Annotated in this window: 53 protein-coding genes (1 of these 53 running past the window's edge); 22 read left to right on the top strand and 31 right to left on the bottom strand. The window is 70.6% G+C overall.

Going from position 1 to position 55,621, the window contains the following annotated elements; all coding sequences use genetic code 11:
- The 3 genes from JOE55_RS07915 to JOE55_RS07905 form a co-directional block, all read left to right on the top strand.
- Positions 1-167, top strand: the 3' portion of a protein-coding gene (locus JOE55_RS07915; protein ID WP_024289393.1) for a DUF6953 family protein. Its footprint begins 70 nt before the window's first position; only the last 167 of its 237 coding nucleotides appear in the window; the start codon falls outside the window, past its left edge; the stop codon is at positions 165-167.
- A gap of 31 nt (positions 168-198) precedes the next feature.
- Entirely contained in the window at positions 199-1,380 is a 1,182-nt protein-coding gene (locus JOE55_RS07910; protein WP_204783244.1) for a benzoate/H(+) symporter BenE family transporter, read from the top strand.
- A gap of 119 nt (positions 1,381-1,499) precedes the next feature.
- The gene (locus JOE55_RS07905) at positions 1,500-2,339 is read left to right on the top strand and encodes a PhzF family phenazine biosynthesis protein (protein WP_204782561.1); all 840 of its coding nucleotides are present in this window, start codon (positions 1,500-1,502) and stop codon (positions 2,337-2,339) included.
- Between the two features lie 33 nt (positions 2,340-2,372).
- Here the strand turns inward: JOE55_RS07905 and JOE55_RS07900 are convergent, their stop codons facing one another.
- The 5 genes from JOE55_RS07900 to JOE55_RS07880 form a co-directional block, all read right to left on the bottom strand.
- Positions 2,373-3,830, bottom strand: a complete 1,458-nt coding sequence (locus JOE55_RS07900; protein WP_204782560.1) for an aldehyde dehydrogenase family protein — start codon at positions 3,828-3,830, stop codon at positions 2,373-2,375.
- A 155-nt stretch (positions 3,831-3,985) separates the two neighbouring features.
- On the bottom strand, positions 3,986-5,872 hold the full coding sequence (locus JOE55_RS07895) for an MDR family MFS transporter (protein WP_204782559.1): 1,887 nt from the start codon (positions 5,870-5,872) through the stop codon (positions 3,986-3,988).
- Positions 5,869-6,489, bottom strand: a complete 621-nt coding sequence (locus JOE55_RS07890) for a TetR/AcrR family transcriptional regulator (protein WP_081749183.1) — start codon at positions 6,487-6,489, stop codon at positions 5,869-5,871. Before JOE55_RS07890 ends, JOE55_RS07895 begins: the two co-directional genes overlap by 4 nt.
- Positions 6,490-6,615: 126 nt before the next feature.
- On the bottom strand, positions 6,616-7,065 hold the full coding sequence (locus JOE55_RS07885; RefSeq protein ID WP_204782558.1) for an ASCH domain-containing protein: 450 nt from the start codon (positions 7,063-7,065) through the stop codon (positions 6,616-6,618).
- A 165-nt stretch (positions 7,066-7,230) separates the two neighbouring features.
- Positions 7,231-8,232 carry a zinc-dependent alcohol dehydrogenase family protein gene (locus JOE55_RS07880; RefSeq protein WP_024289400.1) on the bottom strand — a complete coding sequence of 334 codons (1,002 nt, stop codon included), beginning with the start codon at positions 8,230-8,232 and terminating at the stop codon, positions 7,231-7,233.
- Between the two features lie 167 nt (positions 8,233-8,399).
- Here JOE55_RS07880 and JOE55_RS07875 point away from each other — a divergent pair, with 167 nt between their 5' ends.
- On the top strand, positions 8,400-9,245 hold the full coding sequence (locus JOE55_RS07875; RefSeq protein ID WP_204782557.1) for a PhzF family phenazine biosynthesis protein: 846 nt from the start codon (positions 8,400-8,402) through the stop codon (positions 9,243-9,245).
- Positions 9,246-9,249: 4 nt separating this feature from the next.
- Here JOE55_RS07875 and JOE55_RS07870 read toward each other — a convergent pair whose 3' ends face one another.
- Positions 9,250-9,528 carry a DUF2200 family protein gene (locus JOE55_RS07870; protein WP_204782556.1) on the bottom strand — a complete coding sequence of 93 codons (279 nt, stop codon included), beginning with the start codon at positions 9,526-9,528 and terminating at the stop codon, positions 9,250-9,252.
- Between the two features lie 142 nt (positions 9,529-9,670).
- Positions 9,671-10,222 (bottom strand): methylated-DNA--[protein]-cysteine S-methyltransferase, encoded by a 552-nt coding sequence (locus JOE55_RS07865; RefSeq protein ID WP_204782555.1) that lies wholly within the window; start codon positions 10,220-10,222, stop codon positions 9,671-9,673.
- Between the two features lie 154 nt (positions 10,223-10,376).
- Between JOE55_RS07865 and JOE55_RS07860 the strand changes: the two genes are divergently transcribed.
- A complete protein-coding gene (locus tag JOE55_RS07860) occupies positions 10,377-11,216 on the top strand; it encodes a hypothetical protein (RefSeq protein WP_024289403.1) in 840 nt (279 codons plus the stop codon).
- 6 nt (positions 11,217-11,222) lie between these two features.
- Here JOE55_RS07860 and JOE55_RS07855 read toward each other — a convergent pair whose 3' ends face one another.
- On the bottom strand, positions 11,223-12,245 hold the full coding sequence (locus JOE55_RS07855; RefSeq protein WP_204782554.1) for a pirin family protein: 1,023 nt from the start codon (positions 12,243-12,245) through the stop codon (positions 11,223-11,225).
- Between the two features lie 66 nt (positions 12,246-12,311).
- Complete coding sequence (locus JOE55_RS07850) at positions 12,312-12,626, bottom strand: GNAT family N-acetyltransferase (protein ID WP_204782553.1); 315 nt, start codon at positions 12,624-12,626, stop codon at positions 12,312-12,314.
- An 88-nt stretch (positions 12,627-12,714) separates the two neighbouring features.
- Here JOE55_RS07850 and JOE55_RS07845 point away from each other — a divergent pair, with 88 nt between their 5' ends.
- Entirely contained in the window at positions 12,715-13,746 is a 1,032-nt protein-coding gene (locus tag JOE55_RS07845; RefSeq protein WP_204782552.1) for an arsenic resistance protein, read from the top strand.
- A gap of 33 nt (positions 13,747-13,779) precedes the next feature.
- Here JOE55_RS07845 and JOE55_RS07840 read toward each other — a convergent pair whose 3' ends face one another.
- The 3 genes from JOE55_RS07840 to JOE55_RS07830 are packed head-to-tail and all read right to left on the bottom strand — an operon-like array spanning position 13,780 to position 16,660.
- Positions 13,780-14,853 carry a taurine ABC transporter substrate-binding protein gene (locus tag JOE55_RS07840; protein ID WP_204782551.1) on the bottom strand — a complete coding sequence of 358 codons (1,074 nt, stop codon included), beginning with the start codon at positions 14,851-14,853 and terminating at the stop codon, positions 13,780-13,782.
- Between the two features lie 23 nt (positions 14,854-14,876).
- Entirely contained in the window at positions 14,877-15,767 is an 891-nt protein-coding gene (locus tag JOE55_RS07835; protein WP_239546525.1) for an ABC transporter ATP-binding protein, read from the bottom strand.
- A complete protein-coding gene (locus JOE55_RS07830; RefSeq protein WP_204782550.1) occupies positions 15,764-16,660 on the bottom strand; it encodes an ABC transporter permease in 897 nt (298 codons plus the stop codon). The genes JOE55_RS07835 and JOE55_RS07830 overlap by 4 nt, the downstream gene beginning before the upstream one ends.
- Positions 16,661-16,892: 232 nt before the next feature.
- Here JOE55_RS07830 and JOE55_RS07825 point away from each other — a divergent pair, with 232 nt between their 5' ends.
- Positions 16,893-18,005: an LLM class flavin-dependent oxidoreductase gene (locus tag JOE55_RS07825; protein WP_204782549.1), complete on the top strand. Its 1,113-nt coding sequence runs from the start codon at positions 16,893-16,895 to the stop codon at positions 18,003-18,005.
- Positions 18,006-18,103: 98 nt separating this feature from the next.
- Here the strand turns inward: JOE55_RS07825 and JOE55_RS07820 are convergent, their stop codons facing one another.
- Together JOE55_RS07820 and JOE55_RS07815 are read right to left on the bottom strand one after the other, a co-directional pair.
- Entirely contained in the window at positions 18,104-19,144 is a 1,041-nt protein-coding gene (locus JOE55_RS07820) for a phosphatidate cytidylyltransferase (protein WP_204782548.1), read from the bottom strand.
- Between the two features lie 5 nt (positions 19,145-19,149).
- The gene (locus tag JOE55_RS07815; protein ID WP_239546519.1) at positions 19,150-19,944 is read right to left on the bottom strand and encodes a CDP-alcohol phosphatidyltransferase family protein; all 795 of its coding nucleotides are present in this window, start codon (positions 19,942-19,944) and stop codon (positions 19,150-19,152) included.
- A 152-nt stretch (positions 19,945-20,096) separates the two neighbouring features.
- On the opposite strand from JOE55_RS07815, the gene JOE55_RS07810 reads away from it, so the two are divergent.
- Positions 20,097-20,762 carry a nitrogenase component 1 family protein gene (locus tag JOE55_RS07810; protein WP_204782546.1) on the top strand — a complete coding sequence of 222 codons (666 nt, stop codon included), beginning with the start codon at positions 20,097-20,099 and terminating at the stop codon, positions 20,760-20,762.
- Positions 20,762-21,277, top strand: coding sequence for a GNAT family N-acetyltransferase (locus JOE55_RS07805; protein WP_204782545.1), 516 nt, complete (start codon positions 20,762-20,764; stop codon positions 21,275-21,277). The genes JOE55_RS07810 and JOE55_RS07805 overlap by 1 nt, the downstream gene beginning before the upstream one ends.
- A gap of 108 nt (positions 21,278-21,385) precedes the next feature.
- On the opposite strand, the gene JOE55_RS07800 is transcribed toward JOE55_RS07805, so the two are convergent.
- From JOE55_RS07800 to JOE55_RS07765, 8 genes are all read right to left on the bottom strand, one after another.
- Positions 21,386-21,841 carry a class F sortase gene (locus tag JOE55_RS07800; protein WP_239546517.1) on the bottom strand — a complete coding sequence of 152 codons (456 nt, stop codon included), beginning with the start codon at positions 21,839-21,841 and terminating at the stop codon, positions 21,386-21,388.
- 321 nt (positions 21,842-22,162) lie between these two features.
- A complete protein-coding gene (locus JOE55_RS07795; protein ID WP_204782543.1) occupies positions 22,163-22,831 on the bottom strand; it encodes an excalibur calcium-binding domain-containing protein in 669 nt (222 codons plus the stop codon).
- Between the two features lie 202 nt (positions 22,832-23,033).
- Entirely contained in the window at positions 23,034-23,672 is a 639-nt protein-coding gene (locus JOE55_RS07790; protein ID WP_204782542.1) for a hypothetical protein, read from the bottom strand.
- Positions 23,673-23,990: 318 nt separating this feature from the next.
- Complete coding sequence (locus JOE55_RS07785; RefSeq protein ID WP_231861284.1) at positions 23,991-24,341, bottom strand: PH domain-containing protein; 351 nt, start codon at positions 24,339-24,341, stop codon at positions 23,991-23,993.
- Positions 24,342-24,451: 110 nt separating this feature from the next.
- Positions 24,452-25,657: an aminotransferase-like domain-containing protein gene (locus JOE55_RS07780; RefSeq protein WP_204782541.1), complete on the bottom strand. Its 1,206-nt coding sequence runs from the start codon at positions 25,655-25,657 to the stop codon at positions 24,452-24,454.
- 46 nt (positions 25,658-25,703) lie between these two features.
- Complete coding sequence (gene nagA, locus JOE55_RS07775; RefSeq protein WP_204782540.1) at positions 25,704-26,840, bottom strand: N-acetylglucosamine-6-phosphate deacetylase; 1,137 nt, start codon at positions 26,838-26,840, stop codon at positions 25,704-25,706.
- Positions 26,837-27,586, bottom strand: a complete 750-nt coding sequence (locus JOE55_RS07770; protein ID WP_239547319.1) for a glucosamine-6-phosphate deaminase — start codon at positions 27,584-27,586, stop codon at positions 26,837-26,839. The genes nagA and JOE55_RS07770 overlap by 4 nt, the downstream gene beginning before the upstream one ends.
- A 3-nt stretch (positions 27,587-27,589) precedes the next feature.
- Positions 27,590-28,855, bottom strand: a complete 1,266-nt coding sequence (locus JOE55_RS07765; protein ID WP_204782538.1) for a PTS transporter subunit EIIC — start codon at positions 28,853-28,855, stop codon at positions 27,590-27,592.
- Positions 28,856-29,030: 175 nt separating this feature from the next.
- Between JOE55_RS07765 and JOE55_RS07760 the strand changes: the two genes are divergently transcribed.
- From JOE55_RS07760 to JOE55_RS07750, 3 genes are read left to right on the top strand one after another with little or no spacing between them, the layout of a single operon-like run.
- The gene (locus JOE55_RS07760) at positions 29,031-29,261 is read left to right on the top strand and encodes a PTS sugar transporter subunit IIB (RefSeq protein WP_006215397.1); all 231 of its coding nucleotides are present in this window, start codon (positions 29,031-29,033) and stop codon (positions 29,259-29,261) included.
- Positions 29,258-29,728 carry a glucose PTS transporter subunit IIA gene (locus JOE55_RS07755; RefSeq protein ID WP_204782537.1) on the top strand — a complete coding sequence of 157 codons (471 nt, stop codon included), beginning with the start codon at positions 29,258-29,260 and terminating at the stop codon, positions 29,726-29,728. The genes JOE55_RS07760 and JOE55_RS07755 overlap by 4 nt, the downstream gene beginning before the upstream one ends.
- A 4-nt stretch (positions 29,729-29,732) precedes the next feature.
- Positions 29,733-30,491: a GntR family transcriptional regulator gene (locus JOE55_RS07750; protein ID WP_268144974.1), complete on the top strand. Its 759-nt coding sequence runs from the start codon at positions 29,733-29,735 to the stop codon at positions 30,489-30,491.
- A gap of 22 nt (positions 30,492-30,513) precedes the next feature.
- Here the strand turns inward: JOE55_RS07750 and JOE55_RS07745 are convergent, their stop codons facing one another.
- Positions 30,514-31,401: a LysR family transcriptional regulator gene (locus tag JOE55_RS07745; protein WP_239546515.1), complete on the bottom strand. Its 888-nt coding sequence runs from the start codon at positions 31,399-31,401 to the stop codon at positions 30,514-30,516.
- 121 nt (positions 31,402-31,522) lie between these two features.
- On the opposite strand from JOE55_RS07745, the gene mmsB reads away from it, so the two are divergent.
- The 4 genes from mmsB to JOE55_RS07725 are packed head-to-tail and all read left to right on the top strand — an operon-like array spanning position 31,523 to position 36,512.
- The gene (mmsB, locus tag JOE55_RS07740; protein ID WP_204782536.1) at positions 31,523-32,434 is read left to right on the top strand and encodes a 3-hydroxyisobutyrate dehydrogenase; all 912 of its coding nucleotides are present in this window, start codon (positions 31,523-31,525) and stop codon (positions 32,432-32,434) included.
- A 45-nt stretch (positions 32,435-32,479) separates the two neighbouring features.
- A complete protein-coding gene (locus JOE55_RS07735) occupies positions 32,480-33,979 on the top strand; it encodes a CoA-acylating methylmalonate-semialdehyde dehydrogenase (protein ID WP_204782535.1) in 1,500 nt (499 codons plus the stop codon).
- Between the two features lie 48 nt (positions 33,980-34,027).
- Entirely contained in the window at positions 34,028-35,542 is a 1,515-nt protein-coding gene (locus JOE55_RS07730; protein WP_239546513.1) for a GntP family permease, read from the top strand.
- Between the two features lie 37 nt (positions 35,543-35,579).
- A complete protein-coding gene (locus tag JOE55_RS07725; protein WP_204782534.1) occupies positions 35,580-36,512 on the top strand; it encodes a patatin-like phospholipase family protein in 933 nt (310 codons plus the stop codon).
- A 19-nt stretch (positions 36,513-36,531) separates the two neighbouring features.
- Here JOE55_RS07725 and JOE55_RS07720 read toward each other — a convergent pair whose 3' ends face one another.
- On the bottom strand, positions 36,532-37,266 hold the full coding sequence (locus tag JOE55_RS07720) for a Crp/Fnr family transcriptional regulator (RefSeq protein ID WP_024289424.1): 735 nt from the start codon (positions 37,264-37,266) through the stop codon (positions 36,532-36,534).
- A gap of 56 nt (positions 37,267-37,322) precedes the next feature.
- Here JOE55_RS07720 and JOE55_RS07715 point away from each other — a divergent pair, with 56 nt between their 5' ends.
- From JOE55_RS07715 to JOE55_RS07705, 3 genes are all read left to right on the top strand, one after another.
- Positions 37,323-37,991: a DUF1801 domain-containing protein gene (locus JOE55_RS07715; RefSeq protein ID WP_204782533.1), complete on the top strand. Its 669-nt coding sequence runs from the start codon at positions 37,323-37,325 to the stop codon at positions 37,989-37,991.
- Positions 37,992-39,281, top strand: a complete 1,290-nt coding sequence (locus JOE55_RS07710; RefSeq protein ID WP_204782532.1) for an MFS transporter — start codon at positions 37,992-37,994, stop codon at positions 39,279-39,281.
- Between the two features lie 262 nt (positions 39,282-39,543).
- A complete protein-coding gene (locus JOE55_RS07705) occupies positions 39,544-40,767 on the top strand; it encodes an IS110 family RNA-guided transposase (protein WP_193215170.1) in 1,224 nt (407 codons plus the stop codon).
- 109 nt (positions 40,768-40,876) lie between these two features.
- Here JOE55_RS07705 and JOE55_RS07700 read toward each other — a convergent pair whose 3' ends face one another.
- Together JOE55_RS07700 and JOE55_RS07695 are read right to left on the bottom strand one after the other, a co-directional pair.
- On the bottom strand, positions 40,877-42,871 hold the full coding sequence (locus JOE55_RS07700; RefSeq protein ID WP_204782531.1) for an alpha-amylase family protein: 1,995 nt from the start codon (positions 42,869-42,871) through the stop codon (positions 40,877-40,879).
- Between the two features lie 48 nt (positions 42,872-42,919).
- Complete coding sequence (locus JOE55_RS07695; protein WP_204782530.1) at positions 42,920-43,243, bottom strand: hypothetical protein; 324 nt, start codon at positions 43,241-43,243, stop codon at positions 42,920-42,922.
- Between the two features lie 152 nt (positions 43,244-43,395).
- On the opposite strand from JOE55_RS07695, the gene JOE55_RS07690 reads away from it, so the two are divergent.
- Positions 43,396-46,254 (top strand): FAD-binding and (Fe-S)-binding domain-containing protein, encoded by a 2,859-nt coding sequence (locus tag JOE55_RS07690; protein ID WP_204782529.1) that lies wholly within the window; start codon positions 43,396-43,398, stop codon positions 46,252-46,254.
- A gap of 63 nt (positions 46,255-46,317) precedes the next feature.
- Here the strand turns inward: JOE55_RS07690 and JOE55_RS07685 are convergent, their stop codons facing one another.
- From JOE55_RS07685 to JOE55_RS07670, 4 genes are all read right to left on the bottom strand, one after another.
- Positions 46,318-47,775, bottom strand: a complete 1,458-nt coding sequence (locus JOE55_RS07685) for a DHA2 family efflux MFS transporter permease subunit (protein WP_204782528.1) — start codon at positions 47,773-47,775, stop codon at positions 46,318-46,320.
- A 234-nt stretch (positions 47,776-48,009) separates the two neighbouring features.
- Positions 48,010-48,579 carry a Dps family protein gene (locus JOE55_RS07680; protein ID WP_204782527.1) on the bottom strand — a complete coding sequence of 190 codons (570 nt, stop codon included), beginning with the start codon at positions 48,577-48,579 and terminating at the stop codon, positions 48,010-48,012.
- Between the two features lie 208 nt (positions 48,580-48,787).
- A complete protein-coding gene (locus JOE55_RS07675; RefSeq protein ID WP_204782526.1) occupies positions 48,788-51,250 on the bottom strand; it encodes an MMPL family transporter in 2,463 nt (820 codons plus the stop codon).
- 83 nt (positions 51,251-51,333) lie between these two features.
- Entirely contained in the window at positions 51,334-52,008 is a 675-nt protein-coding gene (locus JOE55_RS07670) for a TetR/AcrR family transcriptional regulator (protein WP_338125461.1), read from the bottom strand.
- 96 nt (positions 52,009-52,104) lie between these two features.
- Here JOE55_RS07670 and JOE55_RS07665 point away from each other — a divergent pair, with 96 nt between their 5' ends.
- Entirely contained in the window at positions 52,105-53,523 is a 1,419-nt protein-coding gene (locus JOE55_RS07665) for an amino acid permease (protein WP_338125460.1), read from the top strand.
- Positions 53,524-53,736: 213 nt separating this feature from the next.
- Here the strand turns inward: JOE55_RS07665 and JOE55_RS07660 are convergent, their stop codons facing one another.
- Complete coding sequence (locus JOE55_RS07660; protein ID WP_204782524.1) at positions 53,737-54,762, bottom strand: DUF2382 domain-containing protein; 1,026 nt, start codon at positions 54,760-54,762, stop codon at positions 53,737-53,739.
- Between the two features lie 282 nt (positions 54,763-55,044).
- Between JOE55_RS07660 and JOE55_RS07655 the strand changes: the two genes are divergently transcribed.
- Positions 55,045-55,614 (top strand): hypothetical protein, encoded by a 570-nt coding sequence (locus JOE55_RS07655; protein ID WP_204782523.1) that lies wholly within the window; start codon positions 55,045-55,047, stop codon positions 55,612-55,614.
- Positions 55,615-55,621: the final 7 nt, after the last annotated feature.

Below are 55,621 nucleotides of genomic sequence, written 5' to 3'. Positions count from 1 at the left end.
ACGATGCCGTCCGCCTGGTGCCGGAGAAGTTCGGGCAGGAGTGGGTGCGCACCAGCCCCCACGGACACCCCGCCCTGGATCAGTCGGTCGTGAAGGCCTTCCGCAAGGCCCACGACGGCACCGTGCAGTGGGATCGCGACCGCCGCTTCTGGTCGCCCAAGAAGTGAGCGCGCGCTGAGCGCGACCCGCGCCGAGGTGATGCAGCCGACCTCGGCGGGAGTCGCCTCGGCTCTGGTGGCCTTCACCTCCACGTTCGCGGTGGTCCTGGCCGGGCTGTCCGCGGTGGGGGCCGATCCCGCGCAGGCGGCCGGCGGCCTCATGGTCGTGACCGTGCTGATGGGCCTGGGCTCGATCCTGCTGGCCGTCTGGTCCCGGCAGCCGATCACGATCGCCTGGTCCACGCCCGGAGCCGCCCTGCTGGCCTCCACGGGGGCCGTCGAGGGCGGATGGCCGGCCGCTGTCGGAGCGTTCCTGGTGGTCGGCCTGCTCGTGGTCGCCACCGGCCTGATCCCGGCGCTCGGGGATCTCATCGCCCGCATCCCGCCGGCGGTGGCCCAGGCCATGCTCGCTGGCGTGCTGCTGCAGCTGTGCCTGGGCCCCATCGAGGCAGCGGTGGCCCAGCCCGCCGGCGTCCTGCCCGTGATCCTCGTGTGGCTCGTGGGCCTCCGACTGTTCCCGCGCTGGGCCGTGCCCTCGGCCTTCGCCGCGGCCGCGGTCGTGGTGGCCGTGCACGTGCTGCGCACCGGGCAGAGCATCGACCCGGCCGGGTTCGTGCCGCACCTTCACCTCACGGCCCCTCAGCTCAGCGCGCCTGCGGTGCTCGGGCTGGCCGTCCCGCTGTTCCTGGTCACGATGGCCTCGCAGAACGTGCCGGGTGCCGCGGTCATGCAGGGGCTCGGGTATCGCATCCCGTGGCGCCGCAGCATGACCGTGACCGGTCTCGGCTCGCTGCTGGGCGCCACCGGCGGGGCCCCGGGCGTGAACCTGGCCGCCATCAGCGCGGCCCTGGCCGCCGGGCCCGAGGCCGGAGAGGACCGCTCCCGGCGCTGGATCGCCAGCGTGGCCTCCGGCTGCCTGCTCGTGCTGATCGGATTGGGAGCAGGCGCCTTCGGGGCGCTGGTGAGCCTGGCTCCGGAGGGCGTCATCCCGGCGGTGGCCGGACTCGCCCTGCTCGGCACCTTCGCCTCCTCCCTGAGGGCCGCGCTCGAGCGCACCGAGGATCTCGTGCCCGCCGCGGTGACCTTCGCCGTCGTCGCCTCCGGGGTCAGCGTGGCCGGGATGTCCGCGGCCTTCTGGGCCCTGGTCGCCGGGCTGAGCGTGCGATGGGTGCTGCGGTGGGGTCGCACCGTGCCGACGCCCGACTCCGACCGAGCCGGCTGAACGGTCGTCGGGGTCCTGCGGACGAGTCCGCATCGACCCGTCCGCTCTTGATTCTGCAAGGGCTCCGAAAGCCTGTTCTGCGACCGATCCAGGGGCTTTCGCGCCCTACGCTCGTGGCCATGAGCGCCCTTCCCCACGCCGTCATCGACGTCTTCGCGACCGAGCCCTTCGAGGGCAGCGCAATCGCCGTCGTGCTCGAGGCCGACGGCCTCTCCGAGGAGCGGATCCACGGCCTGGCCGAGTGGCTGCCGCACGAGGAGACCGTCTTCGTGCTCTCCCCCACCGACAGCGGAGCAGACTTCCGCACACGAGCGTTCCGTTCCAAGACCGAGGTGCGCTTCGCGGGCATGTCCACCCTCGCGGCCGCCCGGGCCTGGCTCGACCGCGAAGGCTCCTCGGCGAGCGACGGCACCCTCGTCCAGCAGAGCGAGATCGGGCTGACCCCGGTCCAGGTGCAGGATGACCAGACCCTGAGCTTCACGGCCCCTCCGCTGTTCGACCGCGGAGAACCCGATGAGCTCACCGTCGAGATCATCTGCGAGGTCCTCGGCCTGGAGCCCGATCAGGTGCAGGGGTCGGCCTGGCTGGACTCCGGGACCGGGTTCCTGGGGCTGCTCGCGGACAGCGCCGAGACCGTGCTGGCCATGGAGCCGGACATCGACCAGCTCGGCCAGCACATGGTCGGCGTCCTGGGCCCGCACGCCGATGGCAGCCCCGCCGACTTCGAGCTGCGCTCCTTCGCCCCGTCCCGCGGCATCGACGAGCAGCGCGCCACCGCGACTCTCGTGGCGGCCTTCGCCTCATGGCTCGTGCCGCGCGGACTCGCCCCGGCGTCGTTCACGGTGGCCCAGGGCCGCGCCGTCGGCCACAGCGCCCTGATGCGCGTGACCACCGGCGACGACGGCACCTGGGTCGGCGGGGCCGTCGTCGCCCGCAGCGGGGGGACCCTGCTGGCCTGAGCCCGCTGCCCGACAGCGCAGCGGGCACGTGGCTCAGAACGGGTGCTGGATCTCGTCCGGGGAGACCGTCACCCACTGGATCTCGGTGAAGGCCTCGAGATTGGCCTCAGCACCTCCGAAGCGGCTGCCGTTGCCCGAATCGCCCACACCGCCGAAGGGCGCATTGGCCTCATCGGCCACGGTCATCTCATTGATGTGCACCTTGCCAGAGCGAATGCGATCGGCGACCTTCATGGCCTCGCCCACGGGGCCCATGATCGAGACCGACAGTCCGTACTCGGAGGCATTGGCCAGCTCGACGGCCTCGTCCACGGAGGCCACCCGGTGCACCGGGGCGACCGGGCCGAAGATCTCCTGCGACCAGGCCGGCATGTCCGGCGTGACGTCGGTGAGGACGGTCGGGCGGTAGAACAGGCCGTCGTGATCCGCGCCGGTGCGCGCCACGGCGCCGGCCGTCAGGGAGTCCTGGACGACCGAGTCGACGTTCTTGAGCTGCTTCTCGTCGATGATCGGGCCCAGGTGGACCTGCTCGGTCGAGGGATCGCCAACCGCCAGGGCCTCGGCCCGGGCGACCAGCCGGTCGACGTACTCATCGTGGACGTCCTGATGGACGATGTGCCGGCCGGTGCTCATGCAGATCTGGCCCTGGTGGAAGAACGAGCCGGTGGCCCCGGCAGAGGCGGCCAGGTCCACATCAGCCCCCGGCAGCACGATCGCCACGTTGTTGCCGCCGAGCTCCAGGTGCACGCGCTTGAGCTTCTCCGAGGCGACGGCGCCGATCTTCCGGCCCGCGGCGGTGGAGCCCGTGAACGAGATGACGCGGACCTCCTCGGCCTCCACGCATGCGGCGCCGATGTCTCCGCCGCCGGGCAGCACCTGCAGGACGCCCTCGGGCAGCCCGGCCTCCTCGAAGATCCGGGCCAGGGCGAAGCCGCCGATGACCGAGGTGCGAGGATCCGGCTTGAGCAGCACGGCATTGCCCGCGGCCAGGGCCGGGGCGACGGAGCGCATGGCCAGCAGCAGCGGGAAGTTGAACGGCGCGATGACCGTGACCACACCGCAGGGGCGGCGGCGAGAGAAGGACCAGTGGGCGCCGTCGGAGGGCAGCCACTGGCCGTGCGGGTGGCTCGGCAGGGCGGCGGCCTCGAAGCACTCGGCGGCCGTGTTGCCGACCTCCAGCCCGGTCTTGGCGGGGATGCCGCCGGTCTCGCGGATGACCCAGCCGGAGAGCTCGTCGTGGTTCTCCTGGATGACTTGGCCGGCGCGGCGCAGCACCGAGGCGCGCTCGGAGGGCTTCAACGCGATCCACTTCTCCTGCGCCGAGACTGCGCGTGCGGCGGCCTGATGGACCTGCTCCGCCGAGGCCGAGCCGATCGTGGCCAGCTCGGCGTTGTCGGCCGGGTTGCGCACGACGATCGGCTCGCCTTCGCCCTGCTCCCACGTGCCGGTGAAGATGCGGCCGTCGAAGGCCGAGGTGTCCAGAAGAGTCACAGGGCTGTCCTCCTTCTGCGCGCCCGCAGCGGGCGTCGCGGGGATGCGCGCGGAACAGGTGTGATCCGCGTCGCTCGATGCCCTCGAGCCTAACGAGACAGCGCCCCGCCGACCATGGTCGGCGGGGCGCTGTGGGAGCGGCTGAGCTGCGCAGGTCAGCGGCGGGGCTGCTCCTGGGGGTCGAGCACCGGCAGGGGCTCGGGCGCCGGGTCGCGGCGCTCGTCGTCGGCGGTGCGATCGGCAGCGGACCGGTCGACGTCGGACCCCTCAGCGGCGGGGCGCGCAGCGGAGCCGGAGACCTCGCCACGGGCGTCGTCGGCGCGGCCGCCCTCGGACCGGACGTCGCGCTTCATGGAGGTGGCCAGCGGCGTCTCCGGGATGAAGGCCATCAGGATCAGCGCGAGCACCACGAGCGGGATCATCACCATGAAGATCGGCGTGAGGGCGTCGTTGTAGGACGAGGTGATCACGTCCTGGATCGGCGCCGGCAGCGAGTCCACCAGCTCGGGCGTCAGCCCGGAGGAGGCGTCCGAGCCGCTTCCCTGCATGGCCGCCTGGGCCTGGGCGGGCATCCGCTCGGCGATCAGGTCGGTCAGGCGACCGGCGAAGATCACGCCGACCACTCCCGAGCCGATCGTGGCCCCGACCTGGCGGAAGAAGTTGTTGCCCGACGTGGCCGTGCCGACCATCGAGCCGGGGAACACGTTCTGCACCGCGAGCACCAGGATCTGGATGATCAGGCCCAGGCCCACGCCCATGACGCCCAGCGCCAGGCACACGTGCCACACGGCGGCCTCAGCGGTGAGCTGGGAGAGCAGGTACAGGGCGATGACCACGAGCACCGCACCGACCAGCGGGTAGGCCTTGTAGCGGCCGTAGCGCGAGACCAGGGCTCCCGATCCGGTCGAGGCGATCAGCACGCCCGCCATCATGGGCGTCATCAGCAGGCCCGAGCTGGTCGCGCTGGCGCCGTGGACCATCTGCAGGTAGGTCGGCATGTAGCCGATCGCGCCGAACATGGCCACGGAGATCATCATTCCGGAGGCCGTGGCCAGCAGGAACGTGCGGCTGCGGAACATGGACAGCGGCATCACCGGCTCGGCCACGCGGGACTCGATGACGATGAAGACCCCGGTGAACACCACGGCGATCGCGATCAGCCCGAAGATCTGCGCCGAGGCCCAGTCGTAGGTGCTGCCGCCCCAGGTGATCGTCAGGATCACGGCCACGGTCGCCACGCCCAGGGTCAGCATGCCCCACACGTCCACGGAGACGCGGCCGTGGTGCTTGGGCAGCTTGAGGAAGAAGACGACGCCGGCCAGGGCGATCACGCCGAGCGCGACGCTCATCCAGAAGGCGTAGCGCCAGCCCGGACCCTCGGTGATCCAGCCGCCGATCAGCGGCCCCACCACCGACGACAGCGCGAAGACGCCGCCCATGACGCCCATGTACTTGCCGCGCTCGCGCACCGGGACGATGTCGGCGATCACGGTCTGGGAGAGGATGATCAGGCCGCCGCCGCCCAGGCCCTGGACCACGCGGGCGGCGATCAGCCACCAGATGGTGGGAGCCAGCCCGCCCACGACGGAGCCGGCCATGAACACCAGGATCGCGCCCACGAGCAGGGGCTTGCGCCCGATCTGGTCGCCCATCTTGCCGTAGAAGGGCATGGTCACGGTCGAGGCCAGGATGTAGCCGGTGATGACCCACTGCATCTGGTGCACGCCGTCGAGCTCGCCCACGATGGTGGGCAGCGCGGTGGAGAGCACCGTCTGGTTCAGCGAGGCCAGCAGCATCGCGAGCATCAGCGCGATGAAGATCGGGATCAGGCGGGGGCGCGGCTGGTCGGCCTCCTGCGCCCGGTCCGCGCTCTCTGCCTCATGCGCGGCGGAAGAGCCGCGGACGGCGGTGAGCTGGCCGGTCATCGGCGAGGAGCTGGGCAGGCCCAGGCTGGCCGAGTCGACGGCCGTGAGCGCGCCCGTGGGCTGGCGCTCGTCGGAGGGACGCTCCGTGGAGTCGCCCCAAGGGGGTGTCGTGGTCATGCGTGGTCCGTTCTGATGAGACTGACGAGGACGTCGACCGCGTGGTCGAGGTCCTCCGGGGAAGGATCTGAGCCCGGAACCCGGTCCGGGCGGGAGAACACGAAGCGCAGGGCGGCACCGGCCGTGAGCACGAGCATGCTGATGCGCTCGTCGAGGTCATGCCCGGGGCCCAGCAGCCGCGGCTCCAGACCCTGCTCGGCCCAGCCGTGCACGACGTCGCGCACCATGTGCTCGCAGCCGTGCATCGTGTCCTTGAGCAGCCGCCCGAGGTCCGGGTGGGTCTGCATGAGGCGGACTCGGAAGTCCGCGGACTTCGCGGGCATGGCGGAGGCCAGCAGCTGCATGTAGAGCTCGACGACGCTGCGCAGCGTGCTCGCGCCCTCAGGTGGCCGCTCGGCGGCGCCGTCCGGGATGGCGGGCTCGCGCACCCCCATGACCGCGTGGTCCTTGGTGGGGAAGTAGTTGAAGAACGTGCGCTGGGAGATCCCCACGGACGCGGCGATGTCCTCCACCGTCACGGCCTGGAGACCTCGCTCCAGAACGGCCTCGGCGGCGGCGACATGGATGTCATGCCACGTCCGGGCCTTCTTGCGCTCTCTCAGACTCTCTTCTTGCACTAGTGCATTTTTGCACTCGCGCTATTTCTGCACAACTGCACTTTGGGTGATGATGGACACGCGGCGGTCGTCGAATCGACGCATCCGCGCATCGCCCGTGCCGAGATCACGCTTCCATGCGCAGAATCAGCGATTCCGTGCATTCTGGCGTGATCTCGACGGACCGGGAGCGCGGAAGCGTGAGCTCGGCAGGCAGCCGCGCGCGAAAGCGTCAGCTGGACGGCACCGGGTGCGCCAGTGCGCCAGGGACCGGTCGCCCTCCCCTTCGGCGCGCGCATGCCCTGCGCCGACCTCGCAGAAGGGGGCCACGTGCACGCCAGTCGTGCGGATCACAGCGCGCGGCTCCCCGCGGCCGTCCTGGAGGATGCGCAGGTCCCCTGCTGTCGGCAACGGCTCGCCCTCGGCCTCGTAGTCCAACAGCGAGGATGCAGTCCCCGTCTTGGTCCCGGCGAGCACCAGGCCCAGCAGCTCGTCGGCCTGCTCGCTCGTGGCCCCGAAGGCCCATGCATCCGGCACCTGCTCAGGCAGACCAGCGACCTCAGCCCGGACGCCGGCCCAAGAGGACATCACGCCCATAGCGCCCTCTCTCCTCGCCGAGATCATGCTTCCGTGCGCCGCTGATGCCGAGATCCCGCTTCCGTGCGCGGATTCCGTGATTCCGCGCATTCTGGCGGGATCTCGGCGGAACGGGCGCAGGGAAACGGGATCTCGGCAGGCAGCCGCGTACTCAGGGACGCGGTCTCACCACTCCAGGGCGATCTTGCCCAGGTGGGACTGGCCCTGCATCAGTTCGCAGGCCTTCGCCAGATCGGTCATGGGCAGGGTCTGATCCAGCACCGGCCGGATGCCCAGGCCGTCCATGGCCGCCACGAACTCCTGCTGCATGGCCCGCGAGCCCACCAGCACGCCGTGCAGGCGCACCTGCTTGGTCATCAGCAGCGCAGTGGGGATCTCGCCCTTGTCGCCGGCGACCACGCCGATCAGCGAGATCACCCCGCCCGGCTTCACGGCCCGCAGCGACTGCGGCAGGGTCTGCGCGCCGGCGGACTCCAGGACGATGTCCGCCCCGCCGGTCTGCTTCTTGATCGTGCGGCCCCACTCGGGGTCGTCGTTGTAGTTCACCGTAATGTCGGCGCCGAGCTCGCGAGCGCGGGCGAGCTTCTCGTCCGACGACGACGTGATCGCCACGCGGGCACCCATGGCCTTGGCGATCTGCAGCGCCAGGATCGAGACGCCACCGGTGCCCAGCAGGACCACGGTCTGCCCGGGCTTCAGACCGCCCTCGGTCACCAGGCAGCGCCAGGCGGTGGCGCCGGCGGTGGTGATGGTCGCAGCCTCCGGGTGGGTCCACCCCTCGGGCGCTGCAGTGAACCAGCTCGCCGGACGCACCACGGACTCGCGGGCATAGCCGTCCACCCCGTCGCCCGGGGAGCCCGCGAAGGAGGACGGGACGTCGTCGCCGGACTGCCACAACGGGAAGAACAAGGAGACCACGTGGTCGCCGACCGCGAACTCGTCGACACCCTCGCCGACCTCCGCGACCACGCCGGAGGCATCCGCCAGGGGCACGCGATCCTCGTCCGGGGGCGTGCCGCCGGAGATCACCAGGTAGTCGTGGAAGTTCAGGCTCGAGGCCTTGACCTGCACACGGATCTCGCCGGGGCCGGGAGCGCCGGGCTCTGCGACGTCGTCGACCCGGAGATTCTCCAGGCCGCCGCCGGCGGGGACGATGAACTGCTTCATGGTCGGGCTCCTCTCGAACGGACCGCACGCGGGTCCGCGGTTGACTGTGCCTCCAGCTTGCCACCGACGGCCGACGTCGCAGAAGAGCCGATCCGCCCTCAGCACGACGATCACCATGACCGCGCGGAGCCATTGTGCCGTCCGAGCCCAGTGCCAGACTCACGACCATGGTCGATTTCCGCTTCTCCCAGGTCGATGTCTTCTCCGCGGTGCCGCACGGGGGCAATCCGCTGGCCGTCGTGCACGACGCCGCCGAGCTCACCGATGAGCAGATGGCCCAGTTCGCGAGCTGGACCAACCTCTCCGAGACTGCCTTCCTGCTGCCGCCGGAGGACGAGCGGGCCGATTACCGCGTGCGGATCTTCACCCCGCAGGAGGAGCTGCCGTTCGCCGGGCACCCCACCCTGGGCTCGGCACGCGCCTGGCTGGCGGCCGGCGGCGCACTGCGCCGGGACGGGACCGTGGTCCAGGAGTGCGGTGCGGGTCTGATCACCGTCCTGTCCGACGACGACGGCCTGTCCTTCTCAGCCCCTCCCCTGCGCCGTGGCGGAGAAGTCGAGTCGTCGGCCCTCGCGCTGGCCACCGAGGCGCTCGGCCTGAAGCCGGGCGAGATCCAAGACGCCAACTGGGTGGACAACGGGCCCGGGTGGCTGGGGATCGTGCTGGCGGATGCCAAGGCCGTCCTGGCCCTGGAGCCGGATGCCGCCCTGATCGCGGAGCACGATCTGCGCTTGGGCGTCTTCGGCCCGCATGAGCCGGCACGGGATGCCGACGTGGAGGTCCGCGCCTTCGTGCCCACGGAGCACGGCATGCGCGAGGACCCTGTGACGGGCAGCCTCCAGGCGGGCTTCGGGACGTGGCTGATCCGCGCCGGGGTGGCACCGGAGGAGTACACGGCGGCGCAGGGCACGGCGATCGGTCGCAGCGGACGGGTGCGCGTGCGCTCGGACGGTCAGGACGTGTGGGTCGGCGGGACCGCGGAGGTCACGATCACCGGCATCGTGAGCTTCTGAGACCTCAGCCGCGCAGGATCTTCTCGAGCGCCTTGCCCTTGGCGCGCTCGTCGACCAGCTTGTCCATCCAGCGGACCTGCTGCATGAGCGGCTCCTCGAACGGCGTCTCGGCGTCCAGGTGGTGCTGGATCTCGGCGTCGTCATAGCCGGTCAGCCAGGTGATGACCGCGTGCAGCTCCTCACGGGTGCGGCCCTTCTTCTCGACCTTGGTCACGTAGTGCGGATACACCGAGGCGAACGGCATGGCGGCAACCCGCTGGAGGGTCTTCCCATCGGTCGTCATGCGCAGAACCCTATCGACCTGCATCGCCTCGCCGCCGCACGCGTTGAGGCCGCAGAAGGGCCACCCATCAGCGCGGTTGGCATGCGACTGTGCGGCCTCAACGGTGGGGGCATGCGGTGCTGCGGCCTCGATGGGGCAGCGCTCACGCCCAGGGGGATGGGCCGCCGGTCAGGACCGCGCGCTCGTGGTCGATCAGCATGCGGCGCACGGCATGGCGGGGGTCGGGCTCGCCGGTGCTGCCGTCGGCGCGGGTCACGCGGTGCACCGGGAGGAACAGGGGCACCCGGACCTCCGAGCACAGCGTCCCCGCCGCACGTGCGGCTCGGGGACGGCCCGCCTCGGCGGCCAGCTGCCCGTAGGCCAGGGTCTGCCCGTACGGGATCTGCGCGATCCGCTCCCACGCCGCCCGTCTGAAGCCGTCAGCCGGAGCGAGGTCGACGGGCACGTCGAGGTCCTGCACGGAGCCGTCGAACCAGGCCTCGATCCGCTCCAGGATCTCGGCCAGCGCGGCAGGGTCGTGCGCAGGCGCAGCTCCGAGCTGAGCGCCCGCCTCGATCAGAACGGACTCCTCGCTGGGCATGCCCGTGCCGTCGGGGCGGGAGAACGCCGCCCGGATCGCACCCTGCGGCCCGATCACGATCAGGCCGTCGCCGATCGGCGTCTCGACCCAGCTCCAGACGGGCTCAGAGGGCATGTGCATGCCCCGATCCTGGCACGACGACGCTCAGCTCGACCCGCAACAGGGCATCCGCTCTTGACGGCGCACCTCAAGATCAGGTTAGGCTCACCTCATCGAGGGTGCGACAGACCCCGCCGCACCACCGCAGCCGACACCCTCTGGAGCGATCATGACCCCCAGCGAGAACGCCGAGACAGCCGCTCCGGCACAGGGCACCCCCTGCCACCTGGACGTCGCCGCCGCAGATGCCGCGGCACGCCTGCTCAACGGCGCCGGCCGGATGACGATCTCCTGCCATGACGGCGTCCGCGGGCACCTCCTGGACACGTCCTTCCACGGGGCCGCACAGGACGGCACCCGCTACATGGTGGTGTCCCCGCAGGAGGGGCAGTGGCCGCCCATGCCGATCGAGCGCCCGCAGCACGTCTCCATGACGATCGCAGCGGAGGCCCCCGTGGCCGAGATCCGCATGACGGTCGCCGAGCTCAGCGGCCATGCCGTGGTCACCCGCTGCACGGAGGACGAGGAGACCGCACTGCTCTCCGAGGGGCCCCTGCCCAGCGAGATCGCCCGGACCTTCACCTGCTGGCCGGGCTCGCAGCTGTGGCGCGTGGAGCCCCTGCGCATGACGATCCACCACATCCCCGGGTGCCACATGCTGGATCGCGAGGCCCTGGCCCCGCGGCCGTCGTGGCCCGGACCGGCGGAGGAGCTCGAGACCGTCGAGCTGCTGCGCTCCGAATGGGGCACGCACCTGACGGGCCTTCTCACCGAGCTTCGCCCGGCGTCGACGCCGACCGCCGAGCACCCACACGCGCCGGGTGGCGTGCGCTGCGCCACGGGGCGCGCCTACCCGGTGTCACTCTCCGACCGCGAGCTCATGCTCCTGCTGGTCGACGGACCCCACCGTGACACCGTCGCGGTGCCCCTGCCGCACCCGGTGAGCTCCCCTGAGGAGTTCATCGACGCGCTGCGAGAGGCGATCGGCGCTCCCGCCGAGAGCCGCTGAGGAGCTTCAGCCCCGCGAGCGCAGCCGGGTGTTCGGCAGCGGCGGGGCGGGCAGCGGATCGGGCTCGCCGTCGGAGTAGGGCCCGAAGCGCGGAGGGTCGTCCGGGCTCAGGCCCGCGGCGCTCAGGATCTCCTCCGACGGGGCGGCCTCGAAGCCGAGCTCATGCTGGTAGATCGCGCGATAGGCGGCGACCTCGTCGTGCGTGCGGCCGATGAAGTTCCACCACATGACGATCTCCTCGCCCAGCGGCTCCCCGCCCAGCAGGATCAGGCGCACGGGCTCGGCGTCGCCGCCGACCTCCAGCCGGAGGCTCTCGCGGCCCGGGCCGATGTACGCCAGGTGCTCGGTCTCCACGGCGACGCCGTCCACGCTCAGGGAGCCGGAGTCCAAGTAGACGCCGTGCTCGAAGCCGGCCTGGACGTCGAGCTCCAGCACGGCACCGGGCTCGAGCAGGATCTCCGCGCCCAGCAGCGGAGGCGTGGAGGTCTCCACCCGGGCGTCGTCGCCGGACAGCTCCCCGATGAAGACGCGGATCTGCGAACCCTCGCCGTGCACCGGCTGCGGGACGTGATGGATGAAGCGGTGATCCATGTGGCGCGTGGCCTCGGGCAGCGCGTACCAGAGCTGCACGCCGTGCAGGACGGTCGTGTCCGCAGTGGAGATCTCCTGGTGGGCGATGCCGCGCCCGGCCACCATGAGGTTCATCTCGCCGGGGCGCACGACGGCGCGGTTGCCGGCCGAGTCCAGGTGGTCGATCTGACCGGTGAACAGCCACGAGACCGTCGCCAGACCCGTGTGCGGGTGGCGTGGGACGTCCATGCCGCCGGTCTGCGCCACATCGTCCGGGCCGTAGCTGTCCAGGAAGCACCAGGCGCCGATCAGCGAGCGCTTGCGCTGCGGCAGCACCCGTCGAACGTCCATGGCGCGCGGCCCGCCCAACGGGACGATGCGCGGCGGCAGGATCTGGATCTCGTGCCCCGGCTCGGCGGTGCAGATGGTCTCCAGCGGGACGGGCTCCACGTTGCTCATGGGGTCATTCCAGCACAGGCCCCGTGACGTGTCACGAACTACCGGGTCGACGACGGCGGCGCCGACTCAGCCGGCCAGTGCCTCCGGGTGCTCGCGCAGCCAGCCCTGCACGTACCAGCAGGTGGCCTGCGGCTCGATGCCCTCGGCCACGGTCTCGGCGATCGCCCAGGAGACCAGCCGATCGGCCACGCCGCGGCCGCGATGGCTGGGCTGGGTGAGGGTGTGGTCGAAGATCCGCTGGGAGCGACCGTCGGTCTCGTACGGGGTGTAGTGGGCCTCGCCGACGACGCGACCGCCGTCGAGCGCCTGGAAGGCGTGCGCGGCGGTGTCGTGGCGCAGCTCGAGATCTGCGGTGGACGAGGTCTGCTGTGCGTCGGTCATGTCCGTGCAACTCGCGGCGACCCGGGTTTGTGCCGCCGAGGCGGCCACCGGAGACTGGAGGTTCGGAAAGCTCGGGAGCGGAGGGGTCATGGTCGCGTGGCTGGAGCGGCATCAGGTGCCTCTGTACCTGGCGACCATGGTCCTCGGCGCGGCGCTGGGTCTGGCGTTCCCCGCCGTGACGTCCACGTGGGAGCCGGCCGTGCCGCCGCTGATCGCGGTGCTGCTGTGGAGCACGTTCCTGGGGATCCCGCTGACGCAGCTGGGCGACGGACTGCGCGACCGCCGCTTCCTGCTGGTGCTGCTGGGTCTGAACTTCCTGGTGGTCCCGGTGGTCGCGTGGCTGCTGACCCGCCCGCTGACCGGTCATCCCGAGCTCGTGCTGGGGGTCCTGGTGGTGCTGCTGGTGCCGTGCATCGACTGGGTCATCGTGTTCGCCGGGCTGGCCGGAGGTGACCGCGCCCGCCTCACCGCCGCGGCCCCGCTGCTGATGCTGGCGCAGATGCTCCTGCTGGGCCCGCTGCTGTGGCTGCTGGCCGGGCCCGACGTCCCCCTGCGGATCGAGCCCGGGCCGTTCCTCAGCGCCCTGGTGTGGATGCTGCTGGTGCCGCTGGGCGCGGCCGTCGTCGTGCAGCTCGCGGTAGGCCGCGGCGGCGAACCGGACGACGCGGCGGCAGTCTCCGCAGAACCCCGAGGCTCACGGGTCTCCCTGACCGCCCGACGCATCGAGGCCCTCGGCCAGGCCCTCATGGTCCCCGCGCTGATGCTGGTGCTGCTCACCGTGATCGCCTCGCAGATCGCTGCGGTGCGCGGCCAGCTGGCCGAGATCGCGCTGTCCGTTCCGGTGTACGTGGCCTTCCTGGTGCTCATGACGGCCCTGACCGTGCTGGTCGTCCGCGCCGCTCGACTGCCGGTGGCCTCGGCGCGCGCCGCAGTCTTCAGCGCGACCGCGCGCAACTCCCTGGTGGTGCTGCCCCTGGCGGTGGCCGTCGCGGACCAGGCCCCGCTGATCCCGCTGGCCGTGGTCATGCAGACCATGGTCGAACTCGTGGGCATGGTGGTGCTCGTGCGGCTGGTTCCCCGCCTGCTGCCCCTGCCGAGAGCAGTCGAACTCGGCCGCTGAGCCAGGCTCCGCCGCCGGGAGCGCGGGACAGACTCAGCCCCCGGCGACCTCCTCGATCGCCGACGACGCCGCCGCGTCCCGGTAGTGCTGCGGATCGGCGGGGGCGTCGATCTCTCCCTGCTGGTCCAGGAAGTCCCCGGTGTCGATCAGGGCATCGGCCAGGGGCCCGGAGAAGAACTGCTCCTGCTGCTCGCCGGCGCGCAGGTAGCCGGTGCCGTCGATCTGGCGGCGGACAGTCTCGGTATCCGAGCCCATCTGCAGCGCCAGGATCTCGGCGGCGCGATCGGGATCGTCCTGCAGCATCTGCACCGCCCAGTCCTGAGCGCGGGTCCACTGCTCCATGGCCTCGGGATTCTCCTCGGCGAACCCGGAATCGGCTGCCGACAGGTCGAAGGTCGGCGCCCCGATCTCTGCGGCCTGGGTGCTGGAGACGAGCCGGGTGCCGCCGTCGGCCTCGAGCTCCCCGAGCGTGGGGTCCCAGATGTACGCGGCGTCGATCTCCCCCGACTGCCAGGCCCCGAGCAGGGCATCCGGGGACAGGTTGATCACGGTGACGTCGTCGGACAGGCCCTCCTGCTCCAGCAGCGCCAGGAGGCTGAAGTGCGCGGTGGAGCCGAAGGGCACGCCCACGCTGCCGCCGCGCAGATCCTCGAGGTCGGTGATGCCCTCCGCGCCGATCAGCGCCTCGGACTCGCCGATCACGTCCTGGATCCACACGACCTCCACGGGCAGATCCAGCGGCACGGACAGCGCCTTCACCGCCGGGGACGAGCCCACCGTCGCGATGTCCAGCGAGTCGCCGCCGAAGCCCTGCACGACTTCGGCACCCGAGGCGTACTGGGTCCAGCGGATGTCGGCGTTGGGCATGCAGGTCTCCAGCACCTGCTGATCGCGCACGATCAGGTCGCCGCTGGGCAGCAGCTGATAGCCCAGGTCGATCGTGCCGGTGACGGACTGATCGGCCTCCCAGGGGCACTCGGCGACCGCGCCGCCGTGCTCGGCATTGAGACGACGCTCGGTCTGGGCTGCGGTGCAGCCGCTGAGCAGCAGGGCCGCGACGGCGGCCAGGGACGCGACGACGGAGCCCCTGCGGATGCTGGTGGTCATGGGGCGCTCCTCGTGGCTGATCATCATTCGCCGACCGTCGTGCTGCGGGACGTGCCTGCGGCGTCCCCGTAGATCGCCCCGGCGATCCGCTCCCGCAGGGCGGTGAACTCGGGGCTGGTGCGCACGGAGACGTCGTCGTGGTCCCGGCCGATCTCGACCTGCAGGTCCAGGGCGATCCGACCCGGGCGCGGGCTCATCACGAGCACGCGGGTGCCGAGGTAGACGGCCTCGTCGATCGAGTGCGTGATGAACACGATCGTCTTGCGGTCCTGGCGCCAGATCCCGCGCAGCTCGACCTGCAGCCGCTCGCGGCTCAGGGCATCGAGTGCGCCGAACGGCTCGTCCATGAGGATGACGTCCGGGTCGTTGGCGAGCACACGGGCGATCTGGGCGCGCTGCTGCATGCCTCCCGAGAGCTCGTAGGGCTTGCGGTCCGCGAAGGACTCCAGGCCCACGAGCCGCAGCTGACGCTCGCCGATCTCCCGGCGCTCCTGGGCCGGCGCGCCGCGCAGCAGCGGGCCGAGCTCCACGTTGGCCCGCACCGATTTCCAGGGCAGGAGATTGGCCTGCTGGAAGACCACGCCGCGCGCCGCCGACGGGCCCGTGACCGGGTCGCCGTCGACCGCCACGACTCCGCTCGAGGGCGAGTGGAACCCGGCGATCATGTCCATCAGCGTGGACTTGCCGCAGCCGGAAGGGCCCACGATGCACACGAACTCGCCCTCCCCGATCTCCAGATCGGTGGGCGCCAGCGCGTGCACGATGTCGCCGGAGTCGGTCGTGTAGTCCTTGGCGGCGGCCGTCAGCCGGATCTTGGCGGCAGCGCTCCGGTCATCCATCGGCGAGTGCTCCTGATCGGCGCGGTGCTGGGGGTCGTCGTGCCCGTTGCGGCTGGGCTGTCCGGGGGCGCTCATGCTCGGCCCTGCCACGGCGTCGCCACGCGGCCCACGGCCGCGATCAGAGCATCCAGCCCCACCGCCGCCAGGCCGATCACGATGATGCAGGCGATGGTCAGCGGCGTCTGCAGCTGCGTTCCGGAGACATAGGCCAGGCCGCCGATGCCGGGGATGCCGTTGTTCAGCTCGGCGGCGACCACCGTGGTCCAGGTGAAGCCGGTGGCGATGCGGATGCCGCCGATGACCTCCGGCAGCGCCGACGGGATGGTCACATGGCGCATCACCTGCCAGCGGGTGGCCCCCAGCGAGCGCGCCGCGTTCACGCGGGAGACCTGCACGCCCTGGACCCCCTGCATGGTGGCCACGGCGATCGGCGGGAACGCGGCCAGGAACAGCAGCCAGATCTTGGAGGTGTCCCCGATGCCGAACCACACGATCAGCAGGCCGATGTAGCCCAGCGGCGGCAGGGCGCGCAGGAAGTGCAGGAACGGCTCCACGATCTCGCGCACCGGGCGGAACGCGCCGAGCAGCACACCCAGGGCCACGCCGACGACCGCACCGACGCCCACGCCGATCGCGATCCGGCGCAGGCTGTGCGCCAGGTGCTCCCAGAGGAAGTAGCCCTGCTCGCCGCAGGCCCATCGGGTGGCGTCGTCGTCGACCGGACGGCAGGAGCTGGCCTGCACGAACGCCGACCACACAGCCCCCGGCGAGGGCAGGAACAGGGGCTGGACCAGCCCGACGGCGGTGACGAGCCACCACAGCAGGACCAGCACGACCAGGCTCACCGCGGTGGTGCGAATGCGCTGGAGGCGCTCACGCCGTCGTCGTCGCTGCGGACGACGGGGACTGTCCGTCTCGTCGGGCGTCTCCGACGACGGCGGGGTCGTCTCGGTGGCCTGGAGGGACATGGGGCATCCGATCTGGGGAAGGCGGAGAAGCTCTCGGAGTCCGAAACCTACCGAATCTGTGGGGATTTCCCCCCGGTCGGGCGTCATGTCGTCACACAGAGCCGAGCCTGGGGATGAGCGCCTGTCAACTATTCCTACGGATCGAGTCGCATTTCCCGGACGCGCGCCTCAGGGGACGTAGATTCGAGCCGACGGCAAGCATCCCACGGCTCGAGAGAAGGCTTCCTGCGCGATGAGCGTGACTCTGAACTGGTTCCTGCCCACCAACGGCGACGGCCGCTCCGTGGTCGACCGACCGCACTCGAACGACCGCGCAGTGGCGACGCCTCGCGAGCCGAGCCTCGACTACCTGGCACAGGTGGCTCGCGCGGCGGAGGCCAACGGCTTCCACGCGGTGCTCACCCCCACCGGCTCGTGGTGCGAGGACGCCTGGATCGCCACGGCCGCGCTGATCGGAGCCACCTCCAAGCTGAAGTTCCTGGTGGCCTTCCGCCCCGGCACGATCACCCCCACCCTGGCCGCCCAGATGGCCGTGACCTACCAGAAGATCTCGGGTGGGCGGCTGATGTTCAACATCGTCACCGGCGGGGAGTCGGCCGAGCAGCAGCGCTTCGGCGACTGGCTCGATCACGATCAGCGCTACGAGCGCACCGATGAGTTCATGGAGATCGTCTCGTCGATCTGGGCCCAGGGCGGGGTCGACTTCGACGGCGCCCACTACAAAACGCGCGACGCCCGGGCCTTCGAGCAGCCTGCTGTTGTGCCGCCGCTGTACTTCGGCGGAAACTCGGAGGCCGCGCTGCCCGTGGCCGCGCGCCGGGCGGATGTGCATCTGACCTGGGGCGAGGTCCCGGAGAAGGTCGGTGCACGGATCGAGCGGCTGCGCGAGCTGGCGGCCGCAGAGGGCCGGACCCTGGAGTTCGGCGTGCGCGCCCACGTGATCACCCGGGACCGCTCCGAGGACGCATGGGCCGTGGCGCAGCGCTTCCTGGAGCAGATGGATCCGGAGGAGGTGAAGGCCTCGCAGAAGCATCTGGCCGCGTCCGAGTCCACGGCGCAGAAGGGGATGACCGAGCTGCACGGCGGCACCGTCCCGGACAGCGCCCGCGACTTGGAGGTCCACCCCGGGCTCTGGGCGGGCGTCGGCCTGCTGCGCGGCGGCGCCGGCACGGCTTTCGTGGGCAGCCACGAGGAGGTCGCCGATCTGATCGAGCAGTACCACGCGGTGGGCGTGGAGCACTTCATCCTCTCGGGCTACCCGCATCTGGAGGAGGCGTACTGGGTGGGCGAGGGCCTGCGCCCGGAGCTGGCCCGTCGGGGAGTCCTGGCCCCGGACCCCTCCTGACCCCTCCGCCCCTCCGCTTCCGCCCCCCTCCGCCGAGTGGATACCCAGTTGCGCTGTTCGCCCCAATAGCGCAACTGAGCATCCACTCGGCGGGGAGGTCAGGGGGAGAAGAAGAAGCGCACCAGGTGGAAGAAGACCGGGGCGGCGAAGACCAGCGAGTCGAAGCGATCCATGATCCCGCCATGGCCCGGGATCACCGCGCCGAAGTCCTTCACGCCGCGATCCCGCTTGATCGACGACATCACCAGACCTCCCGCGAAGCCCATCACGCAGCTGACCAGTGCCAGCAGCGCCGCCTGCCACGGCGCGAACGGGGTCGCCCACCACAGCGCAGCTCCCAGCGCCGTGGCCGAGAGGACTCCACCGATCAGCCCCTCCCACGTCTTGTTCGGGCTCACCGACGGCGCCACCGGGTGCTTGCCCAGCGTCTTGCCCCAGACGTACTGCAGGACGTCGGAGCCCTGGACCACGATCACCAGGAACAGCATCAGCGCCGCCCCCTGCCAGCCGCCCGAGCCCGGTACCGAGCCTTCGGCAACCGTCTTCCCCTCCGCGAGCGCCACCGGCAGCTGCAGCAGCGCCGGGACGTAGGAGACCGCGTACACGCAGACCATCAGGGCCCACTGCAGCGAGGCGGCGCGGGACAGGAAGTGCTCCGTGCGCCCCTGCAGCGCCGCGACCGCGGGCAGGAACAGGAACGCGTAGACCGGGATGAAGATCGCCGCCATCCCATACCAGTGCTCCCACAGGAACCAGTAGTGCAGCGGGGTGATGATGCCCAGCCAGATCAGCGCCGTGCGGTCATGGCGTCGATCCGGCAGCAGGGCGGCGAACTCGCGCAGCGCCAGCAGGGACAGCACCGCGAACAGCAGCAGCGTCACGGTCTCCCCGAGCAGCAGCGCAGCCCCCAGGACGCCGATCATGTACCACCAGGCCCAGGTCCGCTGCCGCAGCTCCGTGCTGAAGCCCTCCTTGGACGCCGGCAGCCGGGCGGAGATCGCCAGAACGGCGATCGAGGCCAGGACCAGGACGACGACGGCGCCCAGCAGCAGCCACGCAGCCGCCCCGCCGATCATGCCGACCCGCTCGGGCAGCCAGCCCGCACTGAGCATCCCCGCAGGCATCATGGCGATCCCCATGCCGCTCAGCACTCCTGTCCACCGGGCGCGGCGCCGGGCACGCCCTCGGCCCCGGCGGCCCTGGTCCGCAGATCACTGCCGATCAGCTGCAGCCGGATCACGACGGTGGCCAGCGAGCCGAGTGCGATCACACCCAGCACGACGCCCAGCACCGAGCCCCGCGGAAGGCCCATTGGGACGAGCAGCGCCGGCTCCAGCAGCGAGAGCAGGCAGCCGAGCATCAGCAGCCACATGCGCCGCGGCTTGGCCATGGGCCCGTCGAAGTGATTCGACAGCCCCTGCGCGGCTCCGAGCGAGCGGACGTAGGCGGTCAGCACCGCCAGCGAGGCGGCGACCCAGCCGATCGTGATCCCTCCGTGGATCGAAGCGGCCGCATAGCCGGCCCCCGCCAGGAAGAGCAGATCGGCGAGCCGATCAGGGACCTCGTTGTAGAGATCGCCGACCGGGGACTGCTTGCCGCCCTCGACGGCGACCATGCCGTCGAGCATGTTGAGCAGCAGACGCAGCGGGGCCATGAGCGCGGCGATGATCAGCAGCGCCGCCCGCACCCCGTCGTCGTGGAGGTACACCGCCCACCCCGAGCCCACGAGGGCCGCGCACCCGATCGCGGCCACGACGACGGAGGACGAGGAGATCATGTTCGGCGTGATCCCCGTGCGCCCGACGGCCGCTGCCGCCGCCCGCGCCCAGGACGTGCTGCGCTGCGGGATCTCGCGGCGCATGGTCCGCTCCCCGGTGGCGGCTGCCCCGTCGGACTCGGTATGGGCACTCGGGTCATCGCGCGGTTCCTGCGAGGACATGCTCACTGCGCCTCCTGGGCCAGGATTCCGCGGGCCCGCCGCGGAGTGTTTGCCATCATGAATATATGGCTGATCATGCAATCTGACCACCCATGACGCTGGAAGTCCAGCCTTTCCTCCCCGACGCGTGCTGCAGCTGGCAGGATGCGGACATGAGCGAGCAGCGTCGCGGGATCGGATGGGTCCTGTTCCAGCACGGGGTCGCGTTCACCTGGGGCTTCGCGGAGGCCACCGTGTTCTTCGTGGTCCCCGACGCCTGGACCTCCGCCGTGGGGCTGCGCCGCCCGGCACGAGCTCAGGCGCTGACCCTCACCGCAACGATGGGAGCCGCCCTCGGCGGGGCAGTGGTCCACCGCTGGGCCGCAGGAACCGACCCCGGGCGATCGGCCGCCCTGGCGGCACGTATCCCGGCGATCAGCCCCGCGATGGTCGCCAAGGTGGACTCGCAGATGCGCGATCGCGGATTCCGCGCCATGATGATCGGCCCGTTCACCGGCACCCCGTACAAGCTCTACGCCCGCTCAGCCGGGGCGCAGACGATGCCGCTGAGCGGCCTCGCGGCCTGGACCGCCCCCGCTCGGCTGGCTCGCTTCATGCCGGTCACCGGAGCGATCTCGGGCATCGCCGTACTCGCGCGGCGCAGCGGGCTCAGCGCTCCCGGTTGCGGTCTGCCGCGCCTGCTGGGCGTCTCCCCGCGCTCGGTCGAGCTGGCGATCTTCCTCCTGGGCTGGACCGCGTTCTACACGTGGTTCTTCCGCTCGGTGGGCCGCGAATCCTCTGCTTCCTCCCCCCAGCGGCTCGACGGCGGGGCCGCCTGATGCTGCCTCAGTCACGCCTCACCGGCCTGACGGTCCGCCCGCTCGAAGCCGACGAGGCCCCGGCCATCCTGCGGGAGGCCGCCCTGGGCAATTTCAACTGGCAGGGTCCGCGCTTCGAGCCCGCAGAGATCGATCGTCGCCCCGAGTTTGCGCACTACACGCGCCTGGTGCTCGAGCGCGGGGACTTCGGCGTGGTCGCCATGCCGATCGCGACCCTGCCGACCTACGAATGGGCAGGTGCCGCATGGGCGCTGCACCTGCCGGAACAGGACCCGGGGTACGGCTTCGTGGCGGAGGGCATCCCGGAGGTCTCGCTGCATGTGCTGCCGCAATGGCGCAACCGGCGCGTGGGCCGGATGCTGCTGCACGAGCTGCACGAGGAGGCCCGTCGACGCGGGCTGATCGCGCTGTCGCTGAGCGTGGAGTCGGGCAACCCCGCGCGTCAGCTCTACGAGTCCATGGGCTACCGCGAGGCCCCGACGGCCGCCGAGGGCACCATGCTGCTCGAGCTCTGAGCCCCGGGTGCGTGGTTAAGCCGGTCCGCCCCACCTCCCCCCGCCGAGTGGATACCCAGTTGCGCTATCGGGGCGAACAGCGCAATTGAGCATCCACTCGGCGCGAGGTCAGGGGGCCAGCGTGGCGTAGACGACATAGTTGTCGTCCCACAGCCCGGTCTCGGGGTCGTAGCCGTCGCAGGTGATCAGGCGCAGCTGGGAGTCGTCGGTGTTGCCGTAGACCTTGTCCGTGGCGAAGTCGTCCTTGGGGTAGGCCTCGCCGTAGTCGACCGCGAAGGTGGCCGTGGAGCCGTCCTCGCGCTCGATCTGGATCTCATCGCCGGGCTGCAGATCGCGCAGGCCCGCGAACACGCCGTCGCTGCCGTCTTCCTCGTTGACGTGGCCCAGCAGGATCGACGGCCCGAGCTCACCGGGAGTCGGCGACTTGTCGTACCAGGAGGCCGGGGAGTCAGGACCCGTGGGCGGGACCTCGAGCGAGCCGTTGTCCCGCAGCCCCAGGTGCAGCAGCTCGGAGTCGGTGCCGATCGCCGGGATCCGCACGGCCGTGGGGGAGGATTCGGGCATGACGGCGGGGTCCCGGCCCGACGACGACGCTGATGTTGCCGCGGAGGGCGTCCTCGAGGCGGCGGAGGCCGTCGAGGCAGAAGGCTCCGGAGACCGATCGTCCTGAACCTCGCCACCCGAACAGCCGCTCAGGACCACGACGAGACCGAGTGCCGCGGCCAGACAAGCGGACGGGGCGTTCCTCATGGTCGTGATCCTCTCTGCGATCAAGATCCCTGCCGACAGGCTCGGCGGGGGCGGCCCGGTGGCCGCGATGCCTCACGGCATCGCGGCCACCGGAAGCGGACCGAGGCGTTGAACCCGGTCCGAGATCAGCGCCAGTCAGGCCTTGACGGCGCGGCGGACCAGCAGACCGGAGCCTGCCACGGCGCCCAGCGCGAGCACTGAGAGTCCGACGATGCCAGCAGGGTTCGAGTCGGCCTTGACCGGCACACCGGTCTCGGCGGCGCCCGCCGGGATCTCGGTGACCTGGGAGGCCTCTGCGGTGGTGCTGGTGGACTGATCGGCTGCGGTGCTGCTATCGACCGGAGTGGGGAAGGCCGCGGCGTCGCCGCCGTCGAGCTCGCAGCCGATGCCATCCAGGTCACTGTCCAGGTGGGTCCCGTAGCCGGGGGTGCCCGCCGGGATGTTGGAGACGCCGTTGGCGAAGGCCTCCGAGCAGTTGTCCCAGGTCCACGGCTCCACCGCGGCCGGATCGGCTGCGGCGGGGGCCTGCGGGCTGGTCACGCTCGGGGTCTGGGGCGTGCTGGTCGCCGGAGTCTGCTGCGCAGGGCGGTATTCCGGGTTGTCACACCCGTAGCCATCACCGTCTCCGTCGAGGCCCGGGGTGAACCTGGGGTCCGCGCTGGAGATGCGCCACTCCCCGGCCGCGTAGACCTCAGCGCAGTTGTCGAAAGTGCCAGGGGCGGCGACGGCCGGGGCGATGCTCAGACCCGACAGGCCGGTGAGGGCGACGACGGTGGCGCCGGCGCCGGCTGCGAACTTCTTCATGGGGGGCTCCTCTGGAGTGAGATGAATGATCATGCCGTCGCGAACGCGAACAACATGCCGAGTCATCTGACCACTGACCAGCAGTGCATTTCCAATGCCCCGTCATGGTTTCGTTCTGTGACGCAGCCCACCCGCAGGAAGGAGGAGCTCGGTGCTGAGCGGCGATCCCCGGACACCGAGCCCCCCCCGACCTGCCAACGCGTCAGTGCTGGCGCGCGCGGCGCAGCAGGAGCCCGCCGCCGACCAGCGCGGCAATCGCCCCACCGGCCAGCAGACCGGTGCGGCTCGGCGACTCGGAGACGCCGGTGTCGGCACCGCCGACCGGGACCTCCTCGACCTGCGCGCCCGCGGCCGGAGCCTCGGCCGTGGGGGCCTCGGCAGCGGCAGGGGCGGCCTGCTCGGACGCCGCGACCTCGCCGGGCGCATAGACGTCGTCCGGCTCGCAGATGATGCCGTCGCCATCCGGATCCACCAGCGGGAGAAGGTCCGGAGAGAAGGTGGCCCGGTCGATGGTGATGGGCTCCGGCCCGCACACGAGTCCGACCGGGGGAAGCGCGGAGCTGTCGCCGGGCGCATAGACGTCGTCCGGCTCGCAGGTGATGCCGTCGCCATCCGGATCCACCAGCGGGAGAAGGTCCGGAGAGAAGGTGTCCCGGTCGACGGTGATGGGCTCCGGCCCGCACACGTATCCGTGCGGGGGGAGCGTGGCCTCGGCAGGCGCGGCCACAGGGGCCGGGTCAGACGGCGCAGGTGCGGGCGCGACGGCGAATGCAGCGGTCATGGTCCAAGCGGAGAGGCCGATGGTGGCGGCCAGAGCAGTGGTGGCGGTGGTCTTCTTCATGGCAGAGCTCCCGGTGTCTGGGTGGTGAACGGAAGTTCTGAGGCCCTGTCGCGGGTGCGGCGGCCCCAGTAGCTGAAGCAAACCACAGTGCGGCCGCACATTCGATCACGTTTGCAAAACGATCGCTGTGTGACGCTCACGATTCGATTACAGACGCAAACGCATGGAACCACCCCGCATCGCGGACGAAGAACGGGCGGCCCCGTGCGCTGCGCAGCGCACGGGACCGTCCGTCCTCACCCCTGTCGAGTGGTGAGTCAGTTGCGCTGTTCGCATGGTCAGCGCAACTGAGTATCCACTCGGCAATGGGGAAGAGGGTCAGACCAGCACGACCTGCGCGATCAGGTTGTCGAGCGCGCGGACGTCGATCCCGCCGCGCAGGTTGAGCTTGAAGATCCCGGCGCGGGTGTTCAGCGTCAGCTCCGAGTCCATGTCGAAGGAGCTGGCGTTCTCCGAGGCCCACGAGACGATCTGCGAGTACGGCAGCGACATGACTTGGACCTTGTTGCCCGTCATCCCCTGGACATCGCGCAGGATCAGCCGCTTGTTGGTGAACACGGAGCCGTCGCGGAACGTGGCGAAGGCGCAGACGGGCTGCTCTCCCTGGATCAGCAGCGGGAAGATGTCCTGGGGGATCTGGATCTCCCGCATGAACGTGAACTCGGGCACCGAACATCTCCTCGCGCATCTGGGCCGGCCCCGGCAGTGGGACTCTAGGCGCCGTCATCGTCTCATGCAGGGGTGCCCTGTGCTCCAGATGTTGCGGACCGATCCTCGCCTCAGCCGCGCCAGCGCCGCAGTGCCCGCCCGAGCCGCTCGACGCCCTCGTCGATGACCTCCGGCGGGTTGGTCACGTACGACAGGCGCATGGTCGTGCGGTCCGGGTCGTGGGCGAAGAACGACGCCCCGGGCACGAACGCGACGCCCTCCTGCACGGCCATGGGCAGCAGCGCGGTGGTGTCGATCCCGTTGCCGAGCGTGGCCCACAGGAACATCCCGCCCTCCGGCCGGGTGATCGTGGCGCCCTCCGGGAGGATCGACGGCAGCGCAGCGGCCATCGCATCGCGACGGCCCCGGTAGAGCGCGGCGACCTCGGCCACATGCGCGTCGACGTCGTAGTGCTCGAGGTAGCGGGCTACCGCCAGCTGGTCCACGACCGAGGAGTGCAGCCCCATGGCCTCCTTGGCGATCGACAGCGTGTTCATGATGGGGCCCTCGCCGCGGATCCAGCCCACGCGGATGCCCGGGGACATGATCTTGGACATCGAGTTCAGCAGCAGCGTCTGCCGCGCCATCCCGGGCAGCGCGGCGATCTGCGGGGCCGTCTCGCCCTCGAAGCGCAGCTCGCCGTACGGGTCGTCCTCGACCAGCGGGGCGCCGGTGCGCAGCAAGACCTCCGCGATCTCGCGGCGGCGCTGCGCGGGCATGGACACGCCCGACGGGTTCTGGAACGTGGGGATCAGGTAGACGAAGCGCGGGTCGTGCTCGCGGATCAGCTCCTCTAGCGCCTCCGGCTGGGCGCCGTCGTCGTCGGAGGGGATCCCGATCAGCCGCGCGCCGGAGGAGGCGAAGGCCTGGACCGCGGCCAGGTAGGTGGGCCGCTCGACGAGCACGACGTCCCCGGGGCGCAGCATCGCGTGGCCCACCAGGTAGATGGCCTCCTGCGAGCCCGTGGTGATCTGGATCTGATCGGCACTCGTGGGCAGCGTGCGCGAGACGCGGCGGGCCGCCTGCTCGCGCAGCTCCGGCTCCCCCGGGGTCGACGAGTACTGCAGGGCCTTGGCACCGCGATGCGCGAAGACCCAGTCGAAGCACTCCCGGACGTCGTCGATCTCGAAGGACTCGGCCGCCGGCGCGCCGCCGGCGAAGGAGATGACGCCGGGCACGGAGAGCACGTCGAGCAGATCGCGCACGGCGGTCGAGGTCATGCCGTCGTAGACGGGCGAGACGGGGAATCCGGCGAAGGGGGAGGACTGATCGGTCATGGCTCCGATCATCCCACTGCGCAGGCCGCCTCCGCGCCCGGACCCCTCACAGATCGACGCCGCGGCGGATCACCCGCTCGACGACGCCGTCCTGGTCCAGCACCACGAGATCGGCCCGGACCCCGGCCTGGATACGGCCCAGGTCGGGCCGTCCCAGCAGGTCCGCGGGCGTCTGAGAGGCCGCCCGGACGGCGTCGGCGACCTCGATCCCCACCTCCTGGATCGCGTAGCGCACAGCGCGGTCCAGGCTCAGCGTGGAGCCGGCGATCGCCCCGGTGGAGCGGATGCGGGCCACCGAGTCCACGACGTCGACTTCGAGCGGCCCCAGGCGGTAGGCACCGTCCGGAGCGGCGGCAGCGGCCATGGCATCGGTGATCAGCAGCCAGGGACCGGCACTGGCCTCGATCGCCATGCGCAGCACCGCGGGCTGGATGTGGACGCCGTCGGCGATCAGCTCGACGCTGACGCGGGGATCGGTGAGCAGGCGCGGGATGGGCCCTGGCGTGCGGTGATGGATCGAGGGCATGGCATTGAACAGGTGGGTCGCCACGCTCGCTCCGGCCTCGAGAGCCCGCCCGACGACCTCCTCATCGGCGTCGGTGTGCCCGATCGCGGCGATCACGCCCCGATCGGCGAGCAGCCGGACCGCGTCCAGGGCGCCCCTGCGCTCGGGGGCGAGGGTCACCATGCGGATCGTGCCCTCCCCCGCGGCCAGCAGGCGCTCGAGGTCCTCTCGGCGCGGGTCCCGCAGCAGCTCCGGGGTGTGGGCCCCGCAGCGGGACTCGGCCAGCCACGGCCCTTCCAGGTGGATCCCCGCGAGTTCCCCCGCCCGCGCCAACGGCACGAGCGCGCGGATCTGCTGCTCGAGACTGTCGATCGTGTCGGTGACCAGGGAGGCCATCGACGTCGTGGTGCCCGCCGCTCGATGCGCGGCAAGGGCGGCTGCCGCGCCGTCCGTCCCGTCGGCGAAGGCCCCGCCCCCGCCTCCGTGGACGTGCAGATCCACGAATCCGGGGGTCAGCAGGCGGTCGCCGAGCTCCTCGACGACCGCGCCGGAGTCGAGCCGGGGCGCGGCGTCCTCGGCGACGGAGGCGATCCGGTCCCCGCGCAGGACGATCCAGGCCTCGCGGGCGGGACCACTGGGCAGGACGACGGTCGTGGAGTGGAAGATGCGCTCGGTCATGCCGTTGAGTCTGACCTTTCCAGGAGGGAGACCGCGGCCCGATCCACGAGAACGGTCACGTGCGGATGACGCTGCAGCGCGGTGACCGGCCAGCGCTCGCAGACCGGGCCCTCGACCGCCTGGCGGATCGCCTCCGCCTTCGAGTCCCCGAAGGCCAGCAGGAGCAGCTCGCCCGCCTCCAGGATCGTGGCGATGCCCTGCGTCAGGCAGCGCGCGGGAACCTGCTCGACGTCGCCGCCGAAGAAGCGGGCGTTGTCCTGCCGCGTGCGCGGGGCCAGCTCCATGGGCCGGGTGCGCGAATCCAGCGGCGAACCCGGCTCGTTGAAGCCGATGTGCCCGTCCGAGCCCACGCCCAGCAGCTGCAGATCGATCCCGCCGGCGTCGCGGATGGACCGCTCATAGGCACAGCACTCGGCTTCGACGTCTGAGGCCGCGCCGTCCAGGCCGCGCACCGCGGCACTCGGCAGATCGGTGCACTCGACCACCTCCCGTTCGATCTCCGCCCGGTAGGACCGGGGGTCGTCGCTCAACAGACCGAGATACTCGTCGAGCAGGAAGGCCCGGGTGCGCGCCAGGCTGAGGCTGTCGTCGTCGACCCTGCGGGCCAGCTCGTCGTAGACCGGGCGCGGGCTGGAGCCCGTGGCCAGCCCCAGGACCGGACGCTGAGCCCCCGCCACGACGGCCGCCACAGCATCCCCCGCGAGCCGACCCGCGTGCTCGGGCGAATCGACGACGACGACCCGCAGCACTCAGACCTTCCCCTGCATCTCGGCGTCCACGGACTCGTCCTCGCGCCCCGGAGTGCGCAGGTTCCACCTGCGGATCACGAAGCGGAAGAGGAAGTAGTAGACCACCGCGTAGCCGATTCCGATCAGCGCCAGCAGCAGCGGCTTCTGCGCCAGGCCGAAGTTGAGCAGGTAGTCGATCGCCCCGGCGGAGAAGCTGAAGCCCATGTGGATGTCCAGGGCGTTGACCAGCGCCATCGACGTGCCCGTGAGCACCGCGTGGATCAGGTAGAGCGGCCAGGCCACGAACATGAAGGCGAACTCGAGCGGCTCGGTGATGCCGGTGACGAATGCCGTCAGCGCCATGGACAGCATGATGCCCCCGGTGGCCTTCTTCTTCTCCGGCTTGGCCTCGTGGTAGATCGCCAGCGCAGCAGCGGGCAGCGCGAACATCATGATCGGGAAGAAGCCGGTGGTGAAGATGCCTGCCGAGGGATCGCCGGCGAAGAAGCGGTAGATGTCTCCGTGAGCGCCGTCATAGTCGCCCAGCTGGAACCACAGCGGGGTGTTCAGCACATGGTGCAGGCCCATGGGGATCAGCAGCCGGTTGACGACGCCGTAGATGCCGCCGCCGGCGACGGCGTTCTGCGCCACAGCATCACTGAGCCACGTCAGTCCCGCAGCGAAGAACGGATAGACGAACGCCATGACCACACCCAGGACGACGCACACGGCGGCCACCGCGATCGGCACGAAGCGCCGCCCGCCGAAGAACCCGAGCCAGTCCGGCAGCTTGATGCGGTGGTAGCGCTCCCACAGCTTGGCCGCGATGACGCCCACCGCAATGCCCCCGAGCACGCCGTAATTGATCACCGGCGGCTCCGCACCCTCCTCCGGGGCGCCCAGCACGATCGGGGCCATGGCGTCGAACACGCCGAGCAGCACCAGGTAGCCGACCAGGCCTGCCATCGCGGCAGAGCCGTCGCCCTTCTTGGCGAAGCCGAAGGCCAGTCCGACCGCGAAGAGGTAGCCGAGGTTCTCGAACAGGGCATTGCCCGCCCCGCCCAGGACCGCGGCCACCGCGAGCAGCAGCTCGCTGTTCTCGAACCGGCCGATCATGTCGTCCTGGCCCAGGCGCAGCAGGATGCCCGCCGCCGGCAGCGCGGCAATAGGGAGCATGAGGCTGCGCCCGAAGCGCTGCAGCTGCTGCATGGCCCGCGAGGGCTTCTTCTCGGGCTGGCTCGCGCCTGCCCCGTCGCCGGCCGCGGCCGCCGGATTCGCCGTGGACATGGGGTTCCTCGCTCCGTATCGTTCTGCCCTACTGGTTATGACCAGTGATGGGTGACACTGTGCGCGACCTCATGCGAACCTGTCAATGACCTGGGAGCGTCCGCTCCCCCGCGATCCCGATGCCCGACAGCCGGGCCCCGACGCCCGCCGGACGGGCAGAGACCAGGAGGACACCATGTCGAAGGCCGAGGACATCCTGCGAGCGCTCGGCGGCGCCCAGAACGTCGAGGACATCGAGGGCTGCATCACGCGCCTGCGCACCGAGGTCGCGGACTCCTCCGTGATCGACGAGCCCGCGCTGAAGGCGGCCGGCGCCCACGGCGTCATGGTCTCCGGCGGCATCGTCCAGGTCGTGGTGGGCCCCGAGGCCGAGAACCTGGCCGAGGACATCCAGGACCTGCTGTGAGCCTCCAGATCCGCGTCCCGTTCACGGGGCGGATCATGAGGCTCGACGAAGTCCCGGATCCGGTCTTCGCCCAGGGCATGGTGGGCGCCGGCCTGGCGCTCATGCCCGCCGACGACGCCGCGACCGTCGAGGTGGTGGCCCCCGTGGCCGGCACGGTGCTCAAGGCCATGCCGCACGCGATCGCACTGATCGCCGAGGATGGCACCGGGATCCTGGTCCACGTCGGTCTGGACACCGTGGGCCTGAAGGGCCGGGGGTTCGAGGTGCTGGTCGAGAAGAAGCAGGCGGTCCAGCCCGGCGATCCGATGCTGCGCGTGGACGCCGCCGTGGTGCGCGAGGCCGGACTGAGCCTGTGCACTCCGGTCGTGGCCATGGACACTGCGCCCGAGCGCCTCGAGCTGGAAGCGGCTGCCGGCGCGCACGTCGAGGCTCTGGGTCCTCTGTTCGCACTGCAGCCCGCGCCGTGATGCCGTGACCGCTCCGGACACGCAGTCGCTGCCGCAACGGCAGGCATCGCCGCCTTCGTCGCAGGACCAGGCCCCGACGGCCAAGCACGAGCGCCTGCGTGCGGAGCTGGCGCGCCTGATCACACAGGAGCTCTCCCCCGGCGATCAGCTGCCCGGGGAGCGGCGACTCGAGCAGGAGCACGGAGTCTCGCGCATCACCGTGCGGCACGCGATCGCCGAGCTCGTGCGCGACGGGCTGCTGGTGCGCGAGCACGGACGCGGCACCTTCGTGGCCCCGTCCCCTGCCCGCTCTCGGCTGCATCTGGCCTCCTTCCACGAGGACATGCGCACCGCAGGGCTCGCGCCCTCGACCGTGCCGGTCCTGCTCAGCCAAGAGGACGCTCCGCCGACCGCCGCCGCGCACCTCGGTGCCGCGCGGGCCCTGAGGATCCGGCGTCTGCGCCTGGGCAACGGCACCCCCGTCAGCGTCGACGACTGCTGGGTGCCCGAGGGTGTGCTGCCGATGGAGACGGACTGGTCCGCCTCGCTCTACGGCATGCTCGCCGAGACCGGAGTCGGGATCACCCGTGCAGAGCAGACGGTGCAGGCCGCCGGCGCGTCCCCGGAGGACGCCCAGCTGCTGGACATCGCCCCCGGGGCGCCCGTTCTGGTGTTCCACCGCCGCTCCTTCAGCCTGGGCGCGGACGGCGAGATCCCCATCGAGTACTCGATCTCCGTCTACCGCGGCGACCGCTACCAGCTGTCCATGGAGGTCACGGGTTGAGCATGCGCGTGCGGCCCCGACCTCATCCCGTCGTCGGCCGGTCGCCGCGCAGCGCGACGTAGGCCTGTTGGACGAGCGGATTGCGCACCGCCTCCTGGCGGCCGACCGCCCAGTAGGAAAGCCGCCACGAGAACTCGTCAGGCAGCACCCGCATGAGCCGCGGCTCATCGGCCACGGCGAAGTCCGGCAGCAGGCCGATGCCGGAGCCTGTCAGCGTGGCCGCCAAGTGCGAGTGGACGCTCGTGGAGGCGATTCCGCGAGGCATGGGCGGCAACCGTTCCGTGGCCCTGTCCAGGTCGTCGATCGCGAGCATGGACTCGACGTAGTAGTTCAGACGGTGCTCACCCAGATCCACCAGTGACCGTGGGGTGCCCGAGCGCTGGAGGTAGGAGCGCGTGGCGTAGAGGTTCAGCGAGTAGTCCCGCAGCCACGAGGCTTCGGCGCGGTGCACGTGAGGCCGGCCCACCACCACTTCCAGGTCCAGGCCCGTGCGGTACTGCCGAGCCCGCTGCGTCGCGCTCACCAGCTCCACGCTGACGTCGGGATGGTCATTCTGCAGCTGCGCCAGTGCGGGGGTGGCCAGCCACGAGGCAAAGGCCTCCGGAGCACTCACGCGAACCATTCCTGTGAGGCGACCAGACGACGAATCCGCGGCCAGCTCCGCGAGCGCTTCCTCGATCCGCTCCGCGGCCCCCAGTGCCTGCCGCCCCTGCTCCGTGACTTCCCAGCCCCCTTGAGTGCGCACCAGCAAGCGCCCGCCCAGAGAGGTCTCAAGGGCCGCGATCCGACGGGAGATGGTCGAATGGTTCACCCCGATCGACTCGGCTGCGGCGGTCAACCGCCCCAGTCGCGCCACAGCCAGGAAGGCCACGATCCCGTCCAGATGCTGAGCCGCGCCATCCCACTTCATGACGACAGTGTGCATATACGCACACACCAAGTGCAATTCTGCCTGGCAGAACCTCATTGTCCGCACAGAAGTGGATCTTTAACGTGATCTGGGACACATCACGGCGAAGGAGTGGATCACGATGAGCATCTACGCATGGATCGGCCTCGGGAACATGGGCGGTCCCATGTCCAGCAATCTCGTCAAGGCAGGGCACACCGTGCGCGGCTTCGACCTGGACCAGAAGGTCCTGGCACGCGCCGAGGCCGAAGGGGTGCAGCCCGTCGGCAGCATCGCCGAGGCCGTCGATGGCGTCGACGCTGTCTTCACGATGCTCCCCAAAGGCGCGCACGTCCGCGAGGCCTATGACGGCGACGACGGAATCTGGGCTCACGCCAGCACCGACACCCTCCTGATCGACAGCTCGACCGTCGACATCGAGACCTCGCGCTTCACCCACGACGAGTCCGAGAAGCGCGGCTTCGCATTCGTGGACGCCCCGGTCTCAGGCGGCATCTCGGGCGCGGCCGCCGGCACCCTCGGCTTCATGCTCGGCGGCTCCCCCGAGAACGTCGAGCGGGCCACCGGGCACATCGAGCCCATGAGTGGCAAGACCATTGCCGCGGGTGGGCCCACCAATGGCACTGCGGCCAAGATCTGCAACAACATGATGCTGTTCATCAACGTCATCGCCGCAGCCGAGGGCTCCCAGTTGGCCGAACGCATGGGATTGGATCCGAAGGTCTTCTGGGACATCGTCTCGGCTTCCTCCGGATGCTCATGGGCACAGCAGACCTGGTATCCGGTGCCCGGTGTGGTGGACTCCGCAGCCGCGAACAACGACTACGCCGCGACCTTCCGCGCCGACCTGGCCCTGAAGGACATCACCCTGGCCCTGGACGCCGGCGAGCTCACGGAACTGAATCTGCCAGGCGCGAAGCTGGCCCAGAGCCAGTTCCAGCAGCTCATGGACGAGGGCCTGGGCGATATGGACTGCACCCTGATCACCAAGTTCGTCTCCCCAGACGGCTCTGCCCCGGGCTACTCCGGCTGACCCTGAACGACAACCACATCCGAGTCACCGCAGAGAGGCAGACACATGACTGAGACACAGACGCTCCCCGTGATCGGGCACTTCCTCGACGGCCGCGTGCTGGAGGACTCCGCTCGCCGCAGTCCCGTCTTCGATCCGGCCACAGGAGTGCATCAGAAGGACGTCGCGCTCGCCGATCCTGCCCTGGTGGATCAGGCCGTGCGCAGCGCAGCAGAAGCCCAGCGCGCATGGCGCCGGGTGGGCCTGGGCAAGCGCAGCCAGGTCATCTTCAAGGCCCGTCAGATCCTGCTGGCGCGCCAGGGGGAGTTGGCCGCAGCCATCACCTCCGAGCACGGCAAAGTGCTCTCGGACGCCGCCGGTGAGATCTCCCGCGGTCTCGAGAACGTCGACTTCTGCACCGGACTGATGCATCACCTGAAGGGCGAATACGCGGAGCAGGTGTCCACCGGGATCGATGTCCACCAGGTCCGCCAGCCTGTAGGGGTCGTCGCCTGCATCACCCCTTTCAACTTTCCCGCGATGATCCCGCTGTGGATGGCCACTACAGCCCTGGCCGCCGGCAACGCGGTGGTCCTCAAGCCCTCGGAGCGTGACCCCTCGGTCTCGCTGCTGATCGCCCAGGCCTTCAAGGACGCCGGTCTGCCCGACGGCCTGCTCAACGTCGTGCAGGGGGACCGCGTGGCCGTCGATGAGCTGATCACCCATCCGCAGATCGAAGCGATCTCATTCGTCGGCTCGACCCCGATCGCCCAGTCGATCTATGTGAAGGCCGCCGAGCAGGGCAAGCGCGTCCAGGCCCTGGGCGGGGCCAAGAACCACATGGTCGTCATGCCCGACGCCCACCTCGATTCCGCCGCTGATGCCGCGGTCTCGGCCGCCTACGGATCCGCTGGCGAGCGCTGCATGGCTGTGTCTGTGGTGGTCGCAGTCGGCAGCATCGCCGATGACCTGGTGCAGAAGATCCGCGAACGCGCCGAGAAGCTCACGATCGGCCCAGGCACAGACTCCTCTTCGGAGATGGGCCCGCTGGTCTCCGCCGAGGCCCTTGAGCGAGTGACGGGCTATGTGGCACGTGCCGCCGACGAGGGCGCGGAAGTCGTCCTCGACGGCCGCGACCAGCAGTTCGAAGGCGGCGGATACTTCACCGGCGTCTCGCTGCTGGACCACGTGCGCCCGGGCATGAAGGTCTATGACGACGAGATCTTCGGCCCGGTGCTGTGCGTCGTGCGGGTCGAGAACTACGACGAGGCCGTCGAATTGATCAATTCCAGCCGCTTCGCTAACGGCACTGCCTTGTTCACCCGCGACGGCAAGACCGCCCGCGAGTTCGAATTCGACATCGAGGTCGGAATGGTCGGGGTCAACGTCCCGATCCCGGTGCCGGTGGGCGCGTTCAGCTTCGGCGGGTGGAAGGGCTCGCTGTTCGGCGACACCCACATGTACGGCCCGGAGGGCTTCAACTTCTACACGCGACGCAAGGTCGTCTCGACCAGGTGGCCGGAGCCCAGCGAGTCGCAGATCGACCTGGGATTCCCCACGAACTGACCGCGCGCGTCGGCGCGAGCCGCCGCCAGCGCCCCGAGCATGCACCTCATGCCCGGGGGCCCGGCGGCGGCTCGTCGTCCCGCCGCCGTAGCGAGCCTGAAGAAGCAGGAGAACACCATGGTCCTCGGGATTATCGGGATCCTCGTATCCCTAGCGCTGCTCATCACGCTGGCCTACCGGGGCGTGACGGTCGTGATCGCCGCGCCCACCGCCGCGATCGTGGCCATGCTGTTCTCGCAGGCCCCGCTGCTGGCCTCATACACCGAGATCTTCATGCCAGCGCTCGGCGGCTTCATCACCAGCTACTTCCCCATGTTCCTCACGGGGGCCATCTTCGGCAAGCTGATGACGATGTCGGGCTACGCCACCGACATCGCGCAGACCATGACCCGCCGTCTGGGCTCACGTCAGGCCATGCTGACGACCGTGCTCACCACGGGTCTGCTGACCTACGGCGGCATCAGCGTGTTCGTCGTGGTGTTCGTGATGTTCCCACTGGCCCGCGAGCTGTTCCGCGAGGCCGACATCCCCCGACGACTGCTGCCCGCCACGATCGCCCACGGCATGCTCACCTTCACCATGACGGCGCTGCCCGGCTCGCCCCAGGTGCAGAACATCATCCCTGCGCAGGCTTTCCAGACCACGTCGTTCGCTGCACCACTGATCGGCGTCATCGGCGGTACCGCGATCTTCGCGCTCGGCATGGTCTGGCTCGAGTACCGCAAGCGCCGCCTCATGGGCGCAGGGGAGAGCTTCGCGGATCTCACCGCTCTGGAGCGGCGCAGCGGGGCCGACGCAGACGTCAGCACACAGGCCCAGTCGGTCGTGATGTCCGGCAGCCCGTCGCGCGGCTCAGAGTCCCTGACGCCGCCGAACCACGTCGTCCCCTTCATCCCCGTGCTGCTGGTCTTCGCCGTGAACTTCGGCTGCACGATCCTGCTGTTCCCCGCCCTGGACTGGGGCTACCTGCAGGAGGAGCGCTTCGGCGGCGTCACCGTCGACGAGCGCGCCGGGGTCTGGGCCGTGCTCATCGCTCTGTTCCTGGCGGCTGTGAGCATCCTGGTGCTCAGTCTCAAGGACGCCAAGTGGCTGGTGGGTGGGGTCGCCGACGGCGCCCGCAACGCCCTGCTGCCCATCTTCAACACAGCCTCCGAAGTGGGCTACGGCGCCGTGATCGCTTCCCTGGGTGCGTTCGCGCTGGTGCGGGACGGCATCTTCGGGATCTCAGACAGCGCCCTGGTCTCCTCCGCAGTCTCCACCTCGGTGATCGCCGGCGTGACTGGGTCGGCATCTGGCGGCATGACGATCGCGCTGAACGCGTTCGGCGAAGACCTGGCGCAGCAGGCGGCCGAGCAGGGCATCAGCCTTGAGATCATGCACCGCATCACCGCCATGGCCTCTGGCGGGCTCGACTCCATGCCGCACAATGGCGCAGTGATCACCCTGCTGATGGTCTGCGGGATGACGCACCGCGAGTCCTACAAGGATGTCGGTGTGATCACCCTGGTCATTCCGGTGCTGGTCACCGCCGCCCTGATCGCCGCGTACCTCACGTTCGCCTGAATCCGGACTGCCGGCGGAGCTGACTAGGCTCTTGGCCATGGAAACGGAAGGCCAGGACACCGATCCGCAGGCCCAGACGAGGCCTGCGCCCCTGACCAGCAACGTCAAGGACGTCGCTCTCGTCTTCGAGGGCGGAGGCATGCGCGGCAGCTACACGGCCGGAGTGGTCACCACGCTGCTCAGCGCGGGCATCCACATCGACTACGTCTGCGGGATCTCCGCCGGGGCCAGCCACACCGCGCATTACCTGTCCCGGGACATGTGGCGGGCGCGCCGGTCCTTCGTGGAGTTCTCGCAGGAGCCGGACTTCGGGAACCTCTCCACCTTCGCCCGCGGCCACGGGCTGCTGAACTCCCAGTTCATCTACGAGGATGCGGCCGGACCGGGCGGTCCTCTGCCCTTCGACTACCAGACCTACCTGGCCAACCCCGCGTCCTTCCGGATCGGGACGTTCAACGCCTCGAAGGGCACCATGCACTACGTCGGACGGGAGGCGATCCGCAGCGAGCTGGATCTGATGCGCCTGGCGCGGGCGTCGTCGTCCATGCCGCTGGTGATGCCGCCGGTCGAGCGCGACGGCGACCTCTACTACGACGGCGCGATCGGCCCCTCCGGCGGCATCCCGCTGGATGCCGCGCAGGTCGACGGCTACACCAAGTTCCTGATCGTGCTGAGCCAGGAGCGCGGCTTCACCAAGGCGGCCGAGCGCTTCAGCGCCGTGATTCGCCGTCGGTTCCGTGACCTGCCGGCCGTCGTGGAGGCGCTCGAGGCCCGCGCGGAGAACTACAACCGCATGCGCGAGCAGGTCTTCGACCTCGAGGCCTCGGGCGATGCCATGGTCTTCGTCCCGGACCACATGCCGGTCTCCAACGGCGAGCGCCGCCTGCCCAGGCTGCAGGCCGCCTACGCCGCCGGCTACCTGCAGGCGCAGCGCGAGCTGCCGTCCTGGCGGGATTTCCTGGGCGTGTGAGACCCGGGGCCCCGGAGGATCAGGCGCGCAGCATGCCCGCGATGTCCATGACGACCATCCGCCGACCGGGCCCCACACGCAGCAGGCCCTCGTCCGACAGCGCCCGCAGCCTCCGGGAGATGGTTTCGGGAGTGGTGCCCAGCAGCTGGGCGAGGTCCCGCTTGCTGATCGGGAGGTCGAACGGCACGCCCTCGACCCCGTCGGCGGCACCGGCCAGGTACTCGCCCAGACGGTGACCCACCGTGGTGCCCACGAGCTCGCTGAGCCGCGCCTCGGTGTCCTCGAGCCGGGCGGTCACTGCATCGAGCAGGCTCAGCGCGAGCTGCGGGGTCTCCTCGAGCCACTGCTGGACGTCCAGGCGCGAGAGCGTGCAGACCTGGGAGACCGTCATGGCCGTGGCCTCCCGCGGGGCGGGCCGTCCGGTGAGCACCGAGTGCTCGCCCATGAACTCCCCCGGCCCCAGGATCCGCAGCAGCCGCTGGGTCCCGTCCTCGGCCAGCAGGCACTGCTTGACCTGCCCGGAGTGGACGATCTGCAGCGCGGGCATGCCGCCCTGCTGCTGGACCACCTCGCCCTTGGGTACCAGGCGGGTCGTGGCGCGGGCGGCGATCCGACGCCGATCCTCCTCAGGCAGCCCCCGGAAGATGGGCACCCGGCTGACGCAGGCCAGACGGTGATCGGGATCCATCCGCACGCGCCCGGAGGCATCGACCCGGGCCTGATCACCCTGGCAGCAGCGGCAGCTCGCGGACATCTCATCCTCTTTCGACTCAGGACGGCGGGACTCCCATTCTCCCGTACGCTCGGGCCATGACCACTCCCCTGGACAGGATCGGCGGCCTCGTCGCGCCCGCTCGCCGCGCCCTGGAATCCGCGGGGCACACGAGCCTCGAGTCCCTTGACGGTGCGGATCACGACGACCTGCTGGCGCTGCACGGCGTGGGCGCCCGCGCTCTGGAGCGGCTGCAGGCCGCCCTCGAGGAGCGGGGGATGTCGCTGGGCGGGGACGTTCCCGAACCGCAGCCCCGCGACGCCGTGGTCACCGCAGGACACACCGTGGAGGGTGCTGCCGACCTCAAGACGCACCCCACCGACGTCAGCCCGGCGGAGTTCATCGACGGGCTGTCTCCGCAGCGCCGCGTCGACGACGGCCGCGCCCTGCTCGAGCTCTTCGACCGAGTCACAGAGCAGCCGGCGGTCATGTGGGGACCGTCGATGATCGGCTACGGGGAGATCCACTACCGCTATGCGACCGGACGTGAGGGCGACACCTTCCGGGTGGGCTTCAGCCCGCGGAAGTCGGCCGTGAGCCTGTACGGGCTGAAAGGCCATCCCCGCTCCGAGGAGCTGCTGGGGCGGCTCGGCAAGCACCGCGCCGCGGTGTCCTGCGTGTACGTGAACAAGCTCGCCGACATCGATCTGGACGTCCTGGAGCAGCTGGTGCGCCATGCCTGGACGTCTGCACCCAGGAGCTGCTGAATGCCGTCGTCGCCCCCTTCGATCCCGGAGCCCGAGCGCCACGACGAGACGCCGTTCGAGGACGCTGCGACGGTCCAGCCGGCGGCGGGGCCGTCGCCGGCTGCGCTGTCCCTGACGCTGCTGGTGCTGGCCGCGGCCGCCGTCTCCCTGAACCTGCGCCCCATCGCGACCTCGATCGGTCCCGTGCTGGAGGAGATCCAGAGCGGCCTGGGCGCCTCCTCCGCCGTCGCCGGCATCCTGACGGCGCTTCCCGGGCTGATCTTCGGCCTCGCCGGTCTCACAGCGGTGGGCGTGGCGCGGCGCTTCGGGCTCGTGGGGACCATCTGCGGCGGGCTGGTGCTGGTGGGCGCGGCGGGCCTGGTGCGCTCCGTGACCGACTCCGCGGCGGTCTTCCTGGTGGTCACCGCCCTGGCTCTGGCGGGCATGGGCCTGGGCAACGTGCTCGTGCCGGCCGTCATCAAGCGCTACTCAGGAGACCGCACCGCAGCTGTGACGTCCGTGTACACCGTCGTACTCGGCCTCGGCTCGGCGTTGCCGATGTTCGCGACCGCTCCCCTGCTGACCCTGGGGGCCGAGGGAGCCGGGTGGCGCTATGCGCTGGGCACCTGGGCCGTGGTGGCCCTGATCGCCGCGGTGATCTGGGCCGTCATGCTGCTGCGTGTGCGCGGCCAGGATCAGGGGGTCGGCGAGCGCGCCACCGGTCTGCCGATCCACCGCTCCCGAACCGCCGTGGCGCTGTGCGCCTTCTTCGGCCTGCAGTCCATGAACGCCTACGTCCAGTTCGGCTGGCTCGCGCAGATCTACCGCGACGCCGGGATCTCCGCGGGCACGGCGGCCCTGCTGGTGGGCACCATGTCGCTGTTCGGCATCCCCGGCGGGCTACTCATGCCGCAGATCGCCGCCCGCTCGCAGCGGATCACCGTGTGGACCACCGCTCTGGGCCTGTGCATGCTCAGCGGCTGGCTCGGGCTCCTGCTCGCCCCGGCCGCGGGGATGATCGCCTGGGTCCTGCTGCTGGGGGTCGGCCAGTTCACGTTCCCCCTGGCGCTGTCGCTGATCGTCACGCGCTCGGGCACCCCGGAGACCACGGCTCGGCTCTCGGGATTCGCCCAGCCGGTGGGCTACCTGTTCGCGGCGGCCGGTCCGTTCGTGGTGGGGCTGCTGCGCGAAGTCACCGGCGGCTGGACCGCTCCCCTGGCGCTGCTCATCACCAGCGCCGTGCTGCTGATGGGCGCGGGGCTCATGCTGGGCGGCAACCACACGGTCGATCAGGACCTCGCCGACGCCTGAGGCCGACTGCCCCGTTACCTTTTCGGCGGCGCCTGGATCGTCCAGGATGAGCAGGTGCCGGCCAGCCGGTCCTCGGCATGATCGTTGCCCCCAGTCGTCCATGATCCGGGGGGTGTTGTCACCGAGGACCGGTCTGGTGATCACGGATCGCTGATAGAGGCGGGGTCCCCCTCACGAGGGTCTTTGTAACGTGGATGCCGAGCGTGATCACCACAGGGCTGGCCAGCACACCCATGGCCCGACCAGCCCAGGAGCAACCGCCATGACCACCCCAACCCCGGCCGTGTACATCGGCCTCGACGTCGGCAAATCCGACCACCACGCCGTCGCCCTCACCACCGCTGGCGAAAGGGTCTACGACAAGGCACTGCCCAACGACGAAACCCGGCTGCGGGCCATCCTCGACGACCTCGCCGCAGCCCACGGGCCCGTGCTGCTCGTGGTCGACCAGCCGGCCACGATCGGTGCCCTGCCCGTGGCCGTGGCGCAGTCCTGCGAAGACGTGGAAGTGGCCTACCTGCCCGGGCTGGCGATGCGCCGGATCGCAGACCTGCACCCGGGCTCGGCCAAGACCGATGCCCGTGATGCCGCGATCATCGCCGAAGCAGCACGCACCATGCCCCACACCCTGCGGGCTATCCGTGTGGATGATGAGCAGATCGCTGAGCTGGCCATGCTCGCTGGCGCCGATGATGATCTCGCCGCTCAGATCACCGCTTCCTCCAACCGGCTGCGCGGGCTGCTGACCCAGATCCACCCCGCCCTGGAGCGCGTGCTGGGACCGAGGATCACGCACCCGGCAGTAGCGGATCTGCTAGGCCGGTACCCGACCCCGGGCAAGCTCAAGACCGCCGGGCCCGGGCACGTGCGCGCCCGGCTGCGCAAGCACGCACCCCGACTGGCGAACACTCTGACGGAGGAGATCTTCGAAGCCCTGGCCCAGCAGACCGTCGTGGTCGCTGGCACCGAGGCCGCAGCCACCGTCGTGCCGATTCTGGCCGAGCAGCTCGCCGGGCTGCTCCAGCAGCGGGCCAGGCTGGCCACCCAGGTGGAGGCTGTCGTGGAGGCCCACCCTCTTCATCCGGTCCTGATCTCGATGCCCGGTATCGGGGTCAGGACCGCAGCACGGATTCTCACCGAAGTCGTGGGCAAGGACTTCGCCGATGCCGGGCACCTGGCCTCCTACGCCGGCATCGCCCCCGTCACCCGCCGCTCAGGGACCTCGATCCGCGGCGAGCACGCACCCCGCGGAGGCAACAAGCGCCTGAAGCGCGCCCTGTTCCTCTCGGCCTTCGCCTCACTGCACCACGGCCCCTCGAGGGCCTACTACGACCGAAAACGAGCCCAGGGCAAGCGCCACAACCAAGCGCTGATCGCCCTGGCGCGGCGGCGCACTGACGTGCTCTACGCGATGCTGCGGGATGGCACCCTGTACGAAGACCCGACCACGCCTCCGGCGTCGTCGTCAGTCGCTCTGGCGGCTTGACGAAAACCATAGAGGCACCCCCCCTGGCCCGCCGTCGAGGCCGCACGCGCGCAGTCGATCAGCGCTGATCAGCTGCCCTGGTGCGGCCTCGACCGGGGCGGGCGGTGCCTCAGCGGGCGCGCACCCTCAGCCACAGGGTCTCCAGCGGGCCGACCTCCAGGCCCTGCGAGAGATCGAGCGCCGTGTCCTGCTCGGCCAGCAGCGAGGTCGCCTCCGGCTCGAAGCCCGACAGCGTCAGGGCCTCGACCCGCACCGACTCCTCGGAGACGTTGGCCAGGCAGAGGATCACCGACGGGCGCCCCTCCGGATCCAGACCCGGGCGCTGATACGCGACCAGGTGCTCGCTGCCGGCGTCGAAGCCGATCAGATCCGCGCCGTCGAGCTCCGGGGCCGCCGCACGCACGGCCAGCATGTGCCGCAGCCCCGCATAGACCTGCCCGGGGACGCTCGAGCGGTCCAGCCGCTGCTCGAACGCCGCCTCCGGGAAGCGCGGGCGGTGGGCCCACCGGGCGTCGCCGGCCTGATCGGGGTCCTGCGCCCAGTCCTCGTCGTTGGTCTGCGCCAGTTCGTCGCCCAGGTAGATCAGCGGCAGCCCGCCGGTCGAGAACGCGATGCCGTGGGCCAGCAGCACGCGGCGCACGCCGAGTTCGGGCGCGGTCGTCGTGCCGGCCAGCGAGGCCGTGGTGCCGCAGACGCGGGCGTCGCCGGTGCGGGGGTTGTACTGGAACGCGACGCCGTCGGCGAAGGAGCCGTCGAAGCGGCCCGTGTAGAAGTCGTTGAGGAAACGACGGTGCCTGTAGCCGTCGATCCCGTGGCGAGCGGCGTCCTCGTCGGAGAAGGTCCAGCCGATGTCGTCGTGGCTGCGGACGTAGTTGACCCACGCGGTCCCGGCGGGCAGCTCGTGGCGCTCGGCCAGGGCGTCGTCGAGCAGCGTGGCCTTCCGCGTGGCCAGCGCCTCCCAGGTCAGCGCCATCTGCAGGGGGTTGTAGGAGATCTGGCACTCGTCGGGGTGGACGTACTGCACGACCTCGTCCGGGTGCACGATGGCCTCGGACTTGAAGATCGTGGCCGGGGCGGCGATGCGGCAGACGCGGTTGAGGATCTGCACGATCCAGTGCGCCTGCGGCAGCGACTCGCAGGTGGTGCCGAGCTGCTTCCACAGGAACGCGACCGCATCCAGGCGCAGCACCTCCGCCCCCTGGTTGGCCAGGAAGAGCATCTCCTGGGCCATGAGCGCCAGCACGCGCGGATTGGTCCAGTTCAGATCCCACTGGAAGTCGTGGAACGTGGTCCACACCCAGCGGGGGTCATCGGCGGCCACGGGCGTGAAGGAGCCGGGATGGTCGTCCGGGAAGATCTCGCGTGTGGTCCGCTCGAAGGCATCCGGCATCTCGCGATCCGGGTAGATCCAGTACAGCTCCTCGAACTCCGGGTCCCCGGCCTTCGCCCGCTGCGCCCACTTGTGGTCGCTGGCGGTGTGGTTGAGCACGAAGTCGACCACCAGGCTGATGCCGGCCTCGCGAAGCTCCCCGGCGGTGTCCGCGAGCTCCGCCATGGTCCCCAGATCGGGACGCAGCTCGCGGTACGACGACACCGCATAGCCGCCGTCGCTGTTGCCCGCAGGCACCTTGAAGGGCGGCATGACGTGCAGGTACGTCAGACCGAGCTCGCGCAGGTACGGAATCCGCGAGCGCAGCCCCGCCAGATCGCCGGCCCAGCGGTCGATGTAGCAGACCCCGCCCACCTCCGTGGGACGCAGGTACCACTCGGGATCCTCGCCGCGGGTGTCGTCCACCGCGCGCAGCTCCGCGGGGCGCTGCGCCCACGCGCTGGCCAGCTGCGCTCCCATCTCCACCACGACGACGGCGGCCTTCTCACCCGATCCGTAGGTGCGCCGGAGGAGCTCGAGCAGCGCCGGGAAGTGCTCATCGAAGCGCTCGAGGAACCCGGCGGCCTGCCACGGGGCGACCTTCCGCTCGGCCACGAGCTCGCGCAGCTGCGCGACGGCCCGATTGCGGGCGGCCTCGACGGCCTCGGTCGTGCTCGAGAGATCGCTCAGCTCAGGACGGTCGGACACGACGGATGCGCGGGAATCAGAGGCCATGGCTCCATGCTTCCCTGCCGCGCCCCCCGGAGCAAAGCGGTGACCCGCTCAGTCGCTTCCCCCGCCGCCGTCGCCCCCGCCGGAATCGCCGCCGGAGTCGCCGCCGCCGAACCAGCCGGAGCCGCCGCCCGCATCCGCGCCCGAGTCGCCGAACCAGCCCGAGCCGCTGTCATGGTGCCTGTCGTCGGAGTCCCAGCCCTGGGAGTCCGCGTACGTGGCCCCGCCCAGGGCCGCGCCATCGGCGCCGGAGCCGGGACGTCGGCGCGAGCGGTCGCTGGAGGCGCGCACGATCACCACCACGATGATGAGCACCAGAGCGACGATGACGAGAAGCGCGATGCCCAGGACGACGAGGGGCCCGATCGAGATCATGGCAGGAGCATAGATCCCAGAGGGCTCGGTCGTTCCCGCCGGAATCTCCGCCGACGGAGTCGGCGCCGAGAGTCTCCCCGCCGACGGCCACGGTTCGTCGAACAGCGACGCAGATCACGCGATCCTCGTGCGAGCGTGGGAGAATCAGTCTCATGAAGTCAACGTTGCCGCTGCCCGCCAGACTCGCCTCCCGCGCCCCGCAGGAGCCGCAGGATCCCCTGCTGCGGGATCTCGGCGCTTGGCCGGGCCAGCTCGTGGACTCGCAGCTCGAGCGCCGAGCAGCCGCGCACGATGCCTCCCACTACCTCCTGCAGCCCCGCGCCCTGGTCCGCCCCCACTCGGCCGACGAGCTCGGGTCCCTGCTGCGGATCCTGGAGCGCCACGATGCCGGGCTGACCCTGCGCTCGGGCGGGACGTCGCTGTCGGGGCAGGCCGTGACCGATCAGGTGCTGGTCGATGTCAGGCGGCACTTCCGCGGCGTCGAGGTCCTGGACGACGGCGCGCGGGTGCGGGTGCGCCCGGGCAGCACAGTGCGGGAGGTCAACGCGGTGCTGGCCCCGTACGGGCGCAAGCTCGGCCCCGACCCCGCCAGCGAGTCCGCCTGCACCCTGGGCGGGGTCATCGCGGACAACTCCTCGGGCATGCACTGCGGCACGGAGCAGAACACCTACCGCACGCTCGAGTCCATGGTGATGGTGCTGCCCTCGGGCACGGTCCTGGACACCGCGGACCACGACGCCGACCGGCAGCTGCGCGAGGCCGAGCCCGAGCTGCACGAGGGTCTGCTGCGCCTGCGCCGCCGTGTCACGGGTGATGCCGCCTCCACAGCGACCATCGAGCGGCTCTTCGCCATGAAGAACACCATGGGCTACGGCCTCAACGCGTTCCTGGACGAGACCGAGCCGGTGCGGATCCTGCAGCGGCTGATGATCGGCTCGGAGGGCACGCTGGGCTTCGTGGCCGAGGCTGTGCTTCGCACCGTCGAGATCGCCCCTGAGGTCGCCACCGGCCTGCTCGTGTTCCCCACGCTGCTGGAGGCCACCTCCTCGGTGCCCGGGCTCGTGGAGATCGGCTCGGCGACCGTGGAACTCATGGACGCGACCTCGCTGCGGGTCGCCCAGGCCTCCGGCACCGCACCGCGCCAGATCATGGACATCGACGTGGCCGATCACGCCGCGCTGCTGGTCGAGTACAACGGGTCGAGCCCGGAGGGCCTCGCCGAGCGCAGCGGTGCGGCGCGGGAGCACTTCGTCGGCCTGGACCTGTCGGCCGACCCCGGGCTCACCAGCGATGCCGCAGCCCGCGCCGGGCTGTGGACCGTGCGCAAGGGCCTGTACGCCGCCGTCGCCGGGAACCGGCCCTCCGGGGCGAACGCGCTGCTGGAGGACGTCGTGGTCCCGGTGGATCGCCTGGGCGAGACCTGCAACGAGCTCAACCGCCTGTTCGACGCCCACGACTACGAGCAGTCGGTGATCTTCGGCCATGCCAAGGACGGCAACGTCCACTTCATGCTCAACGAGCAGTTCGCAGACACGAACGGGCTGGCGCGCTACGAGCGCTTCACCGACGAGATGGTCGAGCTCATCCTGGACGCCGGAGGCTCGCTGAAGGCCGAGCACGGCACCGGGCGGATCATGGCGCCGTTCGTGCGCCGCCAGTACGGCGACGAGCTCTACGAGGTCATGCGCGAGCTCAAGGCCCTCGTGGACCCGCGCGGGGCGTTCAACCCGGGCGTGATCCTCAACGACGATCCCCGCTGCTACCTCCAGGACCTCAAGATCGCTCCCACGGTCGAGGAGGAGGTCGATCGCTGCGTGGAGTGCGGCTACTGCGAGCCGGTGTGCCCGTCGCAGGATCTGACGCTCACGCCGCGCCAGCGCATCGTGGGGCGTCGCGAGATCCGCGACGCCGAGCAGCGCGGGGACAGGGAGCAGGCCGAGGCCCTGCTGCGGGAGTACGCCTACCTGGGGGAGCAGACATGTGCCGTGGACGGCATGTGCTCGACGGCCTGCCCCGTGGACATCGACACCGGCGATCTGGTCCGACGGCTGCGGGCGGAGAGCGCCTCCCGCATCGAGGACCTCGGCTGGGACACGGCGGCGCGTCGATGGGACGTCGGCGTGCGGGCGGCCTCGGGCGCGCTGAGCGCGGCCGACGCCGTTCCCGCCGCTCTGCCCCGCGCGGCCACCGCGGCGGCGCGAGCCGTGCTCGGCTCGGATCGCGTGCCGCTGTACTCGCAGCATCTGCCCGCAGGAGGAGGACCCCGGCCCGAGCCGCAGTCGCCTCCGGAGGCGCAGGCCGTGCTCTTCGCCGCCTGCGTGTCCTCCATGTTCGGCGGCTCCGAGGCCGGTGAGCCGTCGGCGGCCCAAGCGCTGCTGCGGCTGTGCGAGAGGGCAGGGGTGCCGATCGCCGTGCCCGAGGGACTGGCCTCGACCTGCTGCGGGACGCCGTGGAAGTCCAAGGGCATGACCTCGGGCTTCGAGCGGATGACGCGGACCACGCTGCCGATGCTCTGGGAGGCCACGGACCACGGTCGCCTGCCGGTGGTCTGCGATGCGTCGTCGTGCACCGAGGGCCTCGAGGCCATGCAGGCGGCGGCCGGGCCGGACTCCCCCTGGGCCGGTCTGCGCTTCGTGGACTCGGTGGAGTTCGTCGCCCGGGAGGTGCTGCCCGGCCTGCAGGTGCACGAGCGCCTCGGGTCGATGGCGCTGCACCCCACGTGCTCCTCCACCCAGCTCGGGCTCAACGAATCCCTGCGAAAGATCGCCGAGGCCATGGCCGAGGAGGTCGTCGTGCCCCTTGAGTGGCGCTGCTGCGCCTACGCCGGGGACCGGGGGATGCTGCACCCCGAGCTGACCGCCTCGGCCACGCGCCGGGAGGCCGCCGAGGTGGGCGAGCACGGCTTCGACGCCTACGCCTCCCTGAACCGCACCTGCGAGCTCGGGATGACGGAGGCCACCGGCAGGCCGTACCGCCACGTCCTGCAGCACCTCGAGGCCGCCACCCGCTGACGGTGACAGAGACGGAAGGCGCCCGGTCCTCCCGGACCGGGCGCCTTCACGGCAGTGCGCCGATCAGTCCAGGGTCTGGCGCCCCGCGGGGCTCGCCGGCTTGCGCGGGACGACGAACGAGAGCGCCAGCGCCACCAGGGCGATCCCGAAGCCCACCAGGAAGGCCACATGGACGCCGTGCGCCGTGGCCTCCAGCTCCGACTCCCCTCCCCGGACGGCGGCCAGGGTGCCCACGGACATCAGCGTGATGAACAGGGCGCCGCCGGCCGCGCCCGCCACCTGCTGCAGGGTGTTCAGCAGCGCCGAGCCGTGCGAGTAGAGCGGCTGCGGCAGGCTGCCCAGGGCGGAGGTCATCAGCGGCGTGATCAGCAGGGCCAGGCCGCAGGAGATGATCACGTGGGCCATCACGACGGTCCACAGCGGGGTCTCCAGCGCGAGCCGGCTCAGCGTGAACATGCCGAGGCTGAGCAGGATCGTCCCCGGGATGACCAGGACCCGCGCGCCGTGGCGGTCGTAGAGCCGTCCGACGAACGGGGAGAGCAGGCCCATGATCAGACCGCCCGGCAGCATGACCAGCCCAGTGGTCAGCGTGGAGTGGCCCTGCACCGACTGCAGGTAGATGGGCAGGAGGATGATCATCCCGAACAGGCCGCCGAAGGACACGATCATCAGCCCGAGCGAGATCGTGTAGACGCGATAGGTGAACGGGCGCAGGTCCAGCAGGGCGCGGTCCTCGCGCTGCAGCGAGCGCTGGCGCAGCACGAACAGCACCAGCGCGATCACGCCGACAACGAAGGCCGGCACCGCCGGGATGGCCGCGTCCGAGGCTCCGATGCCGTTGAGGCCCATGACCAGCCCGCCGAAGCCCAGCACGGACAGCGGCACCGAGATCAGGTCCAGGCCCACTCGGCGCTGCTCCCCCATGGCGGGCATGAGCCACGCGCCCAGGGCCAGGGCGGCCAGCGCGATCGGGAGCATGATCGCGAACAGCCACCGCCAGCTCAGCGAGTCCAGGATCAGCCCGGAGATCGTGGGCCCCACGGCCGGGGCCACCGAGATCACCACGGAGATCAGCCCCATCACGGAGCCGCGGCGCTCGACCGGGATCACGTTGAGCACGGTGGTCATCAGCAGCGGCAGCATCAGCGCGGTGCCGCAGGCCTGGATCACGCGCCCGACCATGAGCACGGGGAATCCGGGGGCCAGCATGGCCAGCAGGGTGCCCAGGGTGAACAGGACCATGGCCGCCATGAACACCCGGCGGTGGGCGAAGCGCTGGAGCACGAAACCGGTCGTGGGGATGACCACGGCCATCGTGAGCATGAAGCCTGTGGTCAGCCACTGCGCGGTGGGTGCCGGGATGTCCAGCTCCTCCATGAGATCGGGCAGCGCGACGGAGAGCACCGTCTCGTTGAGGATCACCACGAACGCGGCGGTGATGAGGATGACCAGCAGGGTGCGCACGCGCGCCGGCTCGAGGTCGGGCTGCGCGGGCCGGGGCTCTTCGACTGAGGGCGACACGGGTTCCTCCTGAACTTCTGGGCGGGGGTTCGGCGTCCCGGGCCGGGGCTGAGGCGCACAGGGATGCCGCAGCACGCTACATGCCCGGACATGCGGTGAGAGCACAGTGTGAGGGGCGTCCCACCCTCTGGGCGCCGAGCGGGGCGCTCAGAGGGAAGGGCCCCGACGACCGGAGTCGTCGGGGCCCTTCCCCTCAGTGCCGCTCGGGCGGACCGAGCGGGGCGCTCAGCTCGCTCAGCCGTTGCCGACGGCGCGCTGGGCGGCGTCGTTCTCGGACGTGGCGCCGCGGGTGGCGAGATCGCCCTCGTCGTTCTCCAGGTGGGCGCGCACGAACCACTGGAAGGCCTCGAGGCCGCCGGTCTGGCTGATCAGCATGTCCTCGGTGACCGGGTCGAGCTCGCCGACCTCGTCGATGGCCTTGCGGTGGGACTCGATGACTCCGCTGTAGACCAGATCGAGGGCGCCGAGGTGCTCCAGCGCACCGGCCCGGCCCACGGAGTAGTCGTCCCAGGTGCGGCCCTGCACCAGCGAGCTGGCGCGGCCGTCCGGGGAGTAGCCCAGCGCGGCGATGCGCTCGGCGATGTCGTCGACGGCCGCGCGGACCTCGTCGACCTGGGGATCCAGCATCTCGTGGACTCCGATGAAGTTGCGGCCCACAACGTTCCAGTGCGCGTGCTTGAGCACGAGCTGAAGGTCGTTGAGGGCCCACAGGCGGTCCTGCAGGATCGTCGCGATGCGGTTGCCCTGCTCGGGGGTCAGTCCGGGCAGGGTGTACTTGGCGTTGTTCGGGAATGCCTCAGCCATGGTTCTGCTCCTTCCGTCGCCATCAGCCTGCGCTCCGCGTCTGGCGGAGCCCGATCGATCTGATCAGTCGGCGGATGTCTCCATGCCTCCATGATGGCACCCTTCGGGTGCGTTATCCAGAGCTGGTCAAGATAAGCGAGAAGCAGGACGAGCGGCGCCCCGGGTCCCCTCGCGGGGGCCCGGGGCGCCGCTCAGCCGAGGGCCCGGCTCACTCGGCTGCGTGCCTGCCCCGCGAGGACCGGGAGGATCCGGCCAGGGCCTGCTCCTCCTCGGCGGCGACAACCTCCCGGGCCAGCCGCTCGTCGCGCGAGGCCGGGGCCTCGGCCTGCGGCTTGCCCTGCTGCAGGGACTCGCCCTCCACATCCACGTTCGGCAGGATGCGATCGAGCCAGCGCGGGAACCACCAGGCCTTCTCCCCCAGCAGCGTCATCAGCGCCGGGATGATGGTCATGCGCACCAGGAAGGCGTCCAGCAGCACGCCGATCGCCAGGCCGAAGCCCATGGGCCGGATCATCGCCATGTGGGAGAAGATGAAGCCCGCGAACACCGAGGTCATGATGATCGCCGCCGCGGTCACCACGGCGCGGCCGCCGACCATGCCGCGGACCACCGCGGTGCGCGCCGGATAGCCGTGGACGTGCGCCTCGCGCATGCCGGTGACCAGGAACAGCTGGTAGTCCATCGCCAGGCCGAACAGGATGCCGACCATCAGCGTGGGCAGGAAGCTGAGCACCGGGCCGGGCTCAGTGACGTTGAACAGCCAGCTCAGCCAGCCCCACTGGTACACGGCCACGACCGCCCCGAAGGCCGCCAGCAGGGACAGCAGGAAGCCCAGCGAGGCGATCACGGGCACCAGGATCGAGCGGAAGACCAGGATCAGCAGGACCATCGAGATCACCACGACGACCACCAGGTAGACCGGCAGCGCATCGGAGAGGACCTGGGAGACGTCGATGTTCGCCGCCGTGGTGCCGGCCACGCCGATCGTCGGATCGCCGGCCGACTCCAGGTTCCCGGACAGCCCGCGGATGTCATCCACGAGGGTCTCGGTCGCCTCATCCGACGGACCGCTCTCCGGCACGACCTGCAGCAGCGCCATGCCCGAGTCGACATCGATCGGCGAGGGGACCACGGAGGCGACGTCGTCGAGCTCGGAGACCTCCTGGCCGACTGCCAGCTGCAGCTCCTGAGCCGACTGCTCGTCGGCGTCCTCGGGCAGATCGGCCACCACCGTCATGGGGCCGTTCTTGCCGGCACCGAAGTCCTCGGCGACGGTCTCGTAGGCCCGGTACTGGGTCGAGTCCTGCGGCTCGGTGGAGCCGTCCGGCAGGCCCAGGCGCATGGAGCCCATGGGGATCGCCAGGATCGCCAGCGCGGCCACTGCCGCCAGGAGCACGGGCAGCGGGCGCCGCACGGCCAGGGGCGTCTTGACGTGCTCGGCCTCATCCACCGTGACATCGCGCTGCGACTTGGGCAGCAGGCGCTTGCCCACCAGCCCGAGCAGGGCAGGAGTCAGGGTCAGCGTGATCAGCACGGCCACCAGCACGGCGAGCGCGGCCACGGCGCCCATGAGCGCCAAGAAGGGGATGCCCGTGACGGACAGGCCGATCAGCGCGATCATCACGGTCATGCCTGCGAAGGCCACGGCCGAGCCGGCAGTGCCCGTGGCCAGGCCGATGGCCTCCGTGACCTCCGTGCCGCGGCGCAGCTCGGTGCGGTAGCGGTTGAGCAGGAACAGGGAGTAGTCGATGCCCACGGCCAGGCCCAGCATCACGCCGAGCATCGGGGTCACCGAGGCCATCTGCACCTGTCCCGACAGCGACAGCGCCAGCATGGTGGAGAAGCCCACGCCCACGAAGGCGGTGAGCACCGGCAGGGCCGCGCCGACCGCGGTGCGCAGCATGATCAGCAGGACCACGACCGCCACGACCACGCCCACGATCTCGCCGGCGCCCATCGCCGACATCTCCTGGGCGATCTCGGTGGAGTAGTCGACCTCCACGCCGTCGACTGGGTGATCCTCGACGGCAGCCATCAGATCGTCCTTGGTGGACTGCTCGATGGACATCTGGTCCTCGTCGAAGTTCACCGTGGCGACCGCGGTGGAGCCCTCGGGGGACACGAAGCCGTAGTCGCCCATCATGGCCATGGTGTCCTGGCCGACCTGCAGCTGCTGCTCCTGCTGGGTCACGGACTCGGCGGTGGTGCCCTCGGGCAGCATGCCCGCCTCCACAGCCGCGTCGAGGCGGCCGCTGTCGCGCAGCTCGACCAGCTGGGGCAGCTGCTCGGAGCCCTGCTCGACCTGGTCGCGCTGGTCGTCGAGCTCCGACTGGGCGTCGAAGGGATTCATGGCCGAGGCCATGCCGTCGACGTCGGCGGCGGCGTCCAGGGCCTCGCCGATCTCCGTCTTCTGCTCATCCGTGAACTGCGAGCCGTCCTCGGTGCTGAACACGATCGTGCCCATGCCCTGATTGGCCTCGGGCAGCTCATCGGCCAGCCGGTCGGCGAGCTGCTGGGTCTCGGTGCCCGGGATCTCGAAGGAGTTGGACAGCGTCCCGCCGAACGCGGCGAAGGCCCCGCCGGCGAGCCCCAGCAGGACGATCCAGGTGATGACGGCCGCCCAGGCGCGGGTGGCTGCGCCCCGGCCCAGGCGGTAGAGGAACTTGGCCACTGGCGTGGCTCCCTTCAGGAGACGGTTCCGAGCAGCGACGCCGCCCGGCGATTGTTTCGGGGAATGCAGGAGTCTCGGTGCGCTCAAGGCTCGGGCCTGGCGAACCCGGTCTCGAGCCGCGTCAGCGACCGATCTAACAGGGTGGTCCAGGTGCGGCGGTTGCGCTCGGAGAGCGTCTGGTCCGTGGTCTCGGCCCACTGCTTGACGCTCGAGGACATCGCGGCGATGGCCATCTCCACGAGCAGGCGGATCTCCCAGAGCTCGGCCTCGCCCATGCGCTCATGGAGGGAGTCGACGCAGTCGCGCACCATGCCCTCCATGAGCCCGATCATCCAGATCTCCTCGCTGCGCAGCCTTTCGGCATTCGGACGCTGCCGCTCCTGGTCCATGGCCGAGAGCAGGACGATGGACGGATGCACGGGCGTGAGGATGTCGGCCGAGCGCAGGGCGGCGGTGAAGGCGAGGCACGCCTCCGACAGCGTCGCGAACGGCTCGCCCCCCAAGGCCTTCTCGACCTCCTCGTAGAGCTGATCGACCTTGGATGCGAACGACGCGAAGATCGCCTCGTCCACCGAGGAGAAGTGGTTGAAGATCGTGCGCCGGGAGACGCCCGCCCGCTCGGCGAGGCTCTCGACGCTGAATCCGTCGATCCCGTGCTCCGCCGTGAGCTGCGCGGCGGCCCCGACGATCGCCCGGCGATTGCGCCACTTGGTGGCCTCGCGCTTGTCCGTCGGCGGAGTGCGGCATGACAGTTTCACGCAGTAGACCCTAGCGGGCACCTTGCACCGGGTGCAATGCCTCACCCAGTGACACTCGCGCAGGACGGCACCGCCTCCGGTGTTAGATTCACCGGCATGAGCTCTCCCTCCTCCCGCGCGGACGCGCCGGACAGCGCCGCCGCACCCATCGGATCCTCCAGCCTCGGCGCCGGGATGAAGGGCCGTCATCTCGTGATGATGAGCCTCGGCTCCGCGATCGGCGCAGGTCTGTTCGTGGGCTCGGGCGCCGGCATCCACACCGCTGGTCCCGCGGTCCTGCTCTCCTACGTCATCGCCGGGCTCGTGGTGATCATCATGATGCGCAGCCTGGGAGAGCTCTCCGCCGCCCACCCCTCCTCCGGGGCCTTCTCCGTCTACACATCCCGAGCACTCGGCCCGGCCGCCGGGTTCACGGTCGGATGGCTGTGGTGGTTGCAGCTATGCCTGGTGATCGCCGCCGAATCGACGGCAGCCGCGCAGCTGCTCAACGGCCTGTGGCCCGTCTTCCCCCAGTGGGTGCTGGCTCTCGTGTTCATGGTCGCCTTCACGGCGGTCAACATGCTCGGCGTGGGCAAGTTCGGCGAGTTCGAGTTCTGGTTCTCCATGATCAAGGTCGGCGCCGTGGTGGCCTTCCTGATCGTGGGCATCGTCTTCCTGCTCGGCGGCACTCCGGCGGACTCCCCGGGGCTGAGCAACCTGACCGAGCACGGCGGCTTCTTCCCCATGGGCCTGGGCGGCGTGGCCGCAGGCCTGCTCGTGGTGGCCTTCGCCTTCGGCGGCATCGAGATCGTGGCGGTGGCGGCCGCCGAGACCGAGAACCCCGCGCAGAACATCCGCCGCGCGGTGCGCACCATCGTGTGGCGCATCCTGATCTTCTACATGGGCTCGGTCGCGCTCATGGTGATCGCCCTGCCCTGGGACTCGGACGAGCTGCTGGCCTCGCCGTTCGTGGCCACCCTGGACGCCGCCGGCCTGCCCGGGCTGGGCGCGGTGCTCGGAGTGATCATCGTGGTCGCCCTGCTGTCGTCGCTGAACGCGAACCTCTACGGGGCCTCCCGCATGGTCTACTCGCTGTCCGAGCGCGGCCTGGCCCCGGCGGCCCTGCACCGGGTCGACGGCCGCCGCGTCCCCCTGCTGGCCGTGCTCGCCTCGGTCGCCCTGGGGTTCGTGGGCGTGCTGCTGAACTACCTGTGGGCCGAGGCCGTGCTGGGCATCCTGCTCAACATCGTGGGCTCCACCCTGATCGTCACGTGGGTGGCCACGATCGTCTCCCACCTGATCCTGCGCCGACGCGCCGAGCGCGACGGGACCCCCATGCCCGTGAAGGGCCGCGGCTTCCCCTACGTCAACTACCTGGCGCTGGCCATCATCGCGGCCATCATCGTGCTGGGCATGGGTGTGCCGGATGTGCGCTTCCAGCTGCTGGCCACCGGCGCCCTGGTGGTCGTCCTGTGGGTCATCGGCGCCGCCCTCGCCCGCCGCCGCCCCGGGCTGGCCACCGCAGACCGGGTCTGAGGGCACCCGCAGCAGCGAGGCCCCGCCGGAAGCCCTCCACGGCTCCCGGCGGGGCCTCGTCAGCACTTCCGGTGCGCAGCGGTGCACCGAGCCGGCCCGGACATGTGAAAGGGGCGCTTCGCCCACCCATGGTGCGAAGCGCCCCTGCGGATCGGCCGCGTGACCGGAGGAGCACGCGGCCGGCGGAGATCGGGTCAGCGGACCCGGACCGGATCAGATGCGGTCGTTGCGACCATCCAGATCAGTCCGGCCGTCGACGTCACGACCGTCGACTCCGCGAGCGTCGGCGTCGCGCTCGATGTCGACCTCCTCGCGGGCGACATCGGTCTGGACCTGCTCCTGATCGCGGACGACGTTCTTGTCCAGGCCCACGCGCTCCTTGGCCACGACGTCCTTCTCGACGACCGGGCGCTCCTCGGAGAGGGCCACCTCGACGTCCTCGTCGGACAGGCGGCCGCCGTGCTCGCCATCGGCGATCGGCTCGCGGACGATCTCGACCTCCTCGCGCTCGACCGGGACCGTGACGGTCTCGGTGTCGTGCACGATGTGCTTGCGCAGGCGAGCACGGCCGGTCTGCACGCGCTCGGTGCCGACGTTGACCTCCTCCTCGTGGCGGACCACGGAGTTGGCGTCATCGCCGCGGGCGGTGCCTGCAGCAGCGACATCGTCGCGGTGACGGGCATCGCCGTCGCGCAGGTCGCCCTCACGGCGATCGCCGGCGAGGGGGCCGTCGGCCGCGTTGTCGCGGTACCGGGCGTCGCCGTCGCGCAGGTCGTTGTCGCGGCGGTCGCCGTCGCGGCGGTCGCCGGTGTGCGCCGCGCCGGCCGCACCTGCGGCCGTGCCAGCGGTGCCCGCGGCAGCGGCGTCGCGGCCGTCGACCGCACCATCGCGGGAGTCGCGGCCATCGCGCACCCGCTCGGTGCCGCCGGCCTGGAGGCCGTAGTAGCGGTAGAGCTCGTCCTCCTGGGACTCATCCACGTGGGAGTCCGCGTCCAGGTTCGGGGCGTCCTTGATGAAGGCCTTGGTGTAGGGCACGCGCAGGTCGTCGCCGTCCTGGGTGGCCTCATCGAGCGGAATGAAGGTCTCGTTGCCGCCGAACAGGCCGGTGTTGACCGTGACCCAGTTGGGCTGACCGGTGGCGTCGTCCAGGTAGACCTGACCGACCTTGCCGACCTTGTCCCCGTCCTGATCGATGACGGTGCTGCGCTGCAGGTCCTCGATGCTGATGTTGTTCGCCATGTCGTGCTCCTTAAGTCAAGTGTCGTGCACGTCCCCGCATCGATCTTGTGGACTGATGCGGGGCCCGGTTCGATGGATCGTCCCTTGTCGGACAGAGTCCCTTCGGTCCGGGGGCTGCTTGCCTGAGGAAACCATAAGCAGGTTTGGCATCCATCTGCATCAACTTTTCTGACGAATTCGCTCCGCACAGTCACCCAGTTCCCTGATGGTTCACTGAGAGCGGGGCCACATCTCTGGACGCCCGCGCCTGACGCGAGTACAGGCTCTGGCTACTCTGGGGTCATGAGTCAGACGGAGGCCCCGCAGGGCAGCGCGCCGGAGAAGGCAGGTGCCATCGAGCGGGCCACGGGGACCTCGTGGCCGGAGTGGCGGCGGATCATGGCGGACGGCGGCGCCGCGGACGCAGATCACGCCAGCCTGGCCAGGATCGCGCTGGCCGCCATGGACGAGCGCGTGGAGAATCCGGGCTGGTGGGCGCAGTCGGTGGCCGTGGCCTACGAGCAGGACACCGGCCGCCGCGTGAAGGGACAGGTCGCGGACGGGACCTTCCAGGTCTCCGCGACCCGCACGCTGCCCGGGACCATGGATGAGGTCTTCGAGGCCTGGCTGGCCCGAGCCCAGGAGCTCACCGAGATCGATGGCACGGAGATCGTCGACGGCCCCCGGGAGACCGGCACGGCCAAGCGGCGCCACTGGCGGATCGGCCTTGCCGACGGCACGCGCGCCGTCGTGTCCGCGGAGGCCAAGGGCCAGGGCCGGGCGTTCCTGACAGCCACGCACACCAAGCTGCCCTCGATCGAGCAGCTCGAGCGCTGGCGGGCGGCATGGAAGGACCAGCTCGCCGGCCTGTGAGTCCACG

The organism is Kocuria palustris, from assembly GCF_016907795.1.
In the GTDB taxonomy this organism is placed as follows: domain Bacteria; phylum Actinomycetota; class Actinomycetes; order Actinomycetales; family Micrococcaceae; genus Kocuria; species Kocuria palustris.
Note: the sequence above shows the minus strand (reverse complement) of the source record. Positions and strands in the feature narration are given on the sequence as shown.

Bases quoted from the DNA above. Each gene is read 5' to 3' on its own strand.
- JOE55_RS07880 (WP_024289400.1), bottom strand. From the start codon at position 8,232: ATGAAGCAGTTCATCGTCCCCGCCGGCGGCGGCCTGGAGAATCTCCGG.
- JOE55_RS07745 (WP_239546515.1), bottom strand. From the start codon at position 31,401: ATGAAGTGGGATGGCGCGGCTCAGCATCTGGACGGGATCGTGGCCTTC.
- JOE55_RS07805 (WP_204782545.1), top strand. From the start codon at position 20,762: ATGCTGCCTCAGTCACGCCTCACCGGCCTGACGGTCCGCCCGCTCGAA.
- JOE55_RS07655 (WP_204782523.1), top strand. From the start codon at position 55,045: ATGAGTCAGACGGAGGCCCCGCAGGGCAGCGCGCCGGAGAAGGCAGGT.
- mmsB (WP_204782536.1), top strand. From the start codon at position 31,523: ATGAGCATCTACGCATGGATCGGCCTCGGGAACATGGGCGGTCCCATG.
- JOE55_RS07705 (WP_193215170.1), top strand. From the start codon at position 39,544: ATGACCACCCCAACCCCGGCCGTGTACATCGGCCTCGACGTCGGCAAA.
- JOE55_RS07695 (WP_204782530.1), bottom strand. From the start codon at position 43,243: ATGATCTCGATCGGGCCCCTCGTCGTCCTGGGCATCGCGCTTCTCGTC.
- JOE55_RS07780 (WP_204782541.1), bottom strand. From the start codon at position 25,657: ATGACCGATCAGTCCTCCCCCTTCGCCGGATTCCCCGTCTCGCCCGTC.
- JOE55_RS07760 (WP_006215397.1), top strand. From the start codon at position 29,031: ATGTCGAAGGCCGAGGACATCCTGCGAGCGCTCGGCGGCGCCCAGAAC.
- JOE55_RS07790 (WP_204782542.1), bottom strand. From the start codon at position 23,672: ATGAAGAAGACCACCGCCACCACTGCTCTGGCCGCCACCATCGGCCTC.
- JOE55_RS07835 (WP_239546525.1), bottom strand. From the start codon at position 15,767: ATGAGCGCCCCCGGACAGCCCAGCCGCAACGGGCACGACGACCCCCAG.
- JOE55_RS07870 (WP_204782556.1), bottom strand. From the start codon at position 9,528: ATGACGACCGATGGGAAGACCCTCCAGCGGGTTGCCGCCATGCCGTTC.
- JOE55_RS07710 (WP_204782532.1), top strand. From the start codon at position 37,992: ATGCCGTCGTCGCCCCCTTCGATCCCGGAGCCCGAGCGCCACGACGAG.
- JOE55_RS07845 (WP_204782552.1), top strand. From the start codon at position 12,715: ATGGTCGCGTGGCTGGAGCGGCATCAGGTGCCTCTGTACCTGGCGACC.
- JOE55_RS07905 (WP_204782561.1), top strand. From the start codon at position 1,500: ATGAGCGCCCTTCCCCACGCCGTCATCGACGTCTTCGCGACCGAGCCC.
- JOE55_RS07700 (WP_204782531.1), bottom strand. From the start codon at position 42,871: ATGGCCTCTGATTCCCGCGCATCCGTCGTGTCCGACCGTCCTGAGCTG.
- JOE55_RS07715 (WP_204782533.1), top strand. From the start codon at position 37,323: ATGACCACTCCCCTGGACAGGATCGGCGGCCTCGTCGCGCCCGCTCGC.
- JOE55_RS07730 (WP_239546513.1), top strand. From the start codon at position 34,028: ATGCCCGGGGGCCCGGCGGCGGCTCGTCGTCCCGCCGCCGTAGCGAGC.
- JOE55_RS07850 (WP_204782553.1), bottom strand. From the start codon at position 12,626: ATGACCGACGCACAGCAGACCTCGTCCACCGCAGATCTCGAGCTGCGC.
- JOE55_RS07825 (WP_204782549.1), top strand. From the start codon at position 16,893: ATGAGCGTGACTCTGAACTGGTTCCTGCCCACCAACGGCGACGGCCGC.
- JOE55_RS07860 (WP_024289403.1), top strand. From the start codon at position 10,377: ATGACCCCCAGCGAGAACGCCGAGACAGCCGCTCCGGCACAGGGCACC.
- JOE55_RS07725 (WP_204782534.1), top strand. From the start codon at position 35,580: ATGGAAACGGAAGGCCAGGACACCGATCCGCAGGCCCAGACGAGGCCT.
- JOE55_RS07810 (WP_204782546.1), top strand. From the start codon at position 20,097: ATGAGCGAGCAGCGTCGCGGGATCGGATGGGTCCTGTTCCAGCACGGG.
- JOE55_RS07795 (WP_204782543.1), bottom strand. From the start codon at position 22,831: ATGAAGAAGTTCGCAGCCGGCGCCGGCGCCACCGTCGTCGCCCTCACC.
- JOE55_RS07855 (WP_204782554.1), bottom strand. From the start codon at position 12,245: ATGAGCAACGTGGAGCCCGTCCCGCTGGAGACCATCTGCACCGCCGAG.
- JOE55_RS07885 (WP_204782558.1), bottom strand. From the start codon at position 7,065: ATGGGCGTGATGTCCTCTTGGGCCGGCGTCCGGGCTGAGGTCGCTGGT.
- JOE55_RS07665 (WP_338125460.1), top strand. From the start codon at position 52,105: ATGAGCTCTCCCTCCTCCCGCGCGGACGCGCCGGACAGCGCCGCCGCA.
- JOE55_RS07815 (WP_239546519.1), bottom strand. From the start codon at position 19,944: ATGTCCTCGCAGGAACCGCGCGATGACCCGAGTGCCCATACCGAGTCC.
- JOE55_RS07830 (WP_204782550.1), bottom strand. From the start codon at position 16,660: ATGTCCCTCCAGGCCACCGAGACGACCCCGCCGTCGTCGGAGACGCCC.
- JOE55_RS07840 (WP_204782551.1), bottom strand. From the start codon at position 14,853: ATGACCACCAGCATCCGCAGGGGCTCCGTCGTCGCGTCCCTGGCCGCC.
- JOE55_RS07910 (WP_204783244.1), top strand. From the start codon at position 199: ATGCAGCCGACCTCGGCGGGAGTCGCCTCGGCTCTGGTGGCCTTCACC.
- JOE55_RS07865 (WP_204782555.1), bottom strand. From the start codon at position 10,222: ATGCCCTCTGAGCCCGTCTGGAGCTGGGTCGAGACGCCGATCGGCGAC.
- JOE55_RS07680 (WP_204782527.1), bottom strand. From the start codon at position 48,579: ATGGCTGAGGCATTCCCGAACAACGCCAAGTACACCCTGCCCGGACTG.
- JOE55_RS07660 (WP_204782524.1), bottom strand. From the start codon at position 54,762: ATGGCGAACAACATCAGCATCGAGGACCTGCAGCGCAGCACCGTCATC.
- JOE55_RS07875 (WP_204782557.1), top strand. From the start codon at position 8,400: ATGGTCGATTTCCGCTTCTCCCAGGTCGATGTCTTCTCCGCGGTGCCG.
- JOE55_RS07765 (WP_204782538.1), bottom strand. From the start codon at position 28,855: ATGTCCACGGCGAATCCGGCGGCCGCGGCCGGCGACGGGGCAGGCGCG.
- JOE55_RS07820 (WP_204782548.1), bottom strand. From the start codon at position 19,144: ATGGGGATCGCCATGATGCCTGCGGGGATGCTCAGTGCGGGCTGGCTG.
- JOE55_RS07735 (WP_204782535.1), top strand. From the start codon at position 32,480: ATGACTGAGACACAGACGCTCCCCGTGATCGGGCACTTCCTCGACGGC.
- JOE55_RS07800 (WP_239546517.1), bottom strand. From the start codon at position 21,841: ATGCCCGAATCCTCCCCCACGGCCGTGCGGATCCCGGCGATCGGCACC.
- JOE55_RS07690 (WP_204782529.1), top strand. From the start codon at position 43,396: ATGAAGTCAACGTTGCCGCTGCCCGCCAGACTCGCCTCCCGCGCCCCG.
- JOE55_RS07720 (WP_024289424.1), bottom strand. From the start codon at position 37,266: ATGTCCGCGAGCTGCCGCTGCTGCCAGGGTGATCAGGCCCGGGTCGAT.
- JOE55_RS07895 (WP_204782559.1), bottom strand. From the start codon at position 5,872: ATGACCACGACACCCCCTTGGGGCGACTCCACGGAGCGTCCCTCCGAC.
- nagA (WP_204782540.1), bottom strand. From the start codon at position 26,840: ATGACCGAGCGCATCTTCCACTCCACGACCGTCGTCCTGCCCAGTGGT.